Here is a 57671-nt window from a genome sequence, read left to right as displayed (position 1 = left end):
AGCGATCCCGACTGCGGTGATGGCGGTAGGAGCTGATTTGCTTATGGCTTGGCTGGAGCGGGCATTAAGTCCGGTGAAGAAAAAAAGAACCGGGGCAAAACACGTTCAATCAGCTGCATAGAATAGAAAAAGAGGCTGGACTCCAGCCTCTTTTTTCTATATTAAATTGTAAACTGATCCATCTTTGCATTAAGCTCCTTAGCCAGCTGCTCCAACTCCTCAGCATTTTGAAGCACTTGATCCATCGAATGGGCGGATTGCTCGGTAATTGAAAATGTTTCTTCAATGCCGGCGGCAGACTCTTCGGATACAGAAGCGATATTTTCAATCGATTGATTGATGGTAATCGATTGGTTTGTTAACTGCTTCAGGCCATCCGTTACTTCCTTAATGCTGTCTGCAACATGGGTGACGGATTGTTTGATATGCTGCATAGCCTGTCCGGTGTCTGTCAGGTTTTCCGTTCCTTTTTCGACTTCTGTAAAGCTGCTTTCCAAGTACTTAATAACGGAGTGGATTTCCTGCTGTGTCCCGTTTACAATCCGGGTAATGTCCTGCACGGAATCAGAAACGCCGTCAGCCAGCTTTCTGACCTCCTCTGCCACAACGGCGAAGCCTTTGCCGCTTTCTCCAGCGCGGGCAGCTTCAATCGCGGCGTTAAGGGACAGCAAATTCGTTTGCTCGGCAATTCCGTTGATGACTTGTACGAGCTTGTTGATATCCTGAGAATGCTGTTCCAGTGATCTCACTTTATGCACGGCTTCTTGAACAATATGATGGATGGTTTTCATTTGCTGTAATGACGTAGCCATATTTTCGTTTCCGCTTACTGCGAGTTCGAGAACGTTTTGAGACGTATCGCTGATTGTGATGCCGTGATTATAGGCTTTATCAATGTTTTCAGTGAACTCATTCATCGATTCGGCAATCGTCACCGCGTCTTGGGCCTGCTGTTCAGAGCCCTCAGCCATTTCGTTCATCGTTTCAGTAATATGTTTGCTGCCGGATCTTGTTTCATTCGTTGCGGTTGCAAGCACCTGCGAAGAAGAAAGAACCCGGCTTGATATGTCTTTAGAATATCCGACAATATCTCTCAGATTCCCTACCATTTTTTGCAGCGCTTCATTCAGATCACCCAGCTCGTCTTTTGAGTTGAGCGGCTCCATATCGTTCGACAGATCGCCTTCGGCAATATGATTGGCAGATTCCTTCATGCGAATGATAGGCTTTACAATGTTTCGCGTGATATAAAGCCAGATGAAAATGCTGATGAGGATCGAAGCTGCCACAAGCAAAGCAGTGTAAATGAGCCCTTTATGATAGACGGCCTTCGTTTCTTTTACCGCTGTGTTGCTGCCTTCTTGATTTAAGTCAACAAGCTGAGTGATTGTTTTTTTCATATCCTCAAAGCTGGCCTCAGTCTGAACCAATAAACCTCTTGCTTTGTCCATGTCATTCGTGCGGCCGCTTTCGATAATTTGCGCATGAATATCCATATAGGTATTCACTTCAGTTTGAAGCTGCTCGAACAGTTTCTGCTCTTTATCAGTGGAGATCGTTTTTTCGTAGTTATCGAGCTTTTGGTTAATGTCTTCCATGATTTGATTCATTTCTTGATCAAGTGTATCCATTTTGCTTTTGTCTGTATAAATCAGAAAGTCCTTTTCTTTAGAAGACAGGTGCTCGGTTACATAATTAATTGAAGTGATTCCTTTGATGCCGTCAATCCATTTTGTGTTGATTTCATCTGTTTTTTGAATGATATGCTGCATATTAAGAACGCCTATTCCGCCTACAAGTAAATTGATCAGGATCAGTGTCAAAAATACCAGGCTGAATTTGCGGGAAATCGTCAGTCGCATATAGTGGTCTCCTTTAAAAACGTAATGTGTGGATGTACTATATATCGGCTGAGAAATCGTTTTTTCACCTGGGAAAAAATAAAAAACGGCTCTTTTCTCATCTTTGAGATCAGAGCCGTTTTAGCAATTAGTCAAGAAAGGAAGGGTCAATCCATTCAGTCGCCCATTTAGAAATCTCACCTAAAATGGGTGCTAGTGCCTTTCCTTTATCAGTCAATGAATATTCGATGCGAACCGGAGTTTCAGGGATGACATCCCGCTTCACTACTCCTTCAAGCTCAAGTTCTTTCAGCCGTTCTGACAGAACTCTGCCGCTTAGATTTGGAAGTGCTGCTTCAATTTCGCTAAATCGCTGAGACCCGTTCAAGAGCTGAAATACGATTAAAGCGACCCAGCGTTTACTTAAGATGTCGACTGCTTTTTCAAATCTAGGACACATTTCTGATTGGTTCATACTTTTCACCTCGTCTGTCACTATTATAACGCAAATAACGAGGGAGGGTATGCAAGCGTGATTGATAAAATATAGAAAGAGAAACAGGGGATTATGAGGAAGAGGCGCGTTTTTTTGCTTCTGAAGACAAAAAATCGAAGTATTTGCTGAGATTTTCAATATCCTGCTTTGAGAGATGTTCCCATTTTTGACTATTGAAAATCGGGAGGTGCTCCGCTCCGCGAGTGACAGCCGTCTGGTAAATTTCATAAACGGATTGATAGCTTTCAGATGCTTCGCGGATTTCTTCAGGAAAGGCCTGAATATGGCCTGCGGCGGCCATTAGGTTTTCGTACGGCACTTTCAGGACGGCTGCCAGTTTTTTAATCGTGGCGGGTTTTGGCGTCCCGCGTTTGCCGTTTTCAATTTTTGAAATGGTGGCCGAGCTGATGCCTGAGTACACCGCAAGCTGATTCACTGTCAGTTTGCGGGCGCGGCGCAGCTCCCGTAATTGCTGTCCGAACGGTGACATGGTCTATCGCCTCACATTTCTATCAAGAGTCAGTCATCAGCAGACCGTTTTTTGGCTTCGTCTGAAATAAACGAAAAATAATGATCCAGCATGAGCAAATCTTCTTTATTGAGATATTGCCACTTTTCGTTCTCAAGAAGCGCAAGGTTTTTCAGGTCATAGGCCTCCGCTTTTTCAAGCAGCTTGCACTTCGTTTCGTAAGGGGCCCTGGCTTCATGCACTTCTTCGATGTAACCAGCCTTGTACATAAGCCCCTCATAAGGAATTTTTAAGGCCTCTGCCAGTTTTTTGATGGTGGCAGGTTTGGGAACGCCCCGTTTTCCGTTTTCGATTCTGGAGATGCCGGCCGCGCTTACGCCTGAATAAGTCGCCAGCTGGTTGACTGTTAACTTTCTCTCTTCACGCAATGCCCGTAATTGTTCGCCAAAGCTTTCCATATATCTCACCCCGTCCCTCACTGTTACTCATATTTTAGTATGTTTATTGACTAAAGGGAATAGGTAGACTGGAAATGTATTGACAAAAGTTAACATAAGCCGTAATGTAAAAGTATAGAAAAAAGTTTTTCAGGAATGGAAGGTGAGGAAAGTGCCAGTAGAAAAGATACAGATTAGACGTGATTATGTCTTGCAGTATATGGTTAATAACGATTATTCCCTTAATCAGCTTGCGCTGGAAATCGGAGTCTCACCCGCCACACTGAGCCGCGTGCTGAATGGAGAAAGACGGCCGGGGCAGCTTGTGATCGGTAAAATGCTTCACTATTTTAATTTGAAATTTGAGGATCTTTTTTACTATGATTTTGTTGACAAAAGTCAATAAAATATAGAAAACGCAAGGAGATCCAACGTTTTCTATATTGAATGATGTGTCAGCACAAACCCTGTCACCAGCTCATTGCACGTTTTCCATTGTTTTGTCGGCAATTGATGTCCCTGATATTCCAATCTGAAAAATTCGGCATGTCTGCACGATCTTCGGTAATAGCCTGCGTTTGTAAAGGTCCAGTCCCGCAGGCCGCCATACATAAACAGCATTGGCATTTCTAGGCGGGGCAGCTGTTCAATGCAGCTGTAGCCAAGCGAATCCAGATAATACTGATGCCAATGGGCCAGGTCTGCTTTTTTCATATGGTCTGTTAATATGCTGCGAAGCTGTCTGTCTTTTGTGTGGCTGCCAGCGAGGATTTTCATGAGCAAACCGGGGTTTTTTTCAAGCAGATACATTCCCAGTTTGTGCAGCTTCTGGCCGATTACGTTATGAACAGCGGGGTAGGCGCCGGACAGAATAAGGTGTGACACTTTGTCGGGGCGGGTGAAGCCGGTATGCTGCGCGATTAAGCCTCCGGCAGAATACCCGAATAACACAGCTTTATCAATATCCAAAGCGTCCATGAATTGCGCGATCTCGTTTGCGTAATAGGAAATAGACGCTGGCTGATCGATATGATCACTATCACCGTGGCCGCTTAAATCGGGAAAAATCACCCTGAAATGCTTGGATAGAAGGCGCTGATAATAAAAAACCTTGCGTCCCATGCCCGGCGGGTGGATAAAAATGATAGGGATTCCCTGTCCATATTCTTCATAAAAAAGATGTTTCCTGCTGTCTATGCTGATAAGCGGCATCGCTTTTCTCCTTTGTCCTTTTCATATGAATAGGGTAACCAAGATAAAACGTCTTATCCGGCCTTTTGGCGTCTGATACAGCGTGACATGCCAACCCTTTTCATGTAAAATAGAAGTAATGTAGCCAGTGAGTCTGGAGGTGTATGGGATGCACGCAGTTTTGATTACCTTATTGGTTATCGTCAGCATTGCACTTATTATTGTCGTTTTGCTTCAATCCAGTAAAAGCGCCGGATTATCTGGTGCGATTTCAGGCGGAGCGGAGCAGCTCTTCGGGAAACAAAAAGCAAGAGGTCTTGATTTAATTTTGCACCGCATTACGGTAGTGCTGGCAGTCTTGTTTTTCGTGTTAACGATTGCGCTTGCTTATATCCTATAGGGCAATGTTTGTATAAGGTCTGATGTGAAGTCAGGCCTTTTTCACGTTTCTGGATGATATTCAAAACGTTTTTTTCTGATTAAACTGTGGAAAACTAAAATGATCGTGCAGATAGAAAGGGAGACATGAGCATGAAAGTTGTGACACCAAAACCATTTACATTTAAAGGCGGAGACAAAGCGGTGCTTTTGCTGCACGGCTTTACAGGCAATACAGCGGATGTAAGGATGCTGGGACGATATTTGAATGAACGCGGCTATACGTGCCACGCGCCTCAATATGAAGGACATGGCGTCCCGCCTGAAGAACTTGTACATACGGGGCCCGAAGATTGGTGGAAAAACGTAATGGATGGCTATGAATACTTAAAATCTGAAGGCTATGAGAGCATTGCGGCCTGCGGACTGTCGCTTGGCGGGGTTTTTTCGCTGAAATTGGGTTACACTGTACCCATAAAGGGAATTGTCCCAATGTGCGCACCGATGCATATTAAGAGTGAAGAGGTCATGTATCAAGGCGTTCTTTCATACGCTCGCAATTACAAAAAGTTTGAGGGGAAAAGCCCGGAGCAAATTGAAGAGGAAATGAAAGAATTCGAAAAAACGCCGATGAATACCCTCAAGGCGCTGCAAGACTTAATTGCTGATGTGCGGAATAATGTCGATATGATTTATTCACCGACATTTGTGGTGCAGGCCCGTCATGACCACATGATTAATACCGAAAGCGCCAATATTATTTACAACGAAGTGGAAACTGATGATAAACAGCTGAAATGGTACGAGGAATCAGGGCATGTCATTACACTCGACAAAGAACGTGACCTCGTCCATCAGGATGTGTATGAATTTTTAGAGAAGCTCGATTGGTAATCAACAGGAGGTCGGATAATGGAAAAAGAAGCATTTATGGAAAAGCTTCTCTCGTTTATGAAGGAAGAGGCGTACAAACCTCTGACCGTTCAGGAACTTGAGGAGATGTTAAATATTACGGAAGCCGAGGAGTTTAAAGAGCTCGTCAAAGCGTTAGTCGCCTTGGAAGAAAAAGGGCTTATCGTACGGACGAGAAGCGACCGCTACGGCATTCCGGAGAAGATGAATTTAATAAAAGGAAAGATTTCAGCCCATGCGAAAGGATTCGCCTTTTTGCTGCCTGAGGATACGTCGTTAAGTGATGTGTTTATTCCGCCTAATGAGCTAAATACGGCAATGAACGGCGATATCGTCATGGTGCGTCTGAATTCACAGTCAAGCGGCTCCAGGCAGGAAGGAACCGTCATACGGATTTTAGAAAGAGCGATTCAGCGGGTTGTCGGCACGTATACAGAAACGAGAAACTTCGGCTTTGTCATTCCAGACGACAAAAAAATCACGAGTGACATCTTCATTCCGAAAAATGGGAAAAATGGAGCTGCGGAAGGGCATAAGGTTGTTGTCAAGCTGACGAGCTATCCTGAAGGCCGCATGAACGCAGAGGGTGAGGTTGAAACCATTCTCGGCCACAAAAACGACCCGGGCATTGATATTTTATCGGTCATTCATAAGCACGGCCTGCCGGGAGAATTTCCAGCTGACGCGATGGAACAGGCATCAAGTACGCCTGACACGATTGATGAAAAAGATCTGAAAGACCGCCGTGATCTCCGTGACCAGGTGATTGTCACCATTGATGGTGCGGATGCGAAGGATTTGGATGATGCAGTTACCGTGACGAAACTTGATGATGGAAGCTACAAGCTTGGCGTTCACATAGCTGATGTCAGCCATTACGTAACCGAAAACTCGCCGATTGACAAAGAAGCGCTTGAAAGAGGGACAAGTGTGTATCTGGTTGACCGTGTCATCCCGATGATTCCGCACAGATTGTCAAACGGCATCTGCTCCTTAAATCCAAAGGTTGACCGCCTGACGCTTTCTTGTGAAATGACAATTAACAGTCAGGGACAGGTGACAGAGCACGAGATCTTCCAAAGTGTCATCAAAACAACGGAAAGAATGACATATTCAGATGTGAATAAAATTCTTGTTGATGATGATGAAGAGCTGAAGCAAAAATACGAGCCTCTTGTTCCGATGTTCAAAGACATGGAGCGCCTGGCTCAAATTCTTCGCGATAAGCGGATGGACCGCGGCGCCGTTGACTTTGATTTCAAAGAAGCAAAGGTGCTTGTTGATGACGAAGGAGCGGTTAAAGACGTTGTGATCAGAGAACGCTCTGTCGCCGAGAAGCTGATTGAAGAATTTATGCTTGTGGCAAACGAAACAGTGGCAGAGCATTTCCATTGGATGAACGTCCCGTTTATATACCGGATTCACGAAGAGCCAAATGCTGAAAAGCTGCAAAAGTTTTTAGAATTTGTGACGACATTTGGCTATGTGGTGAAAGGAACGGCGGGGAATATTCATCCGCGCGCGCTGCAAAGCATTCTGGACGCTGTGCGTGACAGACCAGAGGAAACGGTTATATCTACTGTTATGCTCCGTTCGATGAAACAGGCGAAATACGACCCGCAAAGCTTGGGGCACTTCGGTCTGTCAACGGAATTCTATACGCATTTCACATCGCCGATCCGCCGTTACCCGGACTTAATCGTTCACCGTCTGATCCGAACGTATTTGATCAACGGCAAAGTCGATGAAGCGACACAGGAAAAGTGGGCTGAACGCCTGCCGGATATCGCCGAACATACATCATCAATGGAGCGCCGTGCAGTTGACGCCGAGCGTGAGACGGATGATCTGAAAAAAGCGGAATACATGCTTGATAAAATCGGTGAAGAGTTTGACGGCATGATCAGCTCTGTGACAAACTTCGGAATGTTCGTCGAGCTGCCGAATACAATTGAAGGACTCGTCCATGTCAGCTTTATGACAGATGACTACTACCGCTTTGACGAACAGCATTTCGCAATGATTGGCGAGCGGACAGGCAACGTCTTCCGCATCGGGGATGAAATCACAGTCAAGGTTGTCGATGTCAATAAAGATGAGCGCAATATCGACTTTGAAATTGTCGGCATGAAGGGCACTCCGCGGCGTCCGAGAGAATTGGACAGCAGCCGGAGCAGAAAACGCGGAAAGCCTGCCAGAAAACGTGTTCAAAGCACCAATACACCTGTTTCTCCAGCTCCGTCTGAGGAAAAAGGGGAGTGGTTCACTAAGCCGAAGAAGAAAAAGAAAAAACGCGGCTTCCAGAATGCTCCGAAACAGAAACGGAAAAAGAAGAAATAGCAGCTCAACCAGCAAATAGGGTCGCAGCGCTCTATTTGCTTTCTTTCGGAAACAGCTTTTCATTGTAGCGGTACGTGACATTTGGTAAAATAGAGCGTATCGCAAAAGGTGGACAGTTTTTCCTTAGAGAGAGGAGGTTCTGGCATGCCAAAAGGGTCAGGAAAAGTATTATCTCAAAATAAGAAAGCCAACCACGATTATTTTATAGAAGAAACCTATGAAACAGGCATCGTTCTGCAAGGAACCGAAATCAAATCGATTCGCGCCGGCCGCGTAAACCTTAAAGATTCCTTCGCCAAAATCGAACGGGGAGAAGTGTTTCTCCACAATATGCACGTCAGCCCATATGAGCAGGGAAACCGCTATAACCACGATCCGCTCCGGACAAGAAAGCTGTTAATGCACCGCAAGGAGATTAATAAGCTGATCGGGTTAACAAAGGAAAAAGGCTATTCTCTCGTTCCGCTGAAGCTGTATTTAAAAAACGGCTTTGCCAAAGTGCTTCTCGGCCTTGGAAAAGGGAAGAAGAACTATGACAAACGGGAAGACCTGAAGCGCAAGGACGCGAAGCGGGAAATCGAAAGAGCGTTCAGAGACAGTCAAAAAGGCTTCTAAAGGCATAGTGCTTGATTCGAAAATCAGGCCTGTGCTATACTGTGTTCACGATCAGATCACGACGCCATTCATTTGAAGGATTTGACAATTGAAAAGAGCCGTGATCATGTTATAATAAGACTATAGCCAGTTTGAGTGAGAGCTTGATATTTTCTCCCGTATTTCCCTTATACCAAGGGGACGTTACGGATTCGACAGGGATGGATCGAGCTTGAGCTGCGAGCCGAGAGGCGATCTCGTAAACACGCACTTAAATATAACTGGCAAAACTAACAGTTTTAACCAAAACGTAGCATTAGCTGCCTAATAAGCGCAGCGAGCTCTTCCTGACATTGCCTATGTGTCTGTGAAGAGCACATCCAAGTAGGCTACGCTTGCGTTCCTGTCTGAGAACGTAAGAAGAGATGAACAGACTAGCTCTCGGAAGGCCCGCCCGCAGGCAAGAAGATGAGTGAAACCATAAATATGCAGGCTACGCTCGTAGACGCTTAAGTAATCGATGTTTCTGGACGTGGGTTCGACTCCCACCGTCTCCATACATACTGACAATAAAGCAGAACCTCTCAAGAGGTTCTGCTTTATTTATTCTCCAAACCACAGGCACCAAAAAGTGCGTACTTCCATTTCAATCCCAGCTGTTTCATACTGATTGCAGAGCAGATGTTTCACCAATCAGATTTCTGTCAATAAATAAGAGGAATCAAAAACGGAGGGATGAATAATGAAGCTGAATTTACAAGGAAAAACCGCACTGGTGACCGGTTCGACATCTGGGATCGGAAAAGCTATTGCCTCTTCGTTAGCTGAAGAAGGTGCGGCAGTGATCATTAACGGACGCCGGGAAGAGAAAGTGAATCAGACGATAGATGAACTGAAAACACAACATGCTGAAGCGGTTCTTTATCCGGCTGCATTTGATTTGGGAACAGAAGAAGGCTGCAATGAGCTGTTTCAGGCATATCCAGAGGTTGATATTTTGGTCAACAATTTAGGGATTTTTGAACCGGCGGAGTACTTTGATATTCCCGACGATGAATGGTTTCGTTTTTTTGAAGTGAATATTATGAGCGGTGTAAGGCTGACACGCAGGTATTTGCATAACATGATAGAGAAAAAGGAAGGGCGTGTGATTTTCATTGCCAGTGAAGCGGCGATTATGCCGTCACAGGAAATGGCGCATTACAGTGCGACAAAAACGATGCAGCTGTCCATTTCCCGCAGTTTGGCGGAGCTGGCAACCGGCACGAATGTCACAGTCAACACCGTCATGCCGGGCTCTACCTTAACAGAGGGTGTGGAAACCATGCTGAACTCGCTGTATCCTGGTGAAAACCTGACTGTTCAAGAAGCTGAGGCACGTTTTATGAAAGAAAACCGGCCGACATCTATTATTCAAAGACTGATCCGTCCGGAAGAAATCGCCCACTTCGTTACATTTTTAAGCAGCCCGCTTTCCTCTGCGATCAATGGTGCGGCACTTCGGGCGGACGGCGGTTTGGTCCGCAGTGTCTTTTAAACCTCTCCCAACAGGAGAGGTTTTTTATATATTGTTGATTTCCATAAATTTCTGCCGTATAATATTGGTACCTAAATAGTTTTCTTGGTACCGAAAGCGGGGGATTAATGTGGAAAAAAGAATTATGGCGGAAACCATCCGGCTGATTAAGCAGAAAGGATTTTCATTTACGATGAATGATTTGGCGGCAGCGCTGGGAACGAGCAAGCGGACGCTCTATGCATATTATTCATCTAAAGATCAGCTTGTTGAGGCGGTTGTCGAACAATTTATAGCTGAAATGAAGCAAATAGAAAGAGACATCTATGAAAATGAAAGTTTAAATGTGCTTGAAAAGGTGAAAAAAATGCTGATCAGCCTTCCACAGGGGATGGAACTGCTGAACATGGGATTATTAAATGAACTAAAGAAATACCATTACGATGCGTGGCTTACATTAGACACGTTTATTAAGGCAGAATGGGCCATTGTCCTAGCATTATTAAACGAGTGCAAACAGCAAAAGAGAATCAGAAACATCAATCCGGACCTGTTTGTTCACATGTATATAGGGAGCATCAATCAAGTGTATGACCCTGAATATCCGCTGAAACATCAGTTCACGACAGGAGAGGTGCTTGAATCAATTGTAGATGTTTTGTTTAACGGTATAACAGCTGATGAGGAGGCTGATGCGACATGAATTGGGTGTTTCTATGCTCGGCGATTTTGTTTGAGGTTGCGGGAACGGTCAGCATGAAGCTATCGTCCGGTTTTACAAAGCTTATTCCCAGTTTGCTGTTGATTTTCTTTTATGGAGGGAGTCTTTTCTTTCTGACGCTTACGCTTAAATCCATTGATGTATCTGTTGCTTATGCTGTATGGTCAGGGATGGGAATTGTCCTGATTACAGTCGTTGGTTTTTTGTTTTTTCAAGAACATGTGAGTGTCATGAAAGTCATTTCAATTGGATTGATTATTGCCGGTGTTGTGTCTTTAAACCTGATCGAGCATGCTGCGGTGTCTGAGCCGGTACATAAAAGCGGGCAGTACAAATGAGATATATGAAGCTGTTTTTTCTCGTGACTGATATCGGTTTTATCTTGTACTGGCTGTCAGCCGGATTTTCGCTCATACCGGAAAGCTGGGCTTTTAAACATCATGACCATCCGTTTATGATCGCTTGGAACTGGTCTTTTTTTCCGCTGGATATCCTGATTTCTGTCACAGGGTTGTACAGCTTGTACCTACAGCGGGTGAATCGAGCTGACTGGAAGCTGATGGCGCTGATTTCTCTTGTGCTGACCTGTTGTTCAGGTCTGCAGGCGCTATCATTCTGGACATTCAGCAGTGACTTTGATCTTGTGTGGTGGCTGTTTAATGGGTATCTATTGATTTATCCTTTATTTTTTATTCACCTGCTCTTGAAGGAAGGCAGAAGGACAAAACAGTCCTGACAGGTGCCGCTTTTATAATAAACTGATGTAATGAAGCAGAGACGGTATAAGTCTCTGTTTTTTTATCGTGCGCACCAATTGAGAAGCTAACCGCGTTTTTGGGCATACTAAAGCGAAGAAACGGGAAAAGTTCTACACATTCATTGAAAAGGATTTTGTCAAATGAACAAAACTGCTGCGAACAATCAAAGAATCATGCCTATCGTGAAGGATGCCTTTCGCATTCATGCAAATCCATTTCCTTGGAAAAAGGCTATCGGATCAGGTTTCGCTTCAGGGTTTCCTGTGCTGGTCGGTGCATTGGCAGGTCACACGGATTACGGATTAATTGCAAGTATCGGAGGCTTTGTTTATTTATATGCGGGCGGTGAATCGTACAAAAAGCGCGCCTTGAAGCTGCTCTTGGTTTCTATTGGGATCGCCCTCTCATTTGGTTTAGGGACGCTTTTGTCCGGGATGCTTTGGATGATGGCGGCTGTTTTGGGGCTGATCGGTGCAGCGGCGATGTTTATTTTTAGCGCGCTCGGCATTCAAGGCCCTGCGCCGATGTTTTTTGTCCTTGCCTTTTTAGTCAGTTCCGGGCTGCCGGCCGATCCTTCACAAGCGCTGTTCAGAGCGGGACTGACGTTTCTCGGCGGCATTTTCGCCATGGGTATCGCTTTAATCGGCTGGTTATGGAACAAACATGGACCGGAGGGAGCGGTGCTGCAAAAAACATATCATCAGCTGGCTGCATGTCTTTCAGCCGTCGGAACGCCAGGTTTTCATAACGCACAGCATCAGACGGTGCTCATGCTTAGAACAGCCCGCCAAACGGTTCTTGGGAAAGGGAACAGACGGAAAAAATCGCGGCATGATGAACGATTTTTTCGCCTCCTTGAGAAAGCTGACGACATATTTATTGCCATTATTCATTTTTCAGCTGAAACGCCGGACAGAGAGACCGCGCAGATTGAAAAGGCACTTCGCCAAACCGGAGATATGCTTGCGAATGCACGGGTTTTCAATACGTTTCAGATTAATGAAAATGAATCTGAGCCTAGGCGGAAGCTGTTTGAAGAAATCAATGAGGTTTTGTATATCGCTTCAGGACGTTTTGATAAGCAGCTTGACGGGGAACCAAGCCGCCTGCCATCCTCTTTTTACTTTTTGAGAAATGCCTTTGACTGGAAGTCTCCAGTTTTGATTAGAGCGTTAAAGTACGGAATTGTTCTGTTTGCCGCCGATATGTTTGCCCTCGCATTCGGCTTTGCACGTTCCTATTGGATTCCGCTTTCGGCAGCAGCGGTCATGCTTGGCACTACTGTTGTTTTTACGCTTCACAGGGCTATTCAGCGTTCGGCCGGAACGGTGATCGGTGTTATACTGGCAGGCGCAATCCTGTTTTTTAAGCCGGGCGGTGTTTATATTGCGTTTTGTATTGCAGCGCTGCAATGTCTTCTTGAGATGCTGATCGTCCGCAATTATGCGCTGGCTGTTCCCTTTTTAACCGCAAATGCGCTTGTTATCACAGAAAGTATGCATGGCGGCGCGGGCGCCGGTTATTTTATGATAGCGAGGCTGACTGATGTAGCTGTCGGCAGCGTGATCGGGCTGTTGGGGACAATACTTTTGTGGCGGCGGTTTTCAACGAAGCGACTGCCTGAACTGATGAGGAACGTCATCCGGCTGGAAGGGCAGTTTATGGAGAAACTGTTAACCGGGCAGAATGCCGACGAACACAAGTTAAGGGTGAGTCTTGTCAGGCTTCGGGATGCGTATGACAAGGTCCTTGGAGAGTTTCCTCATGCGAATGCGGAGGCGCTCTGGCCTGCCATTTCCGGTGCTCAGCACTTAGGGTACTATTTGCTTTCGGCCCAAGCTCACCGCCGTCCGCCTGCTCCGTTTTCTGATGAAGAGATCAACCAGCTGCGGGCGTTTTTTGAACAGGCTGAGCAATCCTTTATCATGAAAAGGATGCCTGCGGATATTCAAGTGCCGCATGTCCCTCATTATCCTCGAATCAGTAAAGAACTGTCCGCGCTGTATTCCGGCTTGAGAACAGCTTTTGAAAAGAAAGCTGTTTGGAAAGTTAAATAATCTTTAATTCGAGATGTTTTACTTGAAAGTAAATTTCTTTGTCTCTATAATAAAGTCTAAGAGAGACAGAATAATCATTATGCATCTGTATGATAATAATTGATGTGTGATTTTTAAAAACGAAAGGGCTGGTAAAAATGGCAAAAGTATTATATATCACTGCTCATCCGCATGACGAAGCAACTTCGTACAGTATGGCAACAGGTAAAGCATTTATCGAATCTTACAAAGAAGCGAATCCAAATGATGAAGTTGTACATATCGATTTGTACAAAGAAAACATCCCGCACATTGACGCAGATGTATTTAGCGGATGGGGAAAGCTTCAGTCAGGTACAGGCTTTGAAGAGCTTTCTGAAAGCGAAAAAGCGAAAGTAGGCCGTTTGGGAGAGCTTAGCGATCAATTTGCATCAGCTGATAAGTACGTATTTGTTACTCCTTTATGGAACTTCTCATTCCCGCCAGTGATGAAAGCGTATCTCGATTCTGTTGCTGTTGCAGGAAAATCATTCAAATACACAGAACAAGGTCCTGTCGGCTTGTTGACTGATAAAAAAGCAATTCATATCCAAGCGCGCGGCGGCTACTATTCAGAAGGCCCTGCGGCTGAGATGGAAATGGGGCACCGCTACATCGGCATCATGATGAACTTCTTCGGCGTACCATCATTCGATGGCATTTTCGTAGAGGGACATAATGCGGAGCCTGATAAAGCACAGCAAATCAAAGAAGACGCGATTGCGCGTGCGAAAGAAGCAGGAAAAACATTCTAATGAAAAAGCCTCCCCTTATTTGGGGAGGCTTTTGTTTTAGTGCTCCAGCATAATGGTTCGTTTCTCTTTACTGCTTTTCATCGCGGCTTCAATGATGCGGATGACATTAATACCTTCCTCAGCAGTGACTGGCAGCGCAGCACCTTTCCGTATGCTTTCCGCTATTTTGCGGTAATAAGTAAGGTAGGAGCCATTTACTGATGGGATCGTTTCTGTTTTTTTGTCGGAGCCACGAATGGTTGTAAGCTGTCCGTAAAACTCCGGATCATCTGCACCCCAGCTGTCATCCTCTGGTTTTCTTCCCGCTCTGAGTGCGTCTTCCTGTCCGTCAATTCCGTATTTGATAAAGCTGGAATCTTTTCCATGGATTTGATAACGAGGTCCGTTTGCCGGAACGATTGATCCTCCGTATAGAATGGCTTGAAGCTTGCCATAATCCAGGGTTAAATGAAAATAGTCAACCGTTTCGGCATTTTCCCGCTGGGCCATCACGTTTGCAGTCACGGCTTTAGGCATCCCAAACAAATGCAGGGTTTGGTCTATGATGTGGGAGCCGAGATCATACAGCGTACCAGTGGCAATGCCTTCTTTTTCCCGCCACCGCGCTTGAACTTCAGGTCTGTAGCGGTCATAGGAAACTTGATATGTATTGATATCTTCAAGAGATCCCTCAGAGATCAGCTTTTTAATCGTTAAAAAGTCGTTATCCCAGCGTCGGTTATGATATACGCTTAATAATACGCCTTTTTCATCGGCAGCCCTTTTTAATGTTTCCCCCTCTTCGGCCGTTGCTGTCATTGGTTTTTCCATCACAACATGTTTTCCGGCCTGTATGCATGCCATAGCATGCTCGTAATGAAGGCCGCTCGGGGTGGTGACAATGACAAGCTCAATGGCAGGGTCATTTGTGATTTCCTCAAGCTCATGTACAACCTCAGCATCTGGAAAATCCCGTTTCACTTCTTCTGTCCGAGATGTCATGATTTTGCTGATTTGATATTCATCCAGAACATCCAGCAGCGGCCCGTGAAAAACAGAACCGGACAATCCGTATCCTAATATTCCAACCTTGATCGCATCCACTTTTCTTCTCCCCTTTAAAAGCGTTATCAACAGAAGTATATACCCTCCTGATCAAATGGTAAAACCTAACTGATTCATTTTTTGCATCGGCATGCTTAGACAACCGTTTGGACAATCAGTATAATGGGAATTAATATCATTAAACAGAGGTGTACGCATGGAAAAGCATAACGAACATAAAACATTAAACCATAAAAGCTCGAAAGAAAAGGATCAGATTACAAACCGGCTTAAGCGGATTGAGGGCCAGGTCAGAGGCATTCAAAACATGGTGGAAAACGACAGATATTGTGTAGATATTCTTGTGCAAATTTCAGCTGTTCAGGCGGCAATGAAAAATGTGGCGCTTCATTTGCTTGAGGATCATGCCCATCATTGTGTAGCAGATGCCATCAAAAGCGGAGACGGGGAACAGGCCATTTCTGAGCTTTTGGACGTATTTAAAAAGTTCACAAAATCATAAAGCGTTTTTTTATTGTAATACCCTATGGGGGTATGGTAGGATAAAAATACAAAGAATAAACAGGAGGAATTAATATGGAACAAAAAACATTGCAAGTTGAAGGAATGTCTTGTCAGCACTGCGTCAAAGCAGTAGAAACAAGCGTAGGAGAACTGGACGGCGTCAGTGCCGTTCATGTCAATCTGGAAGCGGGTAAAGTCGATGTTTCGTTTGATGCTGACAAAGTATCAGTCAAAGATATTGCGGATGCGATAGAAGATCAGGGCTATGACGTAGCCAAGTGATTCAAGGTATCGCGCCTTTAGGGAGGCGCGATATTTCTTTCATTTTTATATACCCCCCAGGCGTATATAAAGGAGTGAGTATGTTGAGTGAACAAAAGGAAATCGCGATGCAGGTCTCTGGTATGACCTGTGCGGCATGTGCTGCCAGAATTGAAAAAGGCCTGAAGCGGATGCCCGGTGTCACGGATGCCAATGTTAATCTGGCAACGGAAACATCAAATGTAATCTACGATCCTGCTGAAACAGGGACTGCAGCGATTCAAGAAAAAATAGAAAAGCTGGGCTATCACGTTGTTACAGAAAAAGCTGAATTCGATATTGAAGGCATGACCTGTGCGGCTTGCGCCAATCGGATTGAAAAACGGCTTAACAAAATAGAAGGCGTCGCAAATGCACCAGTAAACTTCGCATTAGAAACAGTTACGGTCGAATACAATCCAAAAGAAGCGTCTGTCGGCGATTTGAAAGAAGCGGTAGATAAGCTTGGATATAAGCTAAAGTTGAAGGGTGAACAGGACAGTGAGGCTGCTGCTGCTAAAAAGAAAGAAGAACGGAAGCAAACGGCGAGACTGATTTTTTCAGCTGTCCTGTCATTTCCATTGCTTTGGGCGATGGTGAGCCATTTTACATTTACATCATTCATTTGGGTACCCGATATATTTCTCAATCCGTGGATGCAATTTGCGCTGGCGACACCAGTCCAATTTCTGATCGGCTGGCCGTTTTATGTGGGTGCTTATAAGGCGCTCAGAAATAAAAGCGCCAATATGGATGTATTGGTCGCCCTCGGTACGACGGCTGCTTACGCTTATAGTCTTTATCTTACTTTTCAAAGCATTGGCTCTCACGGGCATACAGACGGCCTTTATTATGAAACGAGCGCGATTTTGCTGACGCTGATTTTATTAGGCAAGTTGTTTGAAACAAAAGCAAAAGGCCGTTCCTCGGATGCGATTAAAAAGCTGATGAAGCTTCAAGCGAAAACAGCTACTGTTGTAAGAGACGGACAGGAGCAAATCATCCCGATCGACGAAGTGCTTGTTAATGACATTGTTTACGTCAAACCTGGCGAACGAATTCCTGTCGACGGAGAAGTGGTTGAAGGCCGCTCAGCAGTTGACGAATCGATGATTACAGGAGAAAGTCTTCCTGTTGACAAAAATCCTGGTGACAGCGTGACAGGTTCAACCGTTAACGCAAACGGTTTCCTGAAAATTAAAGCTGTCAACGTCGGAAAGGATACTGCGCTTTCTCATATCATCAAAATTGTTGAGGAAGCACAAGGGTCAAAAGCGCCGATCCAGCGTCTCGCTGACCAGATTTCAGGCATTTTTGTGCCCATTGTATTGGGGATTGCCGTTCTCACTTTTCTCATTTGGTATCTTTGGGCGGCTCCTGGCGATTTTGCCGAAGCGATCAGCAAGTTCATTGCGGTTCTTGTCATTGCCTGTCCTTGCGCCCTCGGTCTTGCCACTCCGACAAGCATAATGGCTGGATCTGGACGCGCTGCTGAATTCGGGATTTTATTTAAAGGCGGCGAGCATTTAGAAAAAACACATCGTCTCGATACCATTGTTCTTGATAAAACCGGAACCGTGACAAACGGGAAGCCGCGTCTGACGGATGCCATTCCATTCGGCCGTTTTGAAGAAAAAGATTTGCTTCAATTTGCAGCGGCAGCGGAAACGGGATCAGAGCATCCGCTTGGCGAAGCGATTATTGCTGGCGTGAAAGATAAAGGGCTTGAGATACCGAAGCTTACCCGCTTTGAAGCAAAAGTCGGCGCAGGCATTTTGGCTGAAGCCGGAGGAAAAAGCATTCTCGTCGGCACAAGAAAATTAATGGAGAGCGAACAGGTTGAGCATGGGGGTCTTCTCGCCCAAATGGAAGAGCTAGAGGCAGAAGGGAAAACAGTTATGCTTGTATCCATTGATGGAGAAGCAGCGGGGCTAGTAGCAGTTGCAGATACGATTAAGGATACGTCGCGAAAGGCTGTTGCCCGTCTGAAAGAGTTGGGTCTTGATGTCATCATGATGACAGGAGACAATCGCAGAACCGCAGAAGCCATCGCGAAGGAAGCGGGAATTACGAATATCATTGCGGAAGTCCTTCCTGAACAAAAGGCAGCAGAAATTGCCCGCTTGCAAAAAGAAGGCCGCCAGACAGCAATGGTAGGCGACGGAATTAACGATGCGCCGGCGCTTGCCACAGCTGACATCGGCATGGCGATTGGAACTGGCACGGACATTGCCATGGAAACAGCAGACATTACACTGATTCGCGGCGATCTGAACAGTATTGCCGACGCAATCCGCATGAGCAGATTGACAATGAAAAACATTAAACAAAATTTATTCTGGGCGCTTGGCTATAACAGCCTCGGCATCCCAATCGCAGCACTTGGATTTTTAGCACCGTGGATAGCAGGAGCAGCAATGGCATTCAGCTCCGTTTCCGTTGTTCTGAATGCTCTTCGTCTGCAAAAAGTAAAATGAAAAACCGGCTATATGCCGGTTTTTGTTTTTCATTGACACTTTCTTGGAAAACAACATATAATAGGTGTAACTTATATATGAGTATATGCTCATATATATTAAAATGAATGCAATACTCATTGATACGCTTTGAAAAGGGAACCCTAAATCGGAAGGTAAGGTGAGACTAGTGAAACAGGAATACGTTCTGGACGGTTTGGATTGCAGCAATTGTGCCCAAAAAATCGAAAATGGAGTCAAAGGCATAAAAGGCATTGACGGATGCGCGGTAAATTTTGCGGCAAGCACCTTAACTGTCTCAGCCGATGGGAAAGAAGAGCAATGGGTCACGAATAAAGTAGAGAAAAAAGTGAAATCAATTGATCCGCATGTAACGGTTCGCCAAAAGCATATAAAGAAATCAGCTGATGATGGCTATCGTAATCGAATGGTCAATATGCTGATGAGAATGGCGGCGGCTGTCATTCTCGGCGCAGCGGCATATTTGGTTCATTCGGGAACCATTGAACTTTTCCTTTTTCTCGCTGCTTATTTGATCATCGGCGGTGACATTATGATCCGTGCAGTCAAAAACATCATCCGAGGTCAGGTGTTTGATGAGCATTTCTTAATGGCTCTTGCTACAATCGGCGCCTTTCTGATTCAGCAATACCCTGAGGGCGTCGCCGTTATGCTGTTTTATCAAATCGGTGAGCTTTTTCAAGGTGCCGCGGTCAGCCGTTCCAGAAAATCAATTAGTGCGTTAATGGACATACGGCCTGATTACGCCAATCTCAAAACAAAGAACGGCATCGAACAGGTTTCCCCGGAGGACGTTCAGACAGGAGACATCATTGTGGTTAATCCGGGAGAAAGCATACCCCTGGACGGTAAGGTCGTGCAAGGGTCAGCGATGGTTGATACATCTGCTTTAACAGGTGAGTCCGTTCCGAGAAAAGCTGCGGAAGGACAAGATGTAATGTCAGGCTTTATCAATCAAAACGGCGTTCTGCATATTGAAGTCACAAAGGGCTATCAGGAATCAGCAGTATCAAAAATATTAGACTTGGTTCAGAATGCGAGCAGCCGTAAAGCCCGGACAGAAAACTTTATCACGAAGTTTGCCAAGTATTATACACCTGCTGTTGTGATCATCGCGGTATTGCTGGCCTTTGTTCCGCCGCTTGTTCTTTCTGGCGCCGCGCTTTCCGATTGGGTGTACCGCGCGCTTATCTTTTTAGTGATTTCTTGTCCTTGTGCGCTTGTTGTCTCCATTCCGCTCGGTTTCTTCGGCGGAATCGGAGCGGCCTCAAAGGCCGGAGTGCTTGTAAAGGGAAGCAATTATTTAGAAGCTTTGAATCAAGTCAAATACGCGGTGTTTGATAAAACGGGAACACTAACAAAAGGAAGCTTTGAAGTGACAGAAATCAAACCCGCGGAAGGTTTTACAAAGGATAGATTACTTGAAGCGGCGGCATACGCTGAGCTTCATTCACAGCATCCGATTGCTGAATCTGTGCGTAAAGCTTACGGGAAAATGCTTTCCTCCGATGAGATTGAGTCATACGAAGAAATCTCCGGTCACGGCATTTTTGCAAAGGTAAATGGAACTGAGATCCTTGCCGGGAATAAAAAGCTCATGGAAAGAGAACAAATTGAGGATGTCCCGGATGAAAATGCTGGAACAATCGTACACGTTGCTGTTGATCAACACTATGCCGGAGCAATCATCATAGCGGATGAAGTAAAGGAAGACGCAGCACAGGCGGTTGCTGATCTGAAGTCGCTTGGGATCAAACAGACAGCTATGCTGACGGGTGATTCGAAACAAACGGGAGAAGCCGTCGGAAAACAGCTTGGGATTGGTGAGGTATATGCAGAGCTGCTGCCGCAAGATAAAGTCGCGCAGGTCGAAGCATTAGAAGCTAAGCTTTTGCCTAGTGAAAAACTCATTTTTGTCGGTGACGGCATCAATGATACGCCGGTGCTTGCACGCGCAGATATAGGGATCGCGATGGGAGGCCTTGGGTCAGACGCCGCGGTAGAAGCCGCAGACATCGTGCTGATGACAGATCAGCCGTCAAAAATAGCAGAAGCGATTCGGATTGCGAAACGGACACGGCGAATCGTGTGGCAAAACATCGGCTTTGCTTTAGGTGTGAAAGCGATCTTTCTCATTCTTGGAGCATTTGGAATTGCAACCATGTGGGAAGCGGTTTTCTCAGATGTCGGTGTTACACTGCTCGCTGTGGCAAACGCTATGCGCGTCATGCGTCTCAAAAACAAATAAATTGTCGGAGAGAATTCATTTTTTCGGGGTTTTCTTATCGGCGCTTGTCTTGTTAAAATAAAGAAGTGGATCAATTGCGATCCGCTTCTTTTTTAATTTTAAAACGATGAGGTGTCGGAGTGAAAAAGAAACAGCAGTCTTCTGCGAAATTCGCGGTCATCCTTACGGTTGTGGTTGTTGTATTGCTAGCAGCCATTGTCATCATTAATAACAAAACGGAACAAGGCAATGATGCGGTTTCCGGACAGCCGTCTATCAAAGGGCAGCCTGTGCTTGGCAAGGACGATGCACCGGTAACTGTAGTAGAATTCGGAGATTACAAATGTCCGTCTTGCAAGGTGTTTAACAGTGACATCTTTCCAAAAATACAAAAAGACTTTATTGATAAGGGCGATGTGAAATTTTCTTTCGTGAACGTCATGTTCCATGGAAAAGGTTCAAGGTTAGCGGCTCTTGCATCTGAAGAAGTATGGAAGGAAGACCCTGACTCTTTCTGGGATTTCCATGAAAATCTGTTCGAAAAACAGCCGGATACGGAACAGGAATGGGTAACCCCAGGCCTCCTTGGTGATCTTGCAAAAAGCACCACAAAGATAAAACCTGAGACGCTCAAGGAAAATCTTGATAAGGAAACATTCGCTTCTCAAGTGGAAAAGGATTCTGACCTTAATCAAAAAATGAACATACAGGCAACACCGACGATTTATGTCAATGATAAAGTGATCAAAAATTTTGCGGATTATGATGAAATCAAAGAGACAATAGAAAAAGAGCTGAAAGGGAAGTAACAATATGAAAAATAGAATCGTATTTTTATATGCTTCCTGGGTTGTGGCTCTTATCGCTATGCTGGGCAGCCTGTATTTCAGTGAAATCAGAAAGTTTATTCCATGTGAACTGTGCTGGTACCAGCGTATCCTCATGTATCCGCTCGTCCTGATTTTAGGCATCGCCACCTTTCAAGGGGACACACGAGTGAAAAAATATGTGCTCCCGATGGCGATTATTGGGGCATTCATTTCGATCATGCATTACTTAGAGCAAAAAGTGCCCGGCTTTAGCGGCATTAAGCCATGTGTCAGCGGCGTGCCGTGCTCGGGCCAATATATTAACTGGTTTGGTTTTATTACGATTCCATTCCTGGCCCTGATTGCTTTTATCCTGATTATCATTTTTATGTGCCTGCTGAAAGGCGAAAAATCTGAATAACAAAAAAAGCGCCCGCGTATGCCGGGCGCTTTTTTAATTTCGCAAACTCATGTCCATCAGCAATAGCCGTATTCCCTCTAAATTTATCTTTTTTTCTCATAAAAATGTTATTGATTTTACGCTTGAGCGATTATAAAATCTAGAGGTCGTCAGAAAATTTAACAAACATAAAAGGGAGTCATCAGAATGGCTTGGGAGCTGCTCAGTGTGATTGGCATCATTGCGTTTGCAGTCAGCGGCGCAATTGTTGCGATGGAAGAGGAATATGATATTTTAGGAGTTTATATATTAGGGATTGTCACAGCTTTTGGAGGAGGAGCGATCCGCAATTTGCTGATCGGTGTTCCGGTGTCAGCGCTATGGGAGCAGGGAGCGTACTTTCAAATCGCGCTTTTATCTATTACAATTGTGTTTCTGTTTCCGAAGCTGCTGCTGAAGCATTGGAATAAGTGGGGCAATTTATCAGATGCGATCGGCCTCGCTGCCTTTGCTATCCAAGGCGCACTGTATGCCGTCAAAATGGGCCATCCGCTTAGTGCCGTGATCGTGGCTGCGGTGCTGACGGGAAGCGGGGGCGGGATCATCCGCGACCTTCTTGCCGGGCGCAAACCGCTTGTGCTGAAGGCAGAAATTTATGCAGTCTGGGCGGCTCTCGGCGGTTTAATCGTCGGCTTGGGCTGGCTGGGGAACTCGTTCGGCTTATACGTTCTGTTTTTCGTGCTCGTTGTTTGCCGGGTTTGTTCCTATATGTTTAATTGGAAGCTGCCAAACCGTTCTTTTCGCTTAGATAGTCAGTAAAATAAAAGAAACCTCTCCGTCATGGAGAGGTTTCTTTTATGGTAGCCTGCCGGGATCAAATAAAAAGTCCTTTTCGAATGCTGACCGCGCAGAGCAAAGCTATTGAAAATTAATAGGTAGCCCAAAAGGTATAGCTGATGGTTTTTTTAGTTCCTGTGTTAGTGAATTTGAATCTGTATTTTGTTTTGTAGCGTTTAGAAGCTTGTTTGTAACTTAAATTTGTAGAGCCTTTTTTCGTTGCATAAAAAGTTTTAACATTTTTCCAGCCTTTATTTGTCTTTTGTTGCAGAGTTGCTGTAATTTTCCCGCTGCCTGATCCGTTTGCTGTCATGTTGGCCCAAGTTCCTTGTCCTGGATAATAAATATGAAAAGTTGGCGAGTAAGTATAGTTTTTAAATGAGCCCGAATGGTAATGAGTACTCCATATTTGACCTTTTTTAACCCAATCTTTAGCTTCCGCTTTGTTGTTTACTAGGTCAATAGCCGTAAAACTTGTTACGGCTACGACGAATGCCAGCAACATCATAGATAGTTTTTTCTTCACTGAGTATTTCCTCCTAACTAATTCTGGTTCTTTCTTCATGTTCATATCATAAACCGAGAGAAATAATGTAACATCGTCCTATTCTCCCAAATGAAAAACTTCAATTTGTTGAAATATGTCGAAATTGGATGAAAAATGACTATTTTACTGCGACTATAGATACGATAGCAAGGATGTAGTTGCTTTATGGAAGATGACAATAACAGCCAGTTTAATCATTCTTCACGTTAGATGAACAGACAAACACGGTAGAGCTCTGCGGTGTTTTTAAAATGAAAAAGATATATTATATCGAAGATTGAATGGAATAAGGAATCGATACTGATGAAAGAGAAGAGTCGCAACCTAAGAAAAGCACGTCCAACAGTGATCAATGTGAAATCTTAAAATAAAAAACCGATCTCGAGTTGAGATCGGTTTTTTTAGTGCATATAAATAACCCAAACCTTGAACGACGTTGGGTGAATGTGCTATTATAAATTGTATTTGCCAGTTTACATCATATATTTAATATATGTATCCAATTATATTATACAGTATTTCATCTATGTTTGTCAACTATTTTCTGGAGGTGCCGTTCATGAATCAGCAGGATAAGGAATGGAAGGAAGAGCAGTCGAGAATAGATGAGGTGCTGAAGGAGCTCGAAAAAAAAGAGCGGTTTCTGGAAACGTCTGCGGGCGGGTTGAAGCATGATATCATCGGATTAAGAAAAAGCTTTTGGGAGGATGTTAAGGTTAATTTTGATGATGCCCATGAAGCGATTGAAACGATGGCAAGCATTAAGCAGCAGGCAGAGCTGCTGTCTGATCGGGAACACAATCATCGGCGCATGGATCAGCAGCTCAAACGAATTCATCAATTAAAAAAATCGCCTTATTTCGGCCGGATTGATTTTATTGAAAACGGCGAGGAGCAGGCAGAGCGAATTTATATCGGTTTAGCTTCCTGTTTGGATGAGAAGGAGGAACACTTTCTGATTTATGACTGGAGGGCGCCGATATCAAGTTTGTACTACAATTATTCCCCAGGAAAAGCGGAGTACGAGGTGCCCGGTGAAACGATAGAAGGGGAAATGGTGCTGAAACGCCAGTTTATGATCAAAAACGGCACTCTCAAAGCGATGTTTAATACCGATATGACGATTGGTGATGAAATGCTGCAAGAGGTATTAAGCCATCACTCCGATACCCAAATGAAAAACATCGTGTCTACGATTCAGAAAGAACAAAATCAGATTATCCGTAATGAAAAAAGCAAGATCCTGATCGTGCAGGGAGCGGCTGGCAGCGGGAAAACATCGGCTGCGCTTCAGCGTGTCGCTTATTTGTTATACAGGCACCGCGGCGTCATTGATGCCGGACAAATCGTTTTGTTTTCTCCCAACTTCTTATTTAACAGCTATGTATCCTCTGTTTTGCCTGAGTTAGGAGAAGAGAATATGGAGCAGGCGACGTTTCAGGAATATATCGAGCATCGTCTTGGCCGCAAGTTTAAATGTGAAAGCGCCTTTGATCAGCTCGAATATTGCCTGACCGAAACTAAGGAAGGCGATTTTCCAACAAGGCTTGCAGGAATCACATGGAAGGCGGGTTTATCCTTTCAGCAATTCATTAATGAATACGTCACACGGCTTTCCTCTGAAGGGATGATTTTTAAAAATATCATATTCCGCGGACAAAAGCTGATCACAAAGGAGCAAATTCAATCCTATTTTTACTCATTGGATCAAAATCACTCCATTCCGAATCGGATGGAGCAAACCGCGAAGTGGCTGCTGAGTGAGCTTAACAAGCTTGAGAAAAAGGAACGGCGAAAGGATTGGGTTGTTCATGAAGCTGAGCTGCTTGACAAAGAGGACTACTTGGACGTGTACAAAAAACTGCAGGAAAGGAAACGGTTCAGCGAGAGTACGTTTAACGATTATCAAAGAGAGCAGCAGCTGCTTGCCGCCATCATTGTGAAAAAAGCTTTCAAACCGCTCAAACAGGCGGTCAGACTCCTTGCATTTCTTGATGTTACACAACTTTATTTGCAATTGTTTTCTGGCTGGGGAGGAAAATTTCAGCATGAGAAGATGGATGCGATAGGTGAGCTGACCCGTTCGGCATTTACGGATAATAAATTGCTCTATGAGGACGCGGCACCGTTTCTTTATATGCAGGATCTGATTGAGGGCAGAAAGAAAAATACGAAGATCAAACATCTATTTATTGACGAAGCCCAGGACTATTCACCGTTTCAGATGGCTTACATGAGAAGCATTTTTCCGGCTGCCAGCATGACAGTGCTCGGTGATATCAATCAGTCCATCTACGCGCATACCATACACGGGGATCAGCGTATGGATGCGTGCTTTGAGGATGATCCTGCTGAGTATGTTCGTTTAAAGAGAACATACAGATCAACAAGGCAGATTGTCGAGTTTACCAAAGCGATGCTTCAAGATGGAGCGGATATTGAGCCGTTTAATAGAAGCGGGGAAATGCCGCTCGTTGTCAAAACTGAAGGACATGAGAGCCTTTGCCAAAAGCTCGCGCAAGAAATTGGCCGGCTCAAGAAAAAAGGGCACGAAACAATAGCCGTCATCTGCAAGACTGCGCATCAATGCATACAGGCGCACGCCCACATGAGTGAATATACAGATGTTCGCCTGATTCATAAAGAAAATCAACCATTTCAAAAGGGTGTTTGCATGATTCCGGTGTATTTAGCGAAGGGAATTGAATTTGACGCAGTGCTTGTCTATGATGCATCTGAAGAACACTATCATACAGAGCACGACCGCAGGCTTTTATATACTGCGTGCACCCGTGCGATGCACATGCTGGCGGTATTTTACACAGGTGAAGCCAGTCCGTTTGTAACCGCTGTGCCGCCTCACTTATATCAGATGGCTGAATGAAGAGAAGGGAGTCCTTCTCTTTTTTCTATTTACATGAAGCATAGCCGTTTTATCATTAGGATTCTTAATAGTTATCATCATGTAAATATATTTTACTTAAGCCTAGTATTCCGGTAAAGTTCAATTAGATGCAATTTTCGATCAGTTTATAACTTTGTGAGGTGGATACGTTGCAACTTCAGGTAATGAACAGTCCGTTTAATCAGGAGCAGGCAGAGCTCCTTAACCGCCTTCTGCCGACCTTGACCGAATCCCAGAAAATCTGGCTGAGCGGATATTTATCCGCTCAATCTGTTTCCGCCCAAGAAGCTGCGGGTACGCCGGCGGCAGCTGTGTCAGCGGAAGCACCGGCACCGGCCGTTTCAAAAGAAGTGACCGTTCTTTATGGTTCACAGACGGGAAACGCACAGGGGCTTGCAGAAAATGCCGGCAAGCAGCTTGAACAGAGCGGTTTTCAAGTGACCGTCTCATCCATGAGCGATTTTAAGCCGAATCAGCTGAAGAAGGTAACCAATCTTTTAATCGTCGTCAGTACGCATGGAGAAGGCGAGCCGCCTGATAACGCGCTGTCGTTTCATGAATTTCTGCACGGAAGACGGGCGCCTAAGCTTGAAGACCTGCGCTTTTCCGTTTTGGCGCTTGGTGACAGTTCGTACGAATTTTTCTGCCAGACAGGGAAAGAATTTGATCAACGCTTAGAAGAACTCGGCGGAAAACGGATTTCTCCGCGCGTTGATTGCGATCTTGACTATGATGAACCGGCAGCCGAATGGCTTGAGGGTGTATTGAAAGGATTAAATGAAGCTGGGGGCGGAAGCGCCGCGCCTGCGCCGGCGGCTGCGTCACAAACCGGTGAGTCTTCGTATTCCAGAACAAACCCGTTTCGGGCTGAAGTGTTAGAAAATTTAAATTTAAACGGCAGAGGATCAAATAAAGAAACACGCCATGTGGAGCTGTCTCTTGAAGGATCTGGCCTGACTTACGAGCCTGGTGACAGCCTCGGCGTCTATCCGGAAAACGATCCGGAACTTGTCGAGCTGCTCCTTAAGGAAATGAATTGGGACCCGGAAGAAATTGTGACGCTTAATAAGCAAGGTGATGTCCGACCGCTGAAAGAAGCGCTGATTTCTCACTATGAGATTACCGTTCTCACAAAACCGCTTCTTGAACAGGCAGCCCAGCTGACAGGGAACGATGAGCTTAGAGAGCTTTTAGCCCCGGGAAATGAGGAGAATGTAAAAGCCTATATTGAAGGGCGCGATTTGCTTGATCTCGTCCGTGACTATGGCCCATTTAGTGTATCTGCGCAGGAGTTTGTCTCGATTTTGCGAAAAATGCCTGCCCGCCTTTATTCGATTGCAAGCAGTTTATCCGCAAATCCGGATGAAGTGCATTTAACAATCGGCGCAGTCCGCTACGATGCGCACGGCCGTGAACGAAAAGGCGTCTGCTCGATTTTGTGCGCGGAACGTCTGCAGCCGGGAGACACACTGCCGGTTTATGTACAGCACAATCAAAACTTTAAGCTTCCGAAAGACCCTGAAACACCGATTATCATGGTGGGCCCTGGGACAGGCGTCGCACCTTTCCGTTCGTTTATGCAGGAGCGTGAGGAGACGGGAGCGGAAGGAAAGGCATGGATGTTCTTTGGCGATCAGCACTTTGTCACGGATTTCCTTTACCAGACAGAGTGGCAGAATTGGCTCAAAGACGGTGTGCTGACAAAAATGGATGTGGCGTTCTCACGTGATACGGAAGAAAAAGTATATGTGCAGCACCGCATGCTTGAACATAGCGCAGAATTGTTTGAATGGCTTCAAGAAGGAGCGGCTGTTTATATTTGCGGAGATGAAAAGCATATGGCGCATGACGTCCATCACACATTGCTTGAAATTATCGAAAAAGAAGGCAATATGAGCCGCGAAGAAGCGGAGGCTTATCTTGCCGATATGCAGCAGCAAAAACGCTATCAGCGTGATGTATATTGATTTGACTTGAAAGGAGTTTTTCAACATGGTGACCAAAATTCTAAAAGCACCGGACGGCTCTCCAAGTGATGTTGAACGCATTAAAAAAGAAAGTGATTATTTGCGCGGCACGCTGAAAGAAGTGATGCTCGATCGAATCAGTGCCGGAATTCCGGATGATGATAACCGCCTGATGAAACACCACGGCAGTTATTTGCAGGATGATCGGGACCTCCGAAATGAACGCCAAAAGCAGAAACTTGAGCCCGCATATCAGTTCATGCTGCGCGTGCGTATGCCAGGGGGCGTCTCAACGCCTGAACAATGGCTTGTCATGGATGACCTGTCCCAGAAATACGGGAACGGCACATTAAAATTGACGACACGTGAAACGTTCCAAATGCACGGGATTCTGAAATGGAACATGAAGAAAACCATTCAGACGATCCACTCAGCACTTTTGGATACGATCGCAGCCTGCGGAGACGTAAACCGTAACGTCATGTGTGCATCAAACCCTTATCAATCTGAAATCCACTCAGAGGTATACGAGTGGTCTAAAAAATTAAGTGATGATCTGCTGCCGCGGACGAGAGCATATCATGAAATTTGGCTTGATGAGGAAAGAGTTGCCGGCACGCCGGAGGAAGAAGTCGAGCCAATGTACGGACCGCTCTATCTGCCGCGGAAGTTTAAAATCGGTATTGCTGTTCCGCCGTCTAATGATATTGACGTCTTTTCACAAGATCTGGGATTCATTGCGATTGTCGAGGATGGCAAGCTGATCGGTTTTAACGTGGCAATCGGCGGCGGTATGGGAATGACGCATGGCGATACTGCGACATATCCGCAATTAGCCAAGGTGATCGGATTCTGCCGGCCTGAGCAAATGTATGACGTTGCTGAAAAAACGATTACGATTCAGCGTGATTACGGCAACCGTTCTGTCCGTAAAAATGCGCGGTTCAAATACACAGTTGACCGCCTCGGTTTAGAAAACGTAAAAGAAGAATTGGAAAACCGTCTCGGCTGGAGCCTGGAAGAAGCGAAGCCGTATCATTTCGATCATAACGGCGACCGCTACGGCTGGGTGGAAGGCATCAAGGATAAATGGCATTTCACGCTGTTTGTCGAAGGCGGCCGTATAACGGATTACGATGATTATAAGCTGATGACTGGCTTGCGGGAAATCGCCAAAGTTCATACAGGTGAGTTCCGGCTGACAGCCAATCAGAACTTAATGATTGCGAACGTTTCAAGCGATAAAAAAGAAGAAATCAGTGCTTTAATTGAACAGTACGGACTAACTGACGGCAAGCACTATTCAGCACTTCGCCGCAGCTCGATGGCATGCGTCGCTCTTCCGACCTGCGGATTGGCAATGGCCGAAGCAGAACGTTATTTGCCGACCCTGTTAGATAAGATTGAAGAGATTATTGACGAAAACGGCCTTCGTGATCAGGAAATCACGATTCGCATGACAGGGTGTCCGAACGGCTGTGCACGTCATGCACTCGGTGAGATCGGATTTATCGGAAAGGCGCCGGGCAAATATAATATGTATCTTGGCGCTGCGTTTGACGGAAGCCGTTTAAGCAAAATGTACCGTGAAAACATCGGTGAAGCAGACATTTTAAGCGAGCTGCGCATCCTTCTTTCCCGCTATGCGAAAGAACGTGAGGAAGGCGAGCATTTCGGTGACTTTGTCATCCGCGCGGGCATTATCAAAGCAACAACTGACGGTACGAATTTTCATGATTGAGAAAGAAAGACGAGAGACAGGGAGTAGCTTCCTGTCTCTTTTTTCTGTAATTTGCTCTGCTGCAAAAAAGTTCACTGTGAGCATATCATGAGAAAAAATACCCTAAAAAGGGTACTATAAAAGAAGACAAGTGTGGAGAGAACTCCTGCGAAACCACATAGCGGATGCAAGGCCACCCTAGCTCAAGGGCTTTTAGACAAACAGATTTTTTGGCTCATCATGCCGACACACAACAGACGAAGGAGGTCATGCATTTGGACATATTTTTAGTTGTGCTCGTATTATTAACGATTATTGCGATTTCTAATATCGTGAACCGGTTTATTCCGTTTATTCCGGTGCCGCTGATTCAAGTGGCTCTTGGGATTCTTGCCGCCTCATTTCCACAGGGACTTCATTTTGAATTAAACACCGAATTGTTTTTTGTTCTGTTTATCGCGCCTCTGCTATTTAATGATGGAAAGAGGACACCGCGGGCAGAGCTTTGGAATTTAAGGGCTCCGATTTTATTGCTTGCACTCGGCCTTGTATTTGCGACTGTGATTGTAGGCGGCTACACGATTCACTGGATGATTCCTGCTATTCCGCTGGCAGCGGCCTTTGGACTTGCGGCCATTCTTTCACCGACTGATGTCGTCGCTGTCAGCGCATTATCAGGAAGAGTGAAAATGCCAAAAGGGATTCTTCGCCTGCTGGAAGGTGAGGGGCTGATGAATGATGCATCAGGTCTGGTGGCCTTTAAGTTTGCGATTGCAGCGGCAGTGACTGGTGCATTTTCATTAGCACAAGCGGCTGTCAGCTTTGTCTTTATTTCTCTCGGAGGCTTGCTGTGCGGGGTTGTCATTTCATTTTTGATTATTCGTTTTCGCCTATTTCTGCGCCGCCTTGGCATGCAGGATGTCACGATGCATATGCTGATTCAAATTCTGACGCCGTTTGTGATTTATTTGGCAGCTGAAGAAATCGGCGTTTCCGGCATTTTAGCTGTTGTGGCTGGCGGTATTACCCATGCGGTTGAACAGGATCGTCTGGAATCTACGATGATCAAGCTGCAAATCGTCTCCTCAAGTACGTGGAACATTATTTTATTTATTTTGAACGGCCTGGTCTTCGTTATTCTCGGCACGCAAATCCCTGATGTGATTTCTGTTATCTTTAACGACACTGCCATCAGCAACATGAAGGTGATCGGCTATATCCTAGTCATCACATTTACGTTAATGCTCCTCAGATTCCTGTGGGTGCTGTTCTTCTGGAACGGCAAATGGTTCTTTAATAAAGATCAGAACATCTATAAACCGGGTCTTCGTTCGACGCTGTTAATTTCGATTTCCGGTGTGCGTGGAGCAGTAACGCTTGCAGGTTCTTTTTCCATTCCGTATTTCCTGGAGGACGGTACGCCGTTTCCGGAAAGAAATCTGATTCTCTTTTTAGCAGCCGGCGTCATTTTATGCACGCTTGTCATTGCCACCGTTGTGCTGCCAATTCTGACTGAAAAAGAAGAAGAGGACGAGGAACGAAATAAGAAGCTGCTGACGGCGAGACGCAAGTTGATCAAAACAGCCCTTCAAACGATTAAAGAGGACATGAATGAGACAAACAAAACGGCCTCTCTTGCGGTGATAGCTGAATACAATGAGAAAATGAAAAATCTTCGTTTTCAGCAGTATACATCATCTAATCGCATTAAGAAGCACGAGCGAAAAGTCCGTGCGCAGGGGGTTAAGGCTGAGCAAGAGGCGCTGATGAAAATGCTGGAGCGGGGAGACATCCCGGAAGAAACAGCAAATGTGCTGCAAGAACGATTTAACGAGTTGGAAATTTTGTATGCCAACCCGTTTAAAGTCGGGTTATCAAAAACAAGGCTCAAGAGGCTGATGTATTGGATTTTCTTCGGTGAACATAAAAAGCCGGAGATGTCGATTTTAAATGAAGCGGGATTGATACGGGCAACAAGAGTGAAAACGGCAAAAGCAGCGATAGAAAATCTGGAAAAACACAAGACGGAAGAGCATAAAGAAGTGTTTTTATCTGTCATTACATTCTATAAGCAGTTAATTTTCAGGCTGGAGCACAGCCATCATGAGCTGAAATCAAGCGCCCATTTTGAAAATCAGAAGCTGGAAGTGAAGCTGAAGGCTGTACAGGCGATCAGAAATGAAATTCAAACGCTCTTCGAAGAGAGGGAAATTTCCCGGGACATCTCCCATGAGCTTCGCCAATACATTAATGATGTCGAAGCCGCCATGCTTGAAGGCGGCGAATAAATGCAGCAAAAAAGCTGGCGTTAGAGCGCCAGCTTTTTTCTATATTAAGGGCGATGAAATGCGACAGTGCTGCCATCCCGGTCGAACCAGCCTCTGAAGGCCCAGTTGATCCAGCCGCCATCGCCTTTGTTTGTAAAGGTTCCGTCTTCAAATACCCAAATGCCATACGTAATGCCGTCGTAAACGGCTGAACCGTAAAATTGCACACCGTTCAAATGATCTTCATATTCCTGGCTTAAATTAAAGACCATGACGTTATATTTTTGGCCGGACGCGTAGAAGGAAGACTCCATGAGGTTTTTCACAAAGCCATCCCTATTCTGTGCGGATTTGATGGCATCAGCGATCTGGTTGGCAATTCCAAGTACATCTAGGTTGACGTTTAAACCTACATCAGCGGCAGTTGTTCCAGCAGCAGTTGTCTGCGACATCTTCGGAGCAGGATTTTCTTCAGCGGAAGCAAAGGACAAAGGGGTAATTGTCAAAGCGGCACCAAGAGCAAGTGTCATTGGGATACGAATACGTTTCAAGTTGTTTCCTCCTTTGTTTTCATTTGGTTACACTACACGCATACCCTGCTCAATGTATTTGTAATCTCAATATTGTTAAAATAGGAAAAAAATAGTGTTTGAATTTGCCTGTGCTGTGAAAAAAGAAGCAAAAAGAGGGTCTTAAGCGTATTATTGGTATCGGCTGAGAGGAATGTGAGATAATATAGACGCTTACATTTCAGTGAAAGGGTGGATGTTCAAGTGCCAACAAGTTTAAAAGATACTGTAAAGTTACATAACGGAGTTGAAATGCCTTGGTTCGGTCTGGGTGTTTTTAAAGTAGAAAATGGTAATGAAGCGACTGAATCAGTGAAAGCGGCAATTAAAAATGGTTATCGCAGTATTGATACAGCAGCGATCTACAAAAATGAAGAAGGCGTTGGCATCGGGATTAAAGAATCCGGTGTGGCAAGAGAAGAGCTCTTCATCACATCAAAAGTGTGGAATGAAGATCAAGGCTACGATACAACGCTTGCTGCCTTTGAAAAGAGTCTGGAAAGATTGCAGCTTGATTACTTAGATTTATATTTGATCCACTGGCCTGGCAAAGATAAATATAAAGATACATGGCGCGCGCTTGAAAAGCTGTACAAAGACGGCAAAATCCGCGCGATCGGCGTCAGCAACTTCCAAGTTCATCATTTAGAAGAGCTGTTGAAAGATGCTGAAATCAAACCGATGGTGAACCAAGTTGAGTTTCACCCTCGCTTGACGCAAAAAGAATTAAGAGATTACTGCAAAGCGCAAGGCATTCAGCTGGAAGCGTGGTCTCCGCTCATGCAGGGACAGCTTTTGGATAACGAAGTACTGACACAGATTGCTGAAAAACACAATAAATCTGTGGCTCAAGTGATTTTGCGCTGGGATCTGCAGCATGAAGTTGTAACCATTCCAAAATCCATTAAAGAACACCGTATCATCGAAAACGCTGATATTTTTGATTTCGAATTGTCTCAAGAAGACATGGACAAAATTGACGCATTAAATAAAGATGAGCGTGTCGGTCCAAATCCTGATGAGCTTCTGTTTTAATCAAAAAACTCCCCGTTACGGGGAGTTTTTTTAGTGCGTTTTTTTCTGTTGAATGAAAAACAGCATCAAAAAGGAAATGACAACAATACAGACGACCCACGCCCAGGCAAGGGTATTGTTGCCGGAATCCAATGAGACATATATCGCCGTCGGCAGTGTTTGCGTAACACCGGGGATGTTCCCTGCAAACATGAGTGTTGCGCCAAATTCTCCGAGCGCCCGTGCAAGGCTGAGGATGCTTCCGGTCAGCAATGAAGGATAGGCAAGCGGGACGGAGATATGGATAAACACTTTCCATCTGCTAGCGCCGTCTACCATGGCCGCACCTTGTATATCGGGGTCAATGTCAGCAAATCCGGTTTTGGCTGATTGGTACATAAGCGGAAAGGCTACAACAGCCGAGGCGATCACAGCGGCCCACCAGGTGAAAATGACAGGCTGCCGGAAGATCCACTCGATGGCTTGTCCGATGAAGCTGTGCTTTCCGAAAATGACGATCAAAATAAAACCGACAACAGTAGGCGGAAGAACGAGCGGAAGCATAAAACATGTTTCGAGTGCCGTTTTTCCGAAAAATGATGCCCGTGACATCCATGCTCCAGCAAGTGTTCCGAGAATAATGACAGCAATTCCGGCAACTGCCGCCACCTGAAAGGAAAGCACAACGGGTGTGAAAAATTCTGAAGCGCTTATGCTACTCGGCAGTAAAGCCATATTTCTCAAATACTTTCATTGCTTCATCAGATTGCAGGTATTCGTAAAATTCCTTCGCTTCCTTACGGTGTTTTGTATCTTTTACGATTCCTAACGGATAGACAATTGGGCTGTGTGTATCTGCTTTTGCCTCGTCGATAATGTTGACCTTTTTCGAGACCAGGGCATCTGTTTTATAAACAATACCAGCGTCCACATTGCCGGTTTCAACATAAGAAAGAACTTGGCGAACGTCTTTTCCATACACAATTTTATCCTTCACTTTGTCCCATAAAGACAGCTTTGTCAGTGATTCTTTCCCATAAGCTCCTGCCGGTACGGATTCCGGCGTGCCGAGAGCGATTTTTTCTGATTCAGCCAGATTGCTGAAGCTTGTCACAGGTGAATCACCGTTTTTCGGTACGACCAGCACAATTTCATTACCGACTAAATCAGTGCTGTCTTTTTTTGCGATATCTCCATCATCCACCAGCTTTTTAAATTTATCCTCAGCAGCTGAGAAGAACAGATCGGCTCCTGCTCCTTGAGAAATCTGTTTTTGCAAGGCGCCGGATGAGCCATAGTTATCTTGGATGGTAATACTTTGATGCTCTTTTTCATAATTTTTTTGGATTTCCTCAAGTGCATCCTGCGCGCTGGCGGCAGCTGAGATGGTTAACGTTACTTTTTTCTCGCTGTCCGTTGAAGACTGGTTTGAAGAACAGCCTGCTACAAGCAGAAAAGCAGTTAAGGCTGCGATGAAAATAGAATACTTCTTAAACATGATTGCACCCCTTATCATTAGATATAACTAATTATAACTGATTATGTTTGGTTTATGTGGGTTTTTTTACATTCGACGAAAAGGTATAATAAAATAGGAGAGTGATGATGATGAATGAAACCTCTTCCTATACGATAGAAGAAGTTGCAGGTCTGCTGAAGGTATCAAAGCTGACCGTTTATGACTTGATTAAAAAAGGCGTGCTGCCTGCTTACCGTGTCGGAAGGCAGATGCGTGTGGATGAAGAAGATTTAAAGCAATATAAAACGAATATGAGAATGTCTCAGCCCATCGCTGCAAAAGAAGCGCCGAAACAGGTGCAGGAGGCTGAGCCGGACGGCAGACCAAATGTCATGATCAGCGGACAGGACATTTCGATGGATATCCTCAGCAAGCATTTGGAGAATGCCATTCAGGAGACGCCGCTCCGTAAATACAAAGGAAGCTTAAACAGCCTGATTGATATGTATCAAGGCAAGTGTGACATTGTCAGCCTCCATTTGTACGATGCAGAAACGGGCCAGTATAACGCGCCTTATGTAAAACGGATTTTGACAGGTGAACCGTTTTGTCTCATCAATGTCGTTCTCCGCAAAGCAGGACTGTATGTGCAAAAAGGGAATCCGAAAAACATTCAAGGCTGGAAAGACTTGAAAAGAGCCGATATCCGGATCATCAACAGGGAAAAGGGTTCTGGCGCAAGGGTGCTCCTTGATGAACAGCTTGGCTTGCTTGGTGTGAATCCGGCTGATGTAGTGGGATATGGCGATATCGTGACTGATCATTACGCTGTCGCTTCACAAGTTTCAAGCGGACAGGCTGACGCGGGAATCGGGGCGCAGCACGCGGCACATATGGGCAGTGTTGATTTTATCCCGCTCATCGACGAACAATATGATATTGTCGTTTTGAAAAAACATGAGCAGCTGCTTAAGGCCGTGAAGGAGATTTTGAATTCTGAGGAATACAAGGCGAATTTGTCTCAATTAAACGGCTATGAAACGAAGCTGACTGGCAAGGTGATATTGGAAACGTAAAAAATCCCTCTTGATAGAGGGATTTTTTTCATTCGGAAAACCTGAGCAGGTCACCATTTAAAATTTTATCAGAGAAAGACAGTTCTTCGTTTGCTTTCTCCTTATAAGGGAGGCACGCATCCTGATCTTCCAGCACTTCACCTGTTTTTTGGCTATAGCACGTGTTCTTTGTGTATATATAATCGTTCGTAATAAAGCTGCCGTTTCGCAGAACGGCGAATGGGGTGCGGTCGCCCGACAGCAAATCATTGCCGAATTGGATATCGCCTTTTGTCTCAACGCCGAGCAAATGCATCAGCGTCGGCCTGACGTCGACCTGTCCCCCGGCATCAGGGATGGTTTCCGGCTTTTGATCGGTGATTCCCGGGATATGTATGATAAACGGCACCCGCTGGAGCTGAACGTTGTCATACGGTGTGATTTCGTCTTTCCCTAAAAACTCAGCCATTGCCTCGTTATGGGCTTCAGAAATGCCGTAATGATCTCCCATAAATACGATCATCGAATTTTCGTATAAGCCTTCGTCTTTCAGTTTTTTGATAAAATGCTTCAATGCTTCATCCTCATAGCGAACCGTGGTCACATAGCGGTTTAACAGATCACTGCTTGAATCGAATTCATCTATCAGCTGATCCTTTTCATCAATCTCAAACGGAAAATGATTCGTTAACGTGATAAAACTGCTGTAGAACGGCTGTGGCAGGCTTTTCAGCTTTTCGGCGGACTGCTCTAAAAATTCTTTGTCTTTTAAGCCCCAGCTTGTCGATGTCCCGGGAGTGACATGAAAATCATCAACATCAAAAAAGCGGTCAATGCCAAACGTATCGTACATGACATCTCTGTTCCAAAATGTTTTATGGTTAGCATGAAAGACGGCTGAATAATAATCGTGCTGTTTCAGCGATTTATACATCGTATGAAATTGATGGTCGCTTTTCGTGAAAAAGACGGCGCCGCTAAGGGAAGGATACAGTGAGTTAGCGACGATAAATTCTGAATCTGATGTTTTTCCTTGTTCTGTTTGCTGATAGAAATGATCAAAGGAATAGCTTTTTTTTATGAGATCATTCATAAATGGGGTAATTTCTTTTCCATTTACTTTTTCATTCAGAACAAAGCTTTGGGTCGATTCAAGTGTTACAAAGATGACATTGCGCCCCTTTGCAAGACCGAATTTGCTTTGATCAGGCTTGCTGTAATCAGCCTCTGTGTAGTTTTTAATGGCAGTTATACTGTCTTCATCGGCAAAAGCTTTCGCGCTGATATTAACAGTCTGAGAAATTGTATCGTAAATATGGAACTGAAACAGACCGATGCTTTTGACTAGCATTTCCCGGTCAAAAGAATGTGCCAAAAGCTTCGGCTGCTGTACTTCTGCAAGTGCCAGTGTGCATAAAAGCATGCCGCAGGAAGCTGCATAGTACCGTTTGATCGTGCGGGGAGCGGCTTTTGTCTGTGGGTGTTTGGTTTTTCTGGCGAACAACAGCAGAAAAACCAAATCCACAAACAGGGCGATAAACAGAGGATGGAACAGTTCTTTTACACTGCTGCCCATATCGCTCATGTTGCTGGCCTGAAATAAAACCGGGATGGTAATAAAATCGATATAAAAGCCGTAAAAAATCGTATTAGAGATCAAGATAACAGTCAGAACCAAATTGGCAATCAGCAAAAAGGCCCGCTGCTTGTTTTCTTTTAGAAACAGGCCGATCCCGAATAAAGGAAGAATAAAGCTGAGCGGGTTGACCAGCAGCATTAGCTCCTCCAACAGAGTATCGATTTGCAAATCAAAGCCGAGTTTATATATCACATACGTTTTGATCCACATAAATAAGATCGAAAAACATAAAAACCGCTGATTGTGAAAAAAGGTTCCTTTCATCAATATGACTCCTCACGTTTTCTTGATCATCTGCATGAAATGCTTCTTAAGTAAAACCTACTAAAAACAGCCGGTTCAGACAAGTCTCAGCACTCATGTTTAAAACATGCGGCCATGAAACAGCATATAAAAGTAGTAACATGAAGCAAGGGTCAGGCCGGCTAGCACGAGCTGCTCAGAAAAACTGCCTGTCTTCATATATAATGGAAGCCGAACGCGGATCGTGGAAGGGAATAATAATTTGATTCCGTTCACCGTCCAAGCGTCAAGAATCAAGTGGCTCGCCATTCCGATCATCAGGCCGGCTGATATGTTTTTATCTGGAATGTATGTAGAAGTGATAAAAAACATGATGAGCATAAACAGCAGGCTGTGTGTAAAGGTGCGATGGCCAAAAACGGAGCTGACCACTTTCGATAAAATAGGAAATTTTCTCCCGATTTTGCTTTGTGTGTGGCAGATATCGGGTATTAATGCTCCAACCGCGCCTGACGCAGCCATAAGCACTGGATCAAATCCATAATAATAAGCCGCTGCCGTACAAGAAGCGATGCCTCCCATGATGTGTGTTTTTCCTGTCATTTGCCGCTTCTCCTTTTATCTTTTGCAAAAAATCTCTGAATTACAAATATATCAAGAGAATGTATGTTTGATCAACAGGACTTTGGACGATAAAAAATATCCCGCATAATTTTTCAGGAAAAAGGCATCTTAAACATGTACCTATTTTTTAAAAGAGGTGATACGAATGGGTTTCTTTAATAAAGATAAAGGAAAACGTTCCGAAAAAGAAAAAAACGTAATCCAAGGAGCTCTTGAAGATGCTGGTTCAGCTCTAAAAGATGATCCGCTTCAAGAAGCTGTGCAAAAAAAGAAAAATAATCGATAACCACATGCGGATAGGGCTTGGCTCTATCCGTATTTTCCATCTGTTCCCTTTGACAGATCATCCTTTCTTTGATAACCTTCTGGGAGTAACTGAATAATTAAATCCTCACTCTTTCTCAGTGAGGTAGAGGTTGCGCGGATGATGAGTCACACATGCTAGGCTGACAGGGGCTGTTAAACATGTGTAAAAGGCATCAGCGCCGAAGTGTGGAGAAAGCCGATCCTTCTCTATGCTGGGACTGTATCTGAATAAGTGCAGGACTGCCGCGTGCTTTTTCGCGGAGGGCTATCCGGAGATCAAGGGTGTGTGTTTCTTTAAGCATGGACTTTTGTTCAGGCTTTTTTTGAGTTTATATGATCTCGGGGTCTGGTCCGTACAAAGAATCATGGAGGTACTGGAATGGAACAGACAAAAAAATGGGGTTTTTGGTTATTAACGGCGTTTGTCGTTGGAAATATGGTTGGATCAGGAATTTTCTCCTTGCCGAGCTCGCTTGCTTCAATTGCGAGTCCGTTTGGAGCTACGTCCGCCTGGCTTTTGACAGGTGCCGGCGTGCTGATGATTGCACTTGTGTTCGGACACTTGTCCATTCGCAAGCCTGAACTGACAGCGGGACCGCAAAGTTATGCAAGAGCGCTGTTTTCTGACCCGAAAAAAGGCAACGCTGCCGGTTTCACAATGGTGTGGGGCTACTGGGTGGCGAGCTGGATCAGTAACGTGGCGATCATCACAAGTCTCGCCGGTTACTTGACTTCGTTCTTCCCGATCTTGGTTGATAAACGTGAGATGTTTTCGATCGGCGGGCAAGAGGTGACACTCGGCCAATTACTGACGTTTGCCGTATGTACGATCTTGTTATGGGGAACGCACGCGATTCTTGTTGCCAGCATTAACGGCGCAAGTAAATTAAACTTTGTCACAACGCTTTCTAAAGTATTAGGTTTTGTCTTCTTTATCGTTGCCGGTTTGTTTGTGTTTCAAACGACATTATTCGGTCATTTTTATTTCCCGGTTCAAGGAGAAAACGGCACAAGCATTGGAATTGGCGGCCAGGTTCATAACGCCGCGATTTCTACACTGTGGGCGTTTGTCGGAATTGAATCCGCGGTGATCCTGTCCGGCCGTGCGCGCTCTCAGCGTGATGTGAAACGTGCGACAATTACCGGCTTGCTGATTGCCTTGAGCATATATATTATTGTGACTTTAATTACGATGGGTGTTCTGCCGCATGATAAGCTTGTCGGCTCTGAAAAACCATTTGTTGATGTACTCTATGCGATTGTTGGAAACGCGGGAAGCGTGATTATGGCGCTTTTGGCTATCCTTTGTTTATTCGGAACGATGCTCGGCTGGATTTTGCTTGGCTCTGAGGTGCCATACCAAGCCGCTAAAGCAGGAGATTTCCCGGCATTTTTTGCAAAAACGAATAAAAAGGGAAGTCCGGTCATTGCACTCATTATTACAAACGTCATGTCACAGGTCTTCATTTTCTCGGTTATTTCCCGGACAATAAGTGACGCATTTACATTTTTAACGACAGCGGCTACACTCGCATATTTAATTCCGTATCTGGTATCTGCAATCTACAGCTTGAAGGTAGTCATCAAAGGTGAAACGTATGACCAGCTGAAAGGCTCCCGTGTAAGAGACGGATTGATCGCGATACTGGCGTGTGCATACTCCGTGTTTGTTATCGTAACAGGCACAGCAGATTTAACGACATTTATACTCGGCATCGGTTTATTCTTTGTCGGCTTAATCGTTTATCCATTTGTGAGTAAAAAGTTCCAGAAAGAAAAACAAGCATAATGAAAAGACACCTGATTTGCTCAGGTGTCTTTTTTATAAAATCACAATTTCTCCTGTTAGGAATCCGTTCGTTAAATATGCAAAAAACGTTTTTCAGTCTCTCCAGCATAAAAAAACTGATCGTGATGAGGATGCAGCTTAATATGAATGGCTCAAAGAAAATATCCGATATGATTCAAATTGAGCCGTTCCTTATAAATAAGCAAAAGAGCCGCGGGCAGGCGGCTCTTTTGTTTATTTAGTCAAGCTTTCCGTAATAAACTCCAGTTGTCCTTCTAATGAAATCGGGTCTGTGAAATAGAATCCGATCGGATCCATCTTGTAGACATGGCCATTTTTAACGGCATTCAGGTTCTTCCAAATGGAGCTTTCAAAAACGCCGCCATCATCACCGCCTGATTGCCATGGGCCCGCGAAAATGTAATCTCCGGCGAAGTCAGGGAGCTTCTCTAATGAAATACTTGTATAACCTGGCCCCTGGTCAATGGCTTTTTCTTTTGTCAGCTTTGTAGCCTGCAGGCCGAGGTCTTTGTAAATGATGCTTCCGCCTCTTCCAAAGTCTTTACCAAATACGTAAATGTCTTTTCCGTTCGTTTGCATAATGGAAATGGTTTTGTCACCGACCGCTTTTTTGATTTTTGTTTTAGCGGCCGCAACTTTTTTATCCCACTTGGCCAGCCATTTTTCAGCTTTATCTTCAGTTCCCGTCATTTTTGCAAATTCTTTCAGTTGTTCGATGTTGTCGAGCTTATCGTATTTTACTGCGACAGTCGGCGCAATTTTTTCAAGCTTTTTAATATCAGCGCCCTGTGTTGTCCAAACGATAATCAGGTCAGGGTTCAAATCAATGACCTTTTCAACCGAAGTGCCGTCTCCGATGTTTTCGACGCCGTCGGTTTTTCCTTTGTAGTAAGGGTTTTTAAATACATTCTCAGGCGCACCGACAACGTTGATGCCGAGTGTTTTGAAGTAGCCGTAATAGCCGTCTGCCATGACAACCACCCGTTTAGGATGCTTCGGGATTTTTACATTTCCGTTTTCAGCCTTGTATGTAAAGGTTTCTGCGCCTTTTGAATCAGAGGCAGAACCTTTGCTTTCTGAGTTATTCCCGCAGGCTGCCAGCGCTGCAATCAATAACAGGGCAAAAAACGCGGCTCCGAGTTTCTTGTATATATGGGTCATATCTCATACCTTCTTTCTAAAAGATAGATGAAAAAGAGAATCATTATCATCTGTGATTATACCACTGCAAGTGCCGGTTGACACGATATTTTTGCAAATGCATTTTCATTTTTGTTCAAAACACTCTATTAAATCAGCTGAAAAAAGTGATATACTGAAACAGCAATTGATAATCATTATCAGTAACAGAAAGGAAGTACGGCAGTTGAGTCAACATAAAAATATACGGACTGCATCAGAAGAAATCCAATGGACGTCAAGGACATATGGCGCGGTCATCGTCCTTATCGCAGGTCTATGCCTGCTTTGCCTTGGCGCATTTTTATCCATATCCCTAGGTGCAGCGGATATTCATTTGCGCACTGTATGGGAGGCCATTTTTCATTATCAGCCGACAAAGACATCTCACCAAATTATACATGATCTTCGGCTTCCGAGAACGGCGGCTGCCGCGCTTGTAGGCGCATTGTTGGCAGTGTCGGGAGCAATCATGCAGGGGATGACGAGAAACCCTTTGGCAGAGCCTTCGATTATGGGTGTGACATCAGGCTCTGCGTTTGCGGTTTCGATTGCGTTTGCCTTTTTTCCCGGACTTTCTGCAATGGGGCTTGTGCTATGGTCCTTTGCGGGAGCGGGGCTGGGGGCATCGACGGTAATGGGCATAGGCATGTTTTCAAGGGGCGGACTTACGCCTGTAAAGCTTGCTCTGGCGGGTACGGCAGTTACTTATTTCTTTACCGGCATTTCAACTGCCATTGCAATCCGCTTTGATGTCGCTCAGGATATCAGCTTTTGGTACGCAGGCGGGGTAGCGGGTGTGAAATGGTCGGGGGTCCAGCTTTTGCTTATTGCAGGGGCTGTCGGTTTAACGCTCGCGTTTTTCATCGCCCGGTCTGTTACAGTGTTAAGTCTCGGTGACGATCTGGCAAAAGGGCTTGGACAATATACATCAGCGGTGAAACTGGTTGGCATGCTTATTGTAGTAATTCTGACCGGAGCTGCGGTTTCCATTGCCGGCACCATTGCATTTATCGGGCTGATCATTCCGCATATTACCCGTTTTTTGGTCGGTGTGGATTATCGGTGGATCATTCCTTGCTCGGCGGTGCTCGGTGCTGTTTTGCTTGTTTTTGCTGACATAGCGGCCAGACTCGTAAATGCGCCCTTTGAAACGCCTGTCGGCGCGCTGACTTCTCTTATCGGCGTTCCCTTTTTCTTTTATTTGGCACGTCGTGAAAGGAGAGGGCTGTAATGAAAACAAAAACAAACAAACCGCTCATTGTAATGGCTGTGACCTTTTTGCTTATCGTGGTGGTCTTTTTTATCAGTCTCAATTTGGGCGTTATCAAAATTGCACCGCTTAAAACGCTTCAGGTCTTTTTCGGCCAAGGAACGGCGCGTGATGAACTTGTCTTATTTGAGTTCAGGCTGCCCCGGATCATCCTTTCTTTGCTTGTTGGAGCAGGGATCTCCGTAGCTGGAGCCATTTTGCAAAGCGTGTCTCAAAATGAACTTGCCGAGCCTGGTATTCTCGGAATTAACGCCGGTGGTTCACTTGCTGTAGTGCTTTTTATATACTTTTTTCAAGGGTCAGCTTCAGATCTTAGCTTTTTCGGAACATTTATGCTGCCGTTCAGTGCTTTGGCAGGAGCAATCCTCGCTGCGTTTCTCATTTATATTCTGGCATGGAAAAAAGGCGTGACACCGATTCGGCTGATTTTAGTCGGCATAGGGGTGAATGCCGGATTCAACGCCCTGTTGCTGATTTTTCAGCTCAAGATGGACCCTCATGATTTTATGCAAGCCGCGGTTTGGATATCCGGCTCAATATGGGGGGCGAACTGGAATATGATCTGGGCGATTCTCCCTTGGATTGTGATCTTGCTTCTGTTTACTTTATATAAGGCACGCTATTTGAACATTATGCAGCTCGGAGACCAATTGGCGACCGGGCTGGGCACCGCTGTTGAAAAGGAAAGACGGATTCTTCTTCTGGCAGCGGTCACTCTTGCCGCTTCATGCGTGGCAGCTGCGGGGGGCATTGCGTTTCTCGGATTGATCGCGCCGCATGTGGCTAGAAGGCTGACCGGTCCACGTCACCAGACGCTGATACCGGTCTCCGCCTTCATCGGCTCATTCCTGTTTTTGCTTGCTGATACGCTGGCGAGAAATGTATTGGCACCATCAGAAATTCCGGTCGGACTTGTCATTTCCGTGCTAGGTGCGCCTTACTTTATTTATTTATTGATGAAAGCGAATTAGAGGAGGGGGCCGAATATGAATTCATTATCAACGGAACAGCTTGGAATCGGTTATGGCGACAGGGTGATTGTAGAGGATTTAAATATATCGATTCCTAAAGGGAAAATTACCACCTTAATTGGCCCGAACGGCTGCGGGAAATCAACGATTTTAAAAACAATGTCCAGAATTATGCGTTCACATGCAGGTGCCGTCTATTTAAACGGCAAAGCGATTCATAAAATGTCTACAAAGGACATTGCAAAAGATATGGCGATTCTTCCACAGACACCTGAAGCGCCGAGCGGCCTAACAGTGCACGAATTGGTGTCGTACGGCAGGTTTCCGCATCAATCAGGATTCGGCAGATTAAATGACGAAGACCGCCGGATTATCAAATGGGCGCTTGAAGAAACAGGCATGGCTGAATATGCTGAACGGCCGATTGAGGCATTGTCAGGCGGACAGCGTCAACGTGTGTGGATTGCCATGGCGCTTGCGCAAGGGACGGAACTGCTTCTGCTGGATGAACCTACAACGTATCTTGATCTTGCACATCAGCTTGAAATTCTGCAGCTGCTTGACAGACTCAACAAAGAGCAAGGGCGGACGATTTTAATGGTCATTCATGATCTTAACCATGCAGCTCGTTTTTCTCATTATATGATCGCGCTCAAAAAAGGCACGGTCATCAAGGAAGGAACTGCTCTGGAGGTCATGACACCAGACATTTTGAAGCAGGTATTTCAGATTGATGCCGAAATCGTGACTGATCCCCGTACAAATAAACCTGTATGCTTGACATATGACTTGATTAAAAATGAAAAAGAGCTAGTTACTGTATGAAAAAATCCCGGTTTGAAGCCGGGATTTTTTTTATTCGGCTTTGAAAATACAATTTTTCTATTTGATTCCGTCATTTCAATAAAAGGATTGCAAGTCTTTTTGAATTAATAGATAATATTGGTTAGAATGTTTCGAAAATATTACATAGTTTACAGAAAGAGGAGATCGTTGTGTCCAAGAAGAAAAAATGGCTTATTGGCGGTGCGATATGTGCCGGTGTGCTTGTATTGGCTGGGATCGGCGCTGGCGGTTTTTACTTTTTTACTCACATGAACCAAGTTGCCGTATCATCGGAGCCCTATGCTGAATCGGTCGCGGTATACATGGGAGGAGATTCAGAATCAGGCCAAACGTTTTCTGGAAAGGTTGAACCTGAGAAACAGCAGAAAGTATACATAGATTCAGAAAAAGGCAGCATTAAAAAAACATACGTCAAAGAAGGCGATCAGGTTAAAAAGGGCGATAAGCTTTTTGAGTATGAGGGCGAGGATCATTCTGATGAAGTGGAGCAAGCCAATTTGCAAATTGAAATGACAAATCTGCAAATCAACCGTTTGCAAAAATCAATAACGGAAACGGAAAAGAAGCTGAAAGTTGCAGGGAAAGAAGAGAAAACCCAGCTTCAAGATGAACTTGACCAAGCCAATTTCGATTTGAAAACAAGCCAGCTTGAACTGAAGCAGCATCAAAAAGAACTGGCTGGCCTGACGAAAAACAAAGGTTCCAATGTCATTACAAGCAAGCATGACGGAATCGTTCAAAGCGTCAATCAGGATATCGCTGACGGTGCAACAGGCGACCAGGCAGCAGGCCCGTATATCCAGATTGTTTCGACAGGCAAATATCTGGTCAAAAGCCAAATCAATGAGCTGTTAATGGACACGATCAAAAAAGGCAGCAAAGTCAGGGTCACGCTGAAAACAGGCGGTGAGGGCGAGTGGAAAGGAAAGGTCACCTCGATCGGCAAGCTTCCAGCGGGAGCAGGCGAGGGTGAAGAATCAGAAAGCTTTGCTGATGAAGAAATGAATCCCCAGTCCTCTAACTATCCTTTCACCATTTTATTAGACAGCCATAAAGGTCTTGAAGTCGGCTATCATGTCAACATCGAAGTGATGAGTGATAATGCTGATGCGGACACGATCAAGCTGCCGTCCGACATGGTCATTCAGGATGACGGCGAACCGTACGTATGGAAAGCTGATGAGAATCACAAAGCGGTTAAGCAGCCTGTTGAAATCGGAGAGACTGATGAAAATGACATGGTGGAAATTAAGAGCGGCCTGACGCCGGAAGATTATGTGATCTATCCTGATCCCGCGGTCAAGGAAGGAAAGCAGGTTACAGTCAATGCTGACACTGAATAATATTTCGAAGTCGTACAAGCTGGGAAAAGAAGAAGTTCCAATCTTGAAACATATCAATCTGACTGTTCAGGCGGGGGAGTTTTTAGCTATTATGGGGCCTTCCGGTTCTGGAAAGTCAACGCTAATGAATATTATCGGCTGTTTGGACAGGCCAACCTCAGGAACCTATACGCTTGACCAGATCGATATATTGAAAGGGAAAGACGGGGCTTTAGCCGAAATTCGCAATGAATCAATCGGGTTTGTGTTTCAAACTTTCCATTTGCTGCCGCGTCTCACCGCGCTGCAAAATGTCGAGCTGCCGATGATCTACAATAAAGTGAAGAAAAAAGAGAGAAGGCAACGGGCATATGAAGCGCTGGAAAAGGTCGGATTAAAAGACAGGGTCTCCTACAAACCGCCTAAGCTGTCCGGCGGCCAAAAGCAGCGGGTGGCGATAGCGAGGGCCCTTGTCAATCAGCCGAGGTTTATTTTAGCTGATGAACCGACCGGGGCGCTTGATACCAAATCAAGTGAACAAATTTTGTCACTGTTTTCTGAACTGCATCGGGAAGGCAAGACCATTATTATGATAACCCACGACCCGGACGTCGCCAAAAAAGCTGACAGAACCGTTTTTATCAGAGACGGAGAGCTGGTATTAGATGAGAGAGGGGATATCAGCCATGCTTGAACATATTCGAATCTCCTTTCAATCCATTTTTTCTCATAAATTAAGATCGATTCTGACAATGCTCGGCGTGATTATCGGCATAGCGGCAATCATCGCGATTGTTTCAATGCTGAAGGGCCAAAGTGAGCAATTAAAGCAAAGTATGATCGGCATGGGAAACAACGCGATCAACGTTGTCTACCAGCCGTCTGGCGGAGAAGAGGAGAGCGGCGGCCCTCAGGTGTCGTATGCGTCCGCGCCGCCTGTAGCGGAAGAAACAGTAAAGGCGATCAAATCAGATCCGATGGTCAAAGGATTATCCTTATATTACTTGTCAGAAGGCGCGAGCGTTTTTCATTTAACAAACGTTTCGTATCCCCAAGTGTATGGAGTGGACGATGATTACTTCGACATGTTTCCAATCCGAATAACCGAAGGGAGAAAGCTGACGGAAAACGATTTAAACAGCACACACCAAGTAGTGATGATCAATGAAGCTGTCAGAGATGAACTGTTTCCAGACGGAGAAGCTCTGCATAAAAACATTGAGATGAATGGTGTGCCGTTTAAGGTCGTCGGTGTTTTTAAAGAAAAAAATCAACAGGAAAGCATGTTTGAAGGCGACTATGCGAACCCGGTTTTGTACGTGCCGAAAAAAGTGTGGCCGCTTATTGAAGGGTTTGACGCGCCAACGCAGATTGCCGTGCAGGCTGATTCTTCTGAGCATATCCAAGAAGCGGGTGGAATGGCTGCAGATCTTTTAAATCAGGGACTGTCAGAAGCTGAGCTGGAAAAAGCAGAGTACAGTGTAATGGATCTTCAGGAGATCGCGCAGAAAGTGGAGTCCTTTAATCAGTCATTTGCATTGCTGCTTGGCGGAATCGCCAGTATTTCACTTTTGGTGGGCGGTATCGGCGTCATGAATATTATGCTCGTTTCCGTAACGGAGCGCACGAGGGAAATCGGAATTAAGAAAGCGCTCGGTGCTAAGCGGCGTGTGATTTTATTTCAATTTTTAACCGAGGCTGTCGTGCTGACAAGCATTGGCGGAATACTCGGTGTGCTGGCGGGCTTCGGCATCGCCAAGCTGCTGACGGTCATTTTTCCGATGCCTTTTATCGTCTCCATTCCAGCTGTTGTCGGAGCACTCATCTTTTCAATGGCAGTCGGCATTATCTTCGGCTTGCTTCCGTCTATCAAGGCTTCGAAGCTTCAGCCTGTAGACGCGCTTCGCTATGAATAAAAAGAACGCATCCAATTGGAATGCGTTCTTTTTTTAGCTGGGAAGAGCCGAGTTGCATTTGTCTAAAATCAAAAAAACGGCTGCGACAATCATTTCTTCTGTGGTGGACAGCCAGATGTCGCTGATCAATTGGTCTGTTGTATGAGCAGTCATCCACAAAAATAGCAGCTGTACGATGCCGGCAAGGAGAATGAATAGACGTTTTCCTGTCTTGAAAAATGTAAAGCTATGTATCATCAGCCTTTCAAATGGTTCAAAGCATAATCCGAGAACAAGAAATACCACGGCAAAAAGCAGGACATGAGCTGCTGAGCGGTAGCTCGTTCCCGCTAAAGAAAACAATATATAGATGACAGCAAAATAGGTCAACACCACTGCTGCTGCGGCCAGCAAGTACTTTATGGAGAGCCGCAATAAGCGTTTTGAAGGGTTTTGATGTTTCACTGGTTCAGCTCCTTATGAAGGCTTGCAGAGAACGAGTGCTCTCTGCAAGCCGCAAGTCTTTTATTTACTGCATTTCTTTTTCACTACTGGGTGCTTTTCTTTTGAAAGCACATCAGTAAAGTCTTTGCCCAAGTCAAGGTGCGCTTGAACAAATTTTTCAGGAAGCATGGCAAGCCATTGGTTTAAAGATACATCAGCATAATGGTCGTCTTTGAAGATTTCTAAAAAGACAAGCGGTTCATCCCCGATGTTTTCAACGTAATGACCCATTGCAAATGGTACATATCCGACATCACCGGCTTGGTAATTAAATGTTCTGGCATGGCCGTCAGATGCAAAAACGGTCATTCTAGCTTTACCGGAGATGTAGTATTGCCATTCGTGGGTATTCGGATGCCAGTGCAGTTCTCTCATGGCGCCGGGTTCTACTGTTACGAGCGCTGATGCGATGGTTTTAGACACTTTGAAGTTTGTCGAATCTGCAATGTATACTTTTCCTCCCTCAGATTCGATCGGCTCTTGTTCAAGAAGGCGGTAAGTAAATGGATAAGGCACTTCGCCATTCGGCCCTTCCACAATATCATCTTTTAAACTGCCAGGAAGTTGGTTTTCAAATATATATTTTTCTTTGCCAGGTAAATTGGCAATCTCTTCTTTTGTCACGCCAAAGTTCGCAGCAATGACTTCTTTTGGAGTGTGGGCCAGCCAATCTGTCAGCTGGAACGTGCTGTTTTCAGAGAATGATCCATCGTCAAACACGAGCAGGAACTCAGCTCCCTCCTCCAGCGCTTGGATGGAGTGCGGCAGGCCTGACGGGAAGTACCAAAGGTCTCCTTCACCTACATCGTCAATAAAGCTGCGCCCTTTTTCATCTACAATTGTGACTCTTGCACTTCCGTAAATCATATAAGCCCATTCAGCTTCTTTATGCCAGTGAAGCTCGCGAATCGCGCCTGGCTTCAGCCGCATATTTACGGATGCAAGGTTTTCTGAAATCGGCAATTCACGTACTGTCACTTCCCGGGCATATCCGCCTTTTTCTAATCGGTTATGAGTATCAGAGAATGAAAACTTCATATTGCTGACGGTGCCATGATCGGTTTCAGGCGGAACGAGCATATCAGGGTTTTGCCGGTCTCTTTCAATATTGCGCGGGATTTTTACCGTTGCTCCTTTGTCTCCTCTAATTGGCTGCGGAATGTCATTTTGTTTTTTCATGAAATGTTTCCTCCTTACATTTAAATGTGATAGCAGAAAGAGAAGGTGAAAGGCCTTTCGTTTTCCCTTCTGTTTTGTTAAGTGAAAAAAAACAGTGAAAAGTCAACTTCGATTGAAAAATTATTTTTTTGCATGATCTTTCAGTTCTGTCATTAGTTCTATTAGTTGATCAAACTTCTTTTCGAATCGGGTCAGCAGATACATTGCAATCAGCGCGGGAAACCCCAAATTGCCGATCTGTTTTACGACTTCCTCTATAAAAACCTGATCCATAGGAAAATACCTCCCTTCTTTTTCTGCAGTCATGTATGTAAGTGAGGAAAACCGATAAAACGTAAACTGCTGCAAAGTATTTTGGAAGACACTAGGCGGAAAGTAGTAGTTTACTTTTTTTTGCTTTCCTTCATTTAATTTAGTAGGGAGGCGGTTTGATGGACTATCAAAGTCTTTTACGGTCAAAATGTAAGGAGATAATGAAGCATCCCATCGTGAAGCATTTTTTGAGCAATCCTCAGCATTACCGTTTGTTCAAAAACGTAATGGAAAGCCCTAACGAAAAAGATGCAAGATCATTGGACGAGCTATTTAAGCAATTTTATAAAGAAATCCGCATCGTCAAGTATATGAATTCAATGATTCGCATCTTTTCTATTGATTTTGATAAGCGGGTTCGCAAAAACCAAAAACGGTATCCACTGACGGTTGATCATCCGGAGGCGGGAGATCGGCTTCCTTCCGAAACAGGTAGCGATGCATTTGAAGAATTTTTAGACAGGCAGGATGATTTGAGCCAGCATGTACAGGATTACCAGCTCTACCAAGCGATCCAGAAGCTGACTGACAAACAAAAAAGTGTGCTGACGAAAGTCTATCTTCACGGTGCCACGATGCAGGAGATTGCAGATTCATTAGGGGAGTCCCGACAAAACATCTCCAACATTCATAAAAAGGGGCTGGAGAATATCAGAAAGCAGTTAGCGGCGCAAAAAAAGGGGGAAAAGTAAGCTGTGGACGGCCAGTTTGAACAAAAAAAGAAACAAAAAGACGAGACTTATGACATTGAGCACCTGATTGCATGCTTTTCACCGATGATCAGAAAAAAACTCAGCAATACGTCCTATCAAGAAAGAGAAGATTTAGAGCAAGAGCTGAAGATCAAAATGTTTGAAAAGGCTGATATGCTTTTATGTCAGGATGTACCGGGGTTTTGGGAGTTTATTTTGTACATGGTAGATGAGAACTCATAATATTTTCATATGAAAAAACATCAAAAGGGAGCGCTTGTTTGCTCCTTTTTTGCTGTTTTGATTTGCCAAGGCTCCAATGTATTCAAAAATGTACCATAAATAAACGATATAATGATAAGATGAAAAAAACAGTGACAGAAAGGAACATAAAAGTGGAAAATGCGTCAATTTTAATCGTAGACGATGAGAAAGCGATTGTGGACATGATCAAACGCGTTCTCGAAAAAGAAGGTTATCGAAATATACTGGATGCGGCAAGCGCAGAAGAAGCGATTCCCGTTGTGAAGGCCAATAAGGTTGACTTGATTGTGCTGGATGTCATGATGGGCGGAATGTCCGGTTTTGAAGCCTGCACATTGATCAGAGAGTATTCAGACGCTCCGATTTTTTTCCTGACGGCAAGATCATCCGACGCGGACAAATTATCGGGCTTTGCGGTTGGAGCTGATGACTATATCACAAAACCATTTAATCCGCTGGAATTAGCGGCGCGGATCAGAGCGCATCTCAAGCGTACATATCAATCGAAAGAAACGAGTTCAAATCAAACCTACACATATGATTACTTTACTTTTTCTCCGCAAAATGCCGAGTTGATCGTAGGCGGGGAAGCCGTTGCCTGTTCAGCCCAGCTTCTGCAGCTTTTGCAGTATTTTTGTGAACACCCTAACGTGGTGCTTTCCAAAGATCAAATATATGAAAAAGTATGGGGCTATCCTTCCTACGGTGACAACAACACCGTCATGGTTCATATTCGCAAGCTTAGGGAGAAGATTGAGCGCGATCCGAGCAATCCGGAGTATATTGTAACCGTTCGAGGTCTCGGCTATCGTTTTATCCCAAATCCTGAAGGCAAGCGGTCATGAGGTTAAGATGGAAGTTTTTGTTTCACTTTTTCGGCCAGATGCTGATTGTGATCCTGCTGCTTACGGTTATGCTTGTTGCGTCGTTTTTCTATTTAGACGCCCGTTTTAGCGATGCGGAATCCAATTCAGGGCTGACGAAGGCAACGACCGACACACTTGAGGCATATCTCGATGTAAACGAAGACGGGACATGGGAAGTGGATAATTTCCTGAAGAAATCTGTTGATAAACAGCACGGCTGGATGCAAATCATTGATTCGGAAGGAAACACTGATTATTCCTACGGCGTGCCAAAAGACGTGCCTGGCACCTATACCAAGAAAGAGCTTTTGTCTATTTATAAAACCAAAAAGCTTCATAACTATAAACTGAATTATTGGGCCATCAATATTGAAGATAAGTCGTATCTTCTATTGTCCGGCTGGAAATCAAAAAGTGAACAGCTCCTGACGTCGGTTGAAAAGCGCGAACAAAAGATAGACTCACTAGCGCACTATAAGTCTAGTACCATCGACTATATTAAACGGAAAAAAGGCGCCATTTACCTGTTAGACAGCAATGGAAAGATTCTCGACAGCATCAACAGCACAAAAAGCGAAAGAAAAACGATGAACCAGCTGGAGCTGCTTAAATACAGCTCTAAGCCTTGGAACTATAAGCGGGAAATTTCCGTTAAGATCCTCAATAAAGACAGATGGATGGTCGCTACGGTGCCGAACCCAGTCTATGTAACCGATCAGGAGTTTAACAAATCATTCCTGAAGGTTGTATTAAAAGCGATGTTTCTCGTGATGGCCGTTTTGTTCATGTATATCATTTGGATGACCGTTTGGTATATGTTCCGATTCGGGCTGCCGATTTTTCACACGATTAGATGGCTGGTCAATCTGTCAAAAGGGAAGCTTGAGGAGCCCAGAAACCGGGAAGGCCGTCCTGTCAGCAAAAATAAAAAGGGAAAAATCAAACAGCCGTACCGTTTCTTCGGTGAGATATTTGAATCAATGGATCAGCTGACTGAAACGCTGAGAAGGGATAAAAGAAACAGAGAAAAAATCCAGGCGACAAGGGAAGAATGGATTGCCGGTTTGTCACATGACTTAAAAACACCGCTCAGCAGTATTTACGGCTACAGCATGATGCTCGAGTCGAAGCAGTATGACTGGTCGCCGGAAGAAGTGAAAGAAATGGGGCAGGTTGTCAGAGAAAAATCTGAATACATGTCCAAGCTGATTGAAGACTTAAATTTAACGTATCGGCTGAAAAATGATGCTCTTCCTATTGAGAGAAAGCTCACTAGCCTTATCCCGTTTTTTAAAAATGTCATTGAGGATTTTAAGAAAAATCCGTTTTCTGAAGGGCATGATATCTCGTTTGTATCCAAAGAAGAGCATATTGAATTTGCCCTTGATGAAGCGTGGTTCAGGCGCATATTAGAAAACCTCCTTGGGAATGCCGTGAAGCACAACGGCAAAGGAACAGAGATTCAAGTCATTCTGGAGCAAACAAAAAATCATATTTCTTTAAAGGTGAAGGACAATGGGAAAGGAATGGATGAAGAAACCATTACCCATTTGTTTAACCGTTACTACAGAGGGACGAACACAAAAGATTCAACTGCCGGAACAGGTCTCGGGCTCGCGATTGCCAAGGAGCTTGTCCATCTGCATAACGGAACGATCCATGTGAACAGCAGAATGGACATTGGAACGGTCATTACCATCCTTTTTAAAAAACAATAAACATCATGTGGTTTGGACACCTCTTTGCCGGGAATAACAATATATAGACTGAAGCTAAAGAGGTGTAACACATGGATGCAGTATTGGAAGCAGACACTCGGGCAGTGATTGGAGAAGGCCCGTTATGGGATGAAGAAAACGGCCGCTTATATTGGGTTGATATCCTGGGGAGCGAGCTCCACATCTTTGACCCTGAAGAAAAAATCAACCGATCAATCAAATTCAAATCCTTTGTGACGGCGCTTGCGAAATATTCAAAGGATGAACTGATTATGACGATGAAGGACGGGTTTTACCTGTATCATCTTCGGGATGACAGCTTGGAAAAAATTAAACAGCCGAAGGACATGCATGAGAGCCTGAGATTTAATGATGCTAAATGTGACCCTTACGGAAGGCTTTGGGCGGGGACGACGAGCATGGAAGGCGAGCAAAAACAGGCGTCGCTGTACCGTTTGAATCTAGACGGCAGTCTTGTCAAAATCAAGGATCAAGTCTCCACCTCAAACGGTTTGGATTGGGACCGCGAGCGGAATTTGATGTATTACATCGACACGCCGACGCAGGAGATTGTGCGTTACAGCTATGATCCTCAAAGCGGAGATGTTTCGAATCCAGAACCTGTCTATCGTTTTGATCAGTCAGACGGATTGCCGGACGGCATGACAATTGACCAAAATGGCATGCTGTGGGTGGCGCTGTTTGGCGGCAGCCGCGTTGTTCACATTGACCCGTTTCAGAAAAAAGAAATCAATTCAATCAGCGTGCCGGCTAAATATGTCACGTGCTGCGCGTTCGGCGGCAGAGACTTAAAAACCCTTTACATTACAACGGCAACAGAACAAATGACAGAAAAAGAGAGATACGAGCAGCCTCACGCTGGAGGGTTGTTTTCAGCACAACTGGAAACAGGCGGATATCAGCCGGTACCATTTGCTGGAGACGTATAAAAAAACGCATCCGAAATACGGATGCGTTTTTTTATACTACAGAGAACGGATAATGCCGCCTTCCACACGCTGTGCCGTGCCGTTAATGGCGGATGCGGCGTCAGACGCGAGGAATACGATTGTGTTAGCGACTTCTTCTGCTGTCGCGTAACGCTGAATAAGTGAGGTTGGCTCATTGACCTTGAAATAGTCTTTGATAAATGTATCTGTATCCTGGCCGGCTGCTTGTGCGGCGCCTTCCATATAGGATGCCACACCCTCTGTCCAAGTAGGTCCCGGGAGCACTGAGTTGACCGTCACATTTGTGCCTTTTGTCATTTCAGCCATTCCTCTTGAAAGGCTGATCAGCGCCGTTTTTGTCATTGAGTATGGAATCATCGTTGGCAGCGGTTTGACGCCTGCTTCACTTGCAATATTTAAAATGCGGCCGCTGTTTTTGGCAAGCATTTTTGGAAGGAAGTGACGGCTTGTCCGAACGGCGCTCATCACGTTCACTTCGAAATATTGATTCCACTCTTCATCTGTCACATCGGCAAAGTCTTTTACCTCGAAGAAACCAAGGTTGTTGACAAGGATATCGATATCACCGATTTCATTTACTTTTTCGATAAAAGCCGCTGCTTCATCTGTTTTTGACAAATCGGCAGCAGCACCGTGCACTGTTCCATAGCCAGAAAGCTCTTCAATCGTGCGATCGACAGTCTCCTGTTTGCGTCCGTTGACAATGACTGCCGCACCCTCTTGCAGAAAGCTTTTTGCGGCGGCTTTCCCGATGCCGGACGTCGAGCCGGTGATTAAGACGAGTTTGTCTTTTAGCTGTAAATCCATAAGAATCATTCCTTTTGATTGATGATGGTATTAAGTATACAAGATCAAATTTAGTGTTTACGAGGATTTTGCTCCCATACACAATACGGGGAAAAGTCATTCAGGACGCATATACAAGCCTGTCAGTCATATAGTATAATTACTCCGAAAAAAGGATACGAATGTCAAATAGGTGCCGGTCCGTGAACAACAGCCGGCTTAAAAGGGAAACCGGTAAAAGCCGGTGCGGTCCCGCCACTGTAATTGGCAAAGCGCCAAGAGCCAGGATACCTGCCTGTTTGATCAGCACGAATTCTGCGAGGACAGATGATGTGTAAACAATAGGCTTTTTTGTGTTGTTTACAGCATCTTTACCGTCGTAGAGATGCTTTTTTTAGTTCGTTTAGGAGGAAAAGATTATGAAAAAACGAGCCGGGATATGGACTGCGCTCCTGCTGGCTGCTGTTATGCTGGCAGGCTGCGGCAATCCTGCGGATCAGAAGGATTCAAAGGCAAAACAAAAAGCAGAAGCGTTCCCTGTCACCATTGATGATGCGTCGAACCAAGATGTAACCATCAAAAAAGAGCCAAAAAAGATTGTTTCATTAATGCCGAGCAACACAGAAATTACATACGCACTCGGCCTTGGTGACAAAGTGGTCGGTGTCACCACAAACGATACCTATCCAAAGGAAGTCAAAAAGGTTGAGAAAGTCGGAGATATGAATGTAAACGTTGAAAAAGTCATTTCTCTAAAACCAGATCTCGTTCTGGCCCATGAGTCTTCCATGTCAGCATCAGCGGATGCCATCAAACAGCTGAAGGACGCGGGCATTACAGTGCTGACTGTCAATAATGCACAATCATTCTCCGAGGTGTACAAATCAATCGAAATGATCGGAGAAGCTGGCGGGGCGGAGAAAAAAGCTGATCAGCTCGTGAAACGCATGAAATCAGATCTAAAGGATATTCAAGAAAAAGCGAAAACCATTTCAAAAGACGAGGAGAAAAGCGTATTTATCGAGGTTTCTCCTGATCCTGACATTTATACAACCGGAAAAGATACGTTTATGAATGAAATGCTGAATGTCATCCATGCTAAAAACGCAGCTGCGGATCAGACAGGATGGGTGCAAATGACAGACGAGGCGATCGTAAAACTCAATCCTGATGCAATTGTTACAACGGACGGTGTGAAAGCGAAAGCTGTGGAAAAACGCGATGGCTGGAGCGAAATCAATGCTGTGAAACATCATCGTGTATATGATGTGGACCCTGATCTTGTGACACGTTCCGGTCCCCGTCTGATCGAAGGGGTCGAAGAACTTGCGGAAAGCATTTACCCGGATACGTTTAAGGAATAATCGTTATGCCGCATATATCATTGGTTTCTCATTTTTAGCCGTGAGCATCATCTTAGGAATTTCTTGCGGCAGCCTGCATATTCCTATTCCCGCTGTTTTTCGTGTCTTTTGGCATCAAGGTTTCGGCGGCTCTATCGGTTCTGATGATCCGATGTACACTAATATTATGATGAATATCAGACTGCCGAGAGTTGTGCTGGCCGCCCTTGTGGGGGCGGCTCTTTCTATTGCAGGGGCCGCTTTTCAAGGATTGTTGAAAAATCCGCTTGCTGATCCCTATACGCTAGGTGTGTCATCCGGTG

57 protein-coding genes, 1 other RNA gene and 2 riboswitches (2 of these 60 only partly in view) are annotated in these 57671 nt (G+C 44.9%); of the genes, 41 read left to right on the top strand and 17 right to left on the bottom strand.

Annotation, left to right across the window (positions count from 1 at the left end):
* Positions 1–121, top strand: partial view of a choline ABC transporter permease OpuBD gene (gene opuBD / locus NSQ12_RS17920; protein WP_003228374.1) — the 3' end only. It extends 560 nt beyond the left edge of the window; 121 of the gene's 681 nt are visible here — the last part of the coding sequence; the start codon falls outside the window, past its left edge; its stop codon occupies positions 119–121.
* Positions 122–161: 40 nt separating this feature from the next.
* Here opuBD and NSQ12_RS17915 read toward each other — a convergent pair whose 3' ends face one another.
* The 4 genes from NSQ12_RS17915 to rghR form a co-directional block, all read right to left on the bottom strand.
* Positions 162–1862: a methyl-accepting chemotaxis protein gene (locus tag NSQ12_RS17915; protein WP_110109478.1), complete on the bottom strand. Its 1701-nt coding sequence runs from the start codon at positions 1860–1862 to the stop codon at positions 162–164.
* A 127-nt stretch (positions 1863–1989) separates the two neighbouring features.
* Complete coding sequence (gene catR, locus NSQ12_RS17910; RefSeq protein ID WP_003242888.1) at positions 1990–2316, bottom strand: catDE operon transcriptional regulator CatR; 327 nt, start codon at positions 2314–2316, stop codon at positions 1990–1992.
* 91 nt (positions 2317–2407) lie between these two features.
* Entirely contained in the window at positions 2408–2827 is a 420-nt protein-coding gene (locus NSQ12_RS17905; RefSeq protein ID WP_014480905.1) for a helix-turn-helix transcriptional regulator, read from the bottom strand.
* 29 nt (positions 2828–2856) lie between these two features.
* A complete protein-coding gene (gene rghR / locus NSQ12_RS17900) occupies positions 2857–3264 on the bottom strand; it encodes a transcriptional repressor RghR (RefSeq protein ID WP_003220034.1) in 408 nt (135 codons plus the stop codon).
* A 151-nt stretch (positions 3265–3415) separates the two neighbouring features.
* On the opposite strand from rghR, the gene NSQ12_RS17895 reads away from it, so the two are divergent.
* Positions 3416–3649 carry a helix-turn-helix transcriptional regulator gene (locus NSQ12_RS17895; RefSeq protein ID WP_009968172.1) on the top strand — a complete coding sequence of 78 codons (234 nt, stop codon included), beginning with the start codon at positions 3416–3418 and terminating at the stop codon, positions 3647–3649.
* Between the two features lie 32 nt (positions 3650–3681).
* Here NSQ12_RS17895 and NSQ12_RS17890 read toward each other — a convergent pair whose 3' ends face one another.
* Positions 3682–4455 (bottom strand): alpha/beta hydrolase, encoded by a 774-nt coding sequence (locus NSQ12_RS17890; RefSeq protein ID WP_088326963.1) that lies wholly within the window; start codon positions 4453–4455, stop codon positions 3682–3684.
* Between the two features lie 148 nt (positions 4456–4603).
* Here NSQ12_RS17890 and secG point away from each other — a divergent pair, with 148 nt between their 5' ends.
* From secG to azoRB, 11 genes are all read left to right on the top strand, one after another.
* Positions 4604–4834, top strand: a complete 231-nt coding sequence (gene secG, locus NSQ12_RS17885) for a preprotein translocase subunit SecG (RefSeq protein WP_003220028.1) — start codon at positions 4604–4606, stop codon at positions 4832–4834.
* Positions 4835–4965: 131 nt separating this feature from the next.
* Positions 4966–5706, top strand: coding sequence for a carboxylesterase (locus NSQ12_RS17880; protein WP_003242610.1), 741 nt, complete (start codon positions 4966–4968; stop codon positions 5704–5706).
* 18 nt (positions 5707–5724) lie between these two features.
* Complete coding sequence (rnr, locus tag NSQ12_RS17875; RefSeq protein ID WP_003228386.1) at positions 5725–8064, top strand: ribonuclease R; 2340 nt, start codon at positions 5725–5727, stop codon at positions 8062–8064.
* Between the two features lie 144 nt (positions 8065–8208).
* The gene (smpB, locus tag NSQ12_RS17870; RefSeq protein ID WP_003220025.1) at positions 8209–8679 is read left to right on the top strand and encodes an SsrA-binding protein; all 471 of its coding nucleotides are present in this window, start codon (positions 8209–8211) and stop codon (positions 8677–8679) included.
* 176 nt (positions 8680–8855) lie between these two features.
* Positions 8856–9218, top strand: a transfer-messenger RNA (tmRNA) gene (gene ssrA / locus NSQ12_RS17865).
* A gap of 182 nt (positions 9219–9400) precedes the next feature.
* A complete protein-coding gene (locus NSQ12_RS17860; RefSeq protein ID WP_003228388.1) occupies positions 9401–10195 on the top strand; it encodes an SDR family oxidoreductase in 795 nt (264 codons plus the stop codon).
* 109 nt (positions 10196–10304) lie between these two features.
* Positions 10305–10877 (top strand): TetR/AcrR family transcriptional regulator, encoded by a 573-nt coding sequence (locus NSQ12_RS17855; RefSeq protein WP_003228390.1) that lies wholly within the window; start codon positions 10305–10307, stop codon positions 10875–10877.
* Positions 10874–11233, top strand: a complete 360-nt coding sequence (locus NSQ12_RS17850; RefSeq protein ID WP_017695156.1) for a multidrug efflux SMR transporter — start codon at positions 10874–10876, stop codon at positions 11231–11233. The genes NSQ12_RS17855 and NSQ12_RS17850 overlap by 4 nt, the downstream gene beginning before the upstream one ends.
* The gene (locus tag NSQ12_RS17845; RefSeq protein WP_003242541.1) at positions 11230–11631 is read left to right on the top strand and encodes a YvaD family protein; all 402 of its coding nucleotides are present in this window, start codon (positions 11230–11232) and stop codon (positions 11629–11631) included. Before NSQ12_RS17850 ends, NSQ12_RS17845 begins: the two co-directional genes overlap by 4 nt.
* Before the next feature lie 162 nt (positions 11632–11793).
* Positions 11794–13710 carry an FUSC family protein gene (locus tag NSQ12_RS17840; RefSeq protein WP_088326957.1) on the top strand — a complete coding sequence of 639 codons (1917 nt, stop codon included), beginning with the start codon at positions 11794–11796 and terminating at the stop codon, positions 13708–13710.
* Positions 13711–13847: 137 nt separating this feature from the next.
* Positions 13848–14483 (top strand): FMN-dependent NADH-azoreductase AzoRB, encoded by a 636-nt coding sequence (gene azoRB, locus NSQ12_RS17835; protein WP_003243587.1) that lies wholly within the window; start codon positions 13848–13850, stop codon positions 14481–14483.
* Positions 14484–14519: 36 nt separating this feature from the next.
* Here azoRB and iolW read toward each other — a convergent pair whose 3' ends face one another.
* Positions 14520–15596, bottom strand: coding sequence for a scyllo-inositol 2-dehydrogenase (gene iolW / locus NSQ12_RS17830; protein WP_219912780.1), 1077 nt, complete (start codon positions 15594–15596; stop codon positions 14520–14522).
* A 127-nt stretch (positions 15597–15723) separates the two neighbouring features.
* Between iolW and csoR the strand changes: the two genes are divergently transcribed.
* From csoR to NSQ12_RS17795, 7 genes are all read left to right on the top strand, one after another.
* Positions 15724–16029 carry a copper-sensing transcriptional repressor CsoR gene (csoR, locus tag NSQ12_RS17825; protein ID WP_003228404.1) on the top strand — a complete coding sequence of 102 codons (306 nt, stop codon included), beginning with the start codon at positions 15724–15726 and terminating at the stop codon, positions 16027–16029.
* Positions 16030–16103: 74 nt separating this feature from the next.
* Positions 16104–16313, top strand: a complete 210-nt coding sequence (copZ, locus tag NSQ12_RS17820) for a copper chaperone CopZ (RefSeq protein WP_003244260.1) — start codon at positions 16104–16106, stop codon at positions 16311–16313.
* A gap of 83 nt (positions 16314–16396) precedes the next feature.
* Entirely contained in the window at positions 16397–18808 is a 2412-nt protein-coding gene (copA, locus tag NSQ12_RS17815) for a copper-exporting P-type ATPase CopA (protein WP_339175282.1), read from the top strand.
* Positions 18809–18968: 160 nt separating this feature from the next.
* The gene (locus tag NSQ12_RS17810) at positions 18969–21077 is read left to right on the top strand and encodes a heavy metal translocating P-type ATPase (protein ID WP_157825336.1); all 2109 of its coding nucleotides are present in this window, start codon (positions 18969–18971) and stop codon (positions 21075–21077) included.
* Positions 21078–21196: 119 nt separating this feature from the next.
* Positions 21197–21865, top strand: a complete 669-nt coding sequence (gene bdbD / locus NSQ12_RS17805; RefSeq protein ID WP_195727728.1) for a disulfide bond formation protein BdbD — start codon at positions 21197–21199, stop codon at positions 21863–21865.
* Positions 21866–21869: 4 nt separating this feature from the next.
* Complete coding sequence (locus NSQ12_RS17800; RefSeq protein ID WP_003228417.1) at positions 21870–22286, top strand: disulfide oxidoreductase; 417 nt, start codon at positions 21870–21872, stop codon at positions 22284–22286.
* A gap of 186 nt (positions 22287–22472) precedes the next feature.
* Positions 22473–23084, top strand: a complete 612-nt coding sequence (locus NSQ12_RS17795; RefSeq protein WP_003228419.1) for a trimeric intracellular cation channel family protein — start codon at positions 22473–22475, stop codon at positions 23082–23084.
* A gap of 109 nt (positions 23085–23193) precedes the next feature.
* Here NSQ12_RS17795 and NSQ12_RS17790 read toward each other — a convergent pair whose 3' ends face one another.
* A complete protein-coding gene (locus NSQ12_RS17790) occupies positions 23194–23628 on the bottom strand; it encodes a hypothetical protein (RefSeq protein ID WP_160221811.1) in 435 nt (144 codons plus the stop codon).
* A 580-nt stretch (positions 23629–24208) separates the two neighbouring features.
* Here NSQ12_RS17790 and helD point away from each other — a divergent pair.
* The 4 genes from helD (at position 24209) to NSQ12_RS17770 (ending at position 32529) form a co-directional block, all read left to right on the top strand.
* Positions 24209–26533: a DNA helicase IV gene (helD, locus tag NSQ12_RS17785; protein WP_339175276.1), complete on the top strand. Its 2325-nt coding sequence runs from the start codon at positions 24209–24211 to the stop codon at positions 26531–26533.
* Positions 26534–26703: 170 nt separating this feature from the next.
* Positions 26704–28521, top strand: coding sequence for an assimilatory sulfite reductase (NADPH) flavoprotein subunit (locus tag NSQ12_RS17780; RefSeq protein WP_139451198.1), 1818 nt, complete (start codon positions 26704–26706; stop codon positions 28519–28521).
* 25 nt (positions 28522–28546) lie between these two features.
* On the top strand, positions 28547–30262 hold the full coding sequence (gene cysI / locus NSQ12_RS17775) for an assimilatory sulfite reductase (NADPH) hemoprotein subunit (protein ID WP_015714700.1): 1716 nt from the start codon (positions 28547–28549) through the stop codon (positions 30260–30262).
* Positions 30263–30516: 254 nt separating this feature from the next.
* The gene (locus tag NSQ12_RS17770; RefSeq protein ID WP_227058318.1) at positions 30517–32529 is read left to right on the top strand and encodes a Na+/H+ antiporter; all 2013 of its coding nucleotides are present in this window, start codon (positions 30517–30519) and stop codon (positions 32527–32529) included.
* Between the two features lie 44 nt (positions 32530–32573).
* Here the strand turns inward: NSQ12_RS17770 and yvgO are convergent, their stop codons facing one another.
* Positions 32574–33059, bottom strand: coding sequence for a stress response protein YvgO (gene yvgO / locus NSQ12_RS17765; RefSeq protein WP_227058320.1), 486 nt, complete (start codon positions 33057–33059; stop codon positions 32574–32576).
* 222 nt (positions 33060–33281) lie between these two features.
* Between yvgO and pgoN the strand changes: the two genes are divergently transcribed.
* A complete protein-coding gene (gene pgoN, locus NSQ12_RS17760; RefSeq protein WP_227058322.1) occupies positions 33282–34112 on the top strand; it encodes a glyoxal/methylglyoxal reductase in 831 nt (276 codons plus the stop codon).
* 30 nt (positions 34113–34142) lie between these two features.
* Here pgoN and modB read toward each other — a convergent pair whose 3' ends face one another.
* Together modB and modA are read right to left on the bottom strand one after the other, a co-directional pair.
* Positions 34143–34835: a molybdate ABC transporter permease subunit gene (gene modB / locus NSQ12_RS17755; RefSeq protein WP_198878508.1), complete on the bottom strand. Its 693-nt coding sequence runs from the start codon at positions 34833–34835 to the stop codon at positions 34143–34145.
* Entirely contained in the window at positions 34807–35589 is a 783-nt protein-coding gene (gene modA, locus NSQ12_RS17750; protein ID WP_204551377.1) for a molybdate ABC transporter substrate-binding protein, read from the bottom strand. Before modA ends, modB begins: the two co-directional genes overlap by 29 nt.
* Positions 35590–35699: 110 nt before the next feature.
* Here modA and NSQ12_RS17745 point away from each other — a divergent pair, with 110 nt between their 5' ends.
* Positions 35700–36626, top strand: a complete 927-nt coding sequence (locus NSQ12_RS17745; protein WP_043858963.1) for a substrate-binding domain-containing protein — start codon at positions 35700–35702, stop codon at positions 36624–36626.
* A gap of 28 nt (positions 36627–36654) precedes the next feature.
* Here NSQ12_RS17745 and NSQ12_RS17740 read toward each other — a convergent pair whose 3' ends face one another.
* Together NSQ12_RS17740 and NSQ12_RS17735 are read right to left on the bottom strand one after the other, a co-directional pair.
* On the bottom strand, positions 36655–38508 hold the full coding sequence (locus tag NSQ12_RS17740; RefSeq protein WP_038429615.1) for an LTA synthase family protein: 1854 nt from the start codon (positions 38506–38508) through the stop codon (positions 36655–36657).
* Between the two features lie 99 nt (positions 38509–38607).
* Positions 38608–39090, bottom strand: coding sequence for a metal-dependent hydrolase (locus NSQ12_RS17735; RefSeq protein WP_003228444.1), 483 nt, complete (start codon positions 39088–39090; stop codon positions 38608–38610).
* 166 nt (positions 39091–39256) lie between these two features.
* On the opposite strand from NSQ12_RS17735, the gene sspJ reads away from it, so the two are divergent.
* On the top strand, positions 39257–39397 hold the full coding sequence (sspJ, locus tag NSQ12_RS17730) for a small acid-soluble spore protein SspJ (RefSeq protein ID WP_003221612.1): 141 nt from the start codon (positions 39257–39259) through the stop codon (positions 39395–39397).
* A gap of 116 nt (positions 39398–39513) precedes the next feature.
* Positions 39514–39693, top strand: a riboswitch (Lysine riboswitch).
* Between the two features lie 103 nt (positions 39694–39796).
* Positions 39797–41206 (top strand): amino acid permease, encoded by a 1410-nt coding sequence (locus NSQ12_RS17725; RefSeq protein WP_021480593.1) that lies wholly within the window; start codon positions 39797–39799, stop codon positions 41204–41206.
* Between the two features lie 234 nt (positions 41207–41440).
* Here NSQ12_RS17725 and NSQ12_RS17720 read toward each other — a convergent pair whose 3' ends face one another.
* Complete coding sequence (locus NSQ12_RS17720) at positions 41441–42388, bottom strand: iron-hydroxamate ABC transporter substrate-binding protein (RefSeq protein WP_080529777.1); 948 nt, start codon at positions 42386–42388, stop codon at positions 41441–41443.
* A 205-nt stretch (positions 42389–42593) separates the two neighbouring features.
* On the opposite strand from NSQ12_RS17720, the gene NSQ12_RS17715 reads away from it, so the two are divergent.
* The 6 genes from NSQ12_RS17715 (at position 42594) to NSQ12_RS17690 (ending at position 48734) form a co-directional block, all read left to right on the top strand.
* Positions 42594–43640 (top strand): iron ABC transporter permease, encoded by a 1047-nt coding sequence (locus tag NSQ12_RS17715; protein ID WP_003244595.1) that lies wholly within the window; start codon positions 42594–42596, stop codon positions 43638–43640.
* The gene (locus NSQ12_RS17710) at positions 43640–44650 is read left to right on the top strand and encodes an iron chelate uptake ABC transporter family permease subunit (protein WP_003244298.1); all 1011 of its coding nucleotides are present in this window, start codon (positions 43640–43642) and stop codon (positions 44648–44650) included. The genes NSQ12_RS17715 and NSQ12_RS17710 overlap by 1 nt, the downstream gene beginning before the upstream one ends.
* 15 nt (positions 44651–44665) lie before the next feature.
* Positions 44666–45475 carry an ABC transporter ATP-binding protein gene (locus tag NSQ12_RS17705; protein ID WP_003243882.1) on the top strand — a complete coding sequence of 270 codons (810 nt, stop codon included), beginning with the start codon at positions 44666–44668 and terminating at the stop codon, positions 45473–45475.
* Between the two features lie 170 nt (positions 45476–45645).
* Positions 45646–46839 carry an efflux RND transporter periplasmic adaptor subunit gene (locus NSQ12_RS17700; RefSeq protein WP_021480587.1) on the top strand — a complete coding sequence of 398 codons (1194 nt, stop codon included), beginning with the start codon at positions 45646–45648 and terminating at the stop codon, positions 46837–46839.
* Positions 46823–47512 carry an ABC transporter ATP-binding protein gene (locus NSQ12_RS17695; protein WP_014480848.1) on the top strand — a complete coding sequence of 230 codons (690 nt, stop codon included), beginning with the start codon at positions 46823–46825 and terminating at the stop codon, positions 47510–47512. Before NSQ12_RS17700 ends, NSQ12_RS17695 begins: the two co-directional genes overlap by 17 nt.
* Entirely contained in the window at positions 47505–48734 is a 1230-nt protein-coding gene (locus NSQ12_RS17690; RefSeq protein WP_204551373.1) for an ABC transporter permease, read from the top strand. Before NSQ12_RS17695 ends, NSQ12_RS17690 begins: the two co-directional genes overlap by 8 nt.
* 33 nt (positions 48735–48767) lie before the next feature.
* Here NSQ12_RS17690 and rsiO read toward each other — a convergent pair whose 3' ends face one another.
* From rsiO to NSQ12_RS17675, 3 genes are all read right to left on the bottom strand, one after another.
* Positions 48768–49178, bottom strand: a complete 411-nt coding sequence (rsiO, locus tag NSQ12_RS17685; protein ID WP_003243579.1) for an acid stress-sensitive anti sigma factor RsiO — start codon at positions 49176–49178, stop codon at positions 48768–48770.
* 60 nt (positions 49179–49238) lie between these two features.
* Complete coding sequence (gene oxdC / locus NSQ12_RS17680; protein WP_042974741.1) at positions 49239–50396, bottom strand: oxalate decarboxylase; 1158 nt, start codon at positions 50394–50396, stop codon at positions 49239–49241.
* A 120-nt stretch (positions 50397–50516) separates the two neighbouring features.
* A complete protein-coding gene (locus tag NSQ12_RS17675) occupies positions 50517–50669 on the bottom strand; it encodes a YvrJ family protein (RefSeq protein WP_003244090.1) in 153 nt (50 codons plus the stop codon).
* A gap of 200 nt (positions 50670–50869) precedes the next feature.
* Here NSQ12_RS17675 and sigO point away from each other — a divergent pair, with 200 nt between their 5' ends.
* From sigO to NSQ12_RS17650, 5 genes are all read left to right on the top strand, one after another.
* Complete coding sequence (gene sigO, locus NSQ12_RS17670) at positions 50870–51400, top strand: RNA polymerase sigma factor SigO (RefSeq protein ID WP_072692766.1); 531 nt, start codon at positions 50870–50872, stop codon at positions 51398–51400.
* A 3-nt stretch (positions 51401–51403) separates the two neighbouring features.
* Complete coding sequence (rsoA, locus tag NSQ12_RS17665; protein ID WP_003228484.1) at positions 51404–51643, top strand: sigma-O factor regulator RsoA; 240 nt, start codon at positions 51404–51406, stop codon at positions 51641–51643.
* 152 nt (positions 51644–51795) lie between these two features.
* On the top strand, positions 51796–52509 hold the full coding sequence (gene yvrH / locus NSQ12_RS17660) for a two-component system response regulator YvrH (RefSeq protein ID WP_003243545.1): 714 nt from the start codon (positions 51796–51798) through the stop codon (positions 52507–52509).
* Positions 52506–54248 carry a HAMP domain-containing sensor histidine kinase gene (gene yvrG, locus NSQ12_RS17655; protein WP_204551372.1) on the top strand — a complete coding sequence of 581 codons (1743 nt, stop codon included), beginning with the start codon at positions 52506–52508 and terminating at the stop codon, positions 54246–54248. The genes yvrH and yvrG overlap by 4 nt, the downstream gene beginning before the upstream one ends.
* A gap of 71 nt (positions 54249–54319) precedes the next feature.
* Complete coding sequence (locus tag NSQ12_RS17650; RefSeq protein WP_003228493.1) at positions 54320–55198, top strand: SMP-30/gluconolactonase/LRE family protein; 879 nt, start codon at positions 54320–54322, stop codon at positions 55196–55198.
* A gap of 36 nt (positions 55199–55234) precedes the next feature.
* Here NSQ12_RS17650 and NSQ12_RS17645 read toward each other — a convergent pair whose 3' ends face one another.
* The gene (locus NSQ12_RS17645; RefSeq protein ID WP_015384617.1) at positions 55235–56026 is read right to left on the bottom strand and encodes an SDR family oxidoreductase; all 792 of its coding nucleotides are present in this window, start codon (positions 56024–56026) and stop codon (positions 55235–55237) included.
* A 153-nt stretch (positions 56027–56179) separates the two neighbouring features.
* Positions 56180–56319: riboswitch (cobalamin riboswitch) on the top strand.
* Positions 56320–56424: 105 nt separating this feature from the next.
* On the opposite strand from NSQ12_RS17645, the gene NSQ12_RS17640 reads away from it, so the two are divergent.
* On the top strand, positions 56425–57369 hold the full coding sequence (locus NSQ12_RS17640; protein ID WP_103030990.1) for an ABC transporter substrate-binding protein: 945 nt from the start codon (positions 56425–56427) through the stop codon (positions 57367–57369).
* Positions 57332–57671, top strand: partial view of an iron ABC transporter permease gene (locus NSQ12_RS17635; RefSeq protein WP_042974729.1) — the 5' portion only. 722 nt of this gene lie beyond the right edge of the window; the window shows 340 of its 1062 coding nt (coding positions 1–340); its start codon is at positions 57332–57334; the stop codon falls past the right edge of the window. The genes NSQ12_RS17640 and NSQ12_RS17635 overlap by 38 nt, the downstream gene beginning before the upstream one ends.

Origin of the sequence: Bacillus sp. PS95 (assembly GCF_037963565.1) — a bacterium.
Taxonomy (GTDB): domain Bacteria; phylum Bacillota; class Bacilli; order Bacillales; family Bacillaceae; genus Bacillus; species Bacillus subtilis.
This window is presented reverse-complemented; position numbering and strand designations above follow the sequence as displayed.

Bases quoted from the DNA above. Each gene is read 5' to 3' on its own strand.
- NSQ12_RS17915 (WP_110109478.1), bottom strand. From the start codon at position 1,862: ATGCGACTGACGATTTCCCGCAAATTCAGCCTGGTATTTTTGACACTG.
- catR (WP_003242888.1), bottom strand. From the start codon at position 2,316: ATGAACCAATCAGAAATGTGTCCTAGATTTGAAAAAGCAGTCGACATC.
- NSQ12_RS17905 (WP_014480905.1), bottom strand. From the start codon at position 2,827: ATGTCACCGTTCGGACAGCAATTACGGGAGCTGCGCCGCGCCCGCAAA.
- rghR (WP_003220034.1), bottom strand. From the start codon at position 3,264: ATGGAAAGCTTTGGCGAACAATTACGGGCATTGCGTGAAGAGAGAAAG.
- NSQ12_RS17890 (WP_088326963.1), bottom strand. From the start codon at position 4,455: ATGCCGCTTATCAGCATAGACAGCAGGAAACATCTTTTTTATGAAGAA.
- secG (WP_003220028.1), top strand. From the start codon at position 4,604: ATGCACGCAGTTTTGATTACCTTATTGGTTATCGTCAGCATTGCACTT.
- NSQ12_RS17880 (WP_003242610.1), top strand. From the start codon at position 4,966: ATGAAAGTTGTGACACCAAAACCATTTACATTTAAAGGCGGAGACAAA.
- rnr (WP_003228386.1), top strand. From the start codon at position 5,725: ATGGAAAAAGAAGCATTTATGGAAAAGCTTCTCTCGTTTATGAAGGAA.
- smpB (WP_003220025.1), top strand. From the start codon at position 8,209: ATGCCAAAAGGGTCAGGAAAAGTATTATCTCAAAATAAGAAAGCCAAC.
- NSQ12_RS17860 (WP_003228388.1), top strand. From the start codon at position 9,401: ATGAAGCTGAATTTACAAGGAAAAACCGCACTGGTGACCGGTTCGACA.
- NSQ12_RS17850 (WP_017695156.1), top strand. From the start codon at position 10,874: ATGAATTGGGTGTTTCTATGCTCGGCGATTTTGTTTGAGGTTGCGGGA.
- NSQ12_RS17845 (WP_003242541.1), top strand. From the start codon at position 11,230: ATGAGATATATGAAGCTGTTTTTTCTCGTGACTGATATCGGTTTTATC.
- NSQ12_RS17840 (WP_088326957.1), top strand. From the start codon at position 11,794: ATGAACAAAACTGCTGCGAACAATCAAAGAATCATGCCTATCGTGAAG.
- azoRB (WP_003243587.1), top strand. From the start codon at position 13,848: ATGGCAAAAGTATTATATATCACTGCTCATCCGCATGACGAAGCAACT.
- csoR (WP_003228404.1), top strand. From the start codon at position 15,724: ATGGAAAAGCATAACGAACATAAAACATTAAACCATAAAAGCTCGAAA.
- copZ (WP_003244260.1), top strand. From the start codon at position 16,104: ATGGAACAAAAAACATTGCAAGTTGAAGGAATGTCTTGTCAGCACTGC.
- NSQ12_RS17800 (WP_003228417.1), top strand. From the start codon at position 21,870: ATGAAAAATAGAATCGTATTTTTATATGCTTCCTGGGTTGTGGCTCTT.
- NSQ12_RS17795 (WP_003228419.1), top strand. From the start codon at position 22,473: ATGGCTTGGGAGCTGCTCAGTGTGATTGGCATCATTGCGTTTGCAGTC.
- helD (WP_339175276.1), top strand. From the start codon at position 24,209: ATGAATCAGCAGGATAAGGAATGGAAGGAAGAGCAGTCGAGAATAGAT.
- cysI (WP_015714700.1), top strand. From the start codon at position 28,547: ATGGTGACCAAAATTCTAAAAGCACCGGACGGCTCTCCAAGTGATGTT.
- modA (WP_204551377.1), bottom strand. From the start codon at position 35,589: ATGTTTAAGAAGTATTCTATTTTCATCGCAGCCTTAACTGCTTTTCTG.
- NSQ12_RS17745 (WP_043858963.1), top strand. From the start codon at position 35,700: ATGAATGAAACCTCTTCCTATACGATAGAAGAAGTTGCAGGTCTGCTG.
- NSQ12_RS17740 (WP_038429615.1), bottom strand. From the start codon at position 38,508: ATGAAAGGAACCTTTTTTCACAATCAGCGGTTTTTATGTTTTTCGATC.
- NSQ12_RS17735 (WP_003228444.1), bottom strand. From the start codon at position 39,090: ATGACAGGAAAAACACACATCATGGGAGGCATCGCTTCTTGTACGGCA.
- sspJ (WP_003221612.1), top strand. From the start codon at position 39,257: ATGGGTTTCTTTAATAAAGATAAAGGAAAACGTTCCGAAAAAGAAAAA.
- NSQ12_RS17725 (WP_021480593.1), top strand. From the start codon at position 39,797: ATGGAACAGACAAAAAAATGGGGTTTTTGGTTATTAACGGCGTTTGTC.
- NSQ12_RS17720 (WP_080529777.1), bottom strand. From the start codon at position 42,388: ATGACCCATATATACAAGAAACTCGGAGCCGCGTTTTTTGCCCTGTTA.
- NSQ12_RS17710 (WP_003244298.1), top strand. From the start codon at position 43,640: ATGAAAACAAAAACAAACAAACCGCTCATTGTAATGGCTGTGACCTTT.
- NSQ12_RS17705 (WP_003243882.1), top strand. From the start codon at position 44,666: ATGAATTCATTATCAACGGAACAGCTTGGAATCGGTTATGGCGACAGG.
- NSQ12_RS17695 (WP_014480848.1), top strand. From the start codon at position 46,823: ATGCTGACACTGAATAATATTTCGAAGTCGTACAAGCTGGGAAAAGAA.
- NSQ12_RS17690 (WP_204551373.1), top strand. From the start codon at position 47,505: ATGCTTGAACATATTCGAATCTCCTTTCAATCCATTTTTTCTCATAAA.
- oxdC (WP_042974741.1), bottom strand. From the start codon at position 50,396: ATGAAAAAACAAAATGACATTCCGCAGCCAATTAGAGGAGACAAAGGA.
- NSQ12_RS17675 (WP_003244090.1), bottom strand. From the start codon at position 50,669: ATGGATCAGGTTTTTATAGAGGAAGTCGTAAAACAGATCGGCAATTTG.
- sigO (WP_072692766.1), top strand. From the start codon at position 50,870: ATGAAGCATCCCATCGTGAAGCATTTTTTGAGCAATCCTCAGCATTAC.
- yvrG (WP_204551372.1), top strand. From the start codon at position 52,506: ATGAGGTTAAGATGGAAGTTTTTGTTTCACTTTTTCGGCCAGATGCTG.
- NSQ12_RS17650 (WP_003228493.1), top strand. From the start codon at position 54,320: ATGGATGCAGTATTGGAAGCAGACACTCGGGCAGTGATTGGAGAAGGC.
- NSQ12_RS17645 (WP_015384617.1), bottom strand. From the start codon at position 56,026: ATGGATTTACAGCTAAAAGACAAACTCGTCTTAATCACCGGCTCGACG.
- NSQ12_RS17640 (WP_103030990.1), top strand. From the start codon at position 56,425: ATGAAAAAACGAGCCGGGATATGGACTGCGCTCCTGCTGGCTGCTGTT.